This window comes from Williamsia sp. Y712 (assembly GCF_059445525.1).
Map to the genome: position 1 here is coordinate 230,687 of NZ_JCAIUN010000002.1, position 57,193 is coordinate 287,879.

The following is a 57,193-nucleotide window of genomic DNA, read 5'->3' on the forward strand; positions in this document are numbered from 1 at the left end:
GTCGCCATCGGCGGTCAGGCTGGCGAGTGTTCCGGCGTTGGTCGAGGCGGCAATCGTCTGGGCCTCTTCGGCCGCGGACGGACACGTCGAGTCCACAACCTCGGTCAGGGGTGCTGGAACAGAGGGGGCATCGCCGGGATCGCCATGATCGAGAGTCATGTGCGAATCCTACTTGGCGCAGGTGTGGCCGAATGGGGTGTCGAGCATGCGATGGTAGGAATGGTCGATGAGCTCAAAGCAGGCGCCGGACGCACCGCCATCGGTCATTGTCGTCTCGACCGAGAACGTCGATGCGAGCCGGCGGGCCTATGAGCGGCTGCTGGGGATCGATGAAGGCGCGCCGTTGACGGTCGACAACGCACTGATCGAATTATGTGGCGACAGTTCGGGGACGACACCGCATCGGGCATTGTTCGGCACCGCTGACTTCGCCGCGACCACCCGTTTGCTTCGCAGGCGCGGGCTGGCGCTCACCGAGACGTCTGCGGGTCGGGCGCAGGCCGACGCCGAATCATCCGTCGGCGTGATCGATGCCGCGCAGCTTGCACCGGCTACTGGTTCGGAGCTGACCGCCGTCGACCACCTCGTGTTCAATGCCGCGGGACGCGATAGCGCCGTGGCTCTGTTCGGCGCCACCCTCGGCATGGACTTTCGGCTGGAGCAGTCGATCCACGAAAAGATCCACCAGCTCTTCTTCCGCGCCCCCGCGATAGTCGTGGAGGTTGTTGTCGGACAAGGTGATCTGAGTTCGACGACGGCTGCCGCGACGACCCTGTGGGGTATCGCATGGCGCTCGACCGACATCGACCTGACCCATCGCCGACTTGCTGCCGCCGATGTGGACGTCAGCGAGATGCGGACCGGTCGCAAACCCGGCACCCGGGTCTTCTCGGTCCGCGACCGCGCGCTGGGCTTACCCACACTCGTCATCGACTGACCCGCAAACGCTCCACAAATACAAAGACGCTCCACAAATTTGTGGAGCGTCTTCGTACAGGTGGAGCGTTTGCGGCCTGATTACAGCGAGAGGACCGATGCGGCAGCGGTTCCCGGTGCGCCGTATACCTGGGCGTAGCCGACCTTCGGATTGCCGGGCACCTGACGGTCACCGGCCTGTCCGCGAAGCTGGAGCACCAGCTCGTGGACCTGGCGGATACCGGAAGCACCGATGGGCTCACCGTTGGCGATCAGGCCGCCGTCGGTGTTGATCGGCATCGAACCACCGATCTCCGTGGCACCCTCGGCGATCAACTTCTCCTGATCACCATCGGCGCAGAAGCCGTTCTCCGCCATATGGATGATCTCGGCACCGGCGTCGGTGTCCTGCAGCTGCATGACATCGACGTCTTCGGGTCCGATGCCTGCCATCTCGTAGGCGGCCTTGGACGCGTAGACGGTCGGCGAGACATCCTCATCGACTGCGGCCCAGGTGGCGTGCACCTCGTATGCACCGTAGGTGCGGGTACGGATGGCAGTCGATTTCAGGAACACCGGCTTCTGGGTGAAACGCGCAGCAAGATCGCCGCGGCACATGATGACAGCAGCGGCGCCCTCGTCGGGTGCGCAGAACATGTAGTGCGTCAACGGGTAGTTGAGCATCTGGGCGCCCAGGATGTCTTCTTCGCTGATCGGCGTGCGGCGGAAGGCCTTCGGATTGAGCCCACCATTGCGGTAGTTCTTGGCCGCCACCTTTGCGAGGGTCTGGACCGAGATGTCGTGATCACGGATGTACCGGCTGATCTTCATTCCGAAGAACTGCGTGGTGACGAACTGACCGTTCTCGGCGTACCAGGCCGGAAGGCCGAGCATGGCCGGGTCGGCGGTGAAAGCACCGCGGGGGTGCTTGTCTGTGCCGACGGCGATGCCGATGTCGTACTTGCCGGAACGGATTCCGTCCGCGGTCTGTTCAATCGCACTGGCCGAGGTGGCGCAGGCATTGAAGACGTTGGTGAAGGGGATGCCGGTCAGACCGACGAGCCGGGTGACGGCGTCGGTGTTGTCGACCTCGTAGCTACCGCCGATGCCGAACTGGATGTCTTTCCACTCTGCGCCGGCATCGGCCAGTGCGAGTTGGATTGCGTCGGCAGCCATTTCGATTGCTGACTTGGCGCCGAATCGGCCAAATGGGTGCAAACCCACGCCGATGATCGCAACGTCGTTCATATTCGCCTCTCCTCGCTCAGCTGTTCTCTGCCACCGGCGCGAACGCCCAGGTGATGATCTCGGTGCCGTCTTCTTCGGTGTAGAAGGGGATGAAGGTCAGTTCGACGTCCGTGATGGTCGCGAGCTTCTCCGGATCCGCTTCGGTCAGACGCGCTTCGACGCGAACCACGTCGTCGAGCTGGATCAGGCCGACACCGAAGGTCTCGAAGGTTGCCGCCGTCTCGCCGCCCGCGTACGGAAGCTTCGGGACGAATCCCTGGGTGGTGAAGGCGATCAGTTTGCCGCGCCGGGGCAAGAGTAGATCCGACATGTCCGGGCCGCTGCAGCGTGGGCAACGATCCTGGCGCGGCCAGGTCGTTGCGTTGCAGGCATCGCATTTGCTGCCGATGAGCTGCGGATTTTCCGCAGGCCAAGTTGAAACGTCGGGCGCGAGCGCCTTCGTCATGAGCCGTCCTCCATGGTCTGGGGCCCCACCTGAGTCCGGAGGGACCGGGGCTATCCATTCACACTATACGGAAATGGCATTCTCGTCTACGAAAGTGTGATGCTCCGAGTGTCGGGCTCGGTCGACGCTCAGCCCAACAGGACGCACTGCCCCAGTGTGGGCCACCAGGCGCTGCGCGTGAGAATAAAATTGTTGTTGTCTGCAATTCGAATTCTCGGACGTTGAACCCAGATATGTTCCGCTCGTACTTCTTCGACTACGTAAGGAACCTGAGTTGTCTCGAATTCTTGCCGGTGCCCATCGCCGGAATACTGGTCTCGCCATCACCCTCACAGTGGCTGGTTCGCTCTTGCTGTTCGGTTCACCGGCTGCGCTCGCAGCCCCGGTTGCTGATCCGGTCGGCGGGCTCGGCTTCGGCTCATCGGAATCGCCTTCGATCCCGGCCACCCCAGTCCTGACCTCTGTCGACAATTTCCGTGACATTGCAGGTTCGGCTGCCGGCTACCAGGGCATCGGGGGTCTCGAACTCAATCGGGGCACCATCTATCGTTCGAATGCGTTGCTTCCCAGCGACATCGATTTGGCGACGCTCAATACGCTCGGCATCACCAGGGTCTATGACCTGCGGACGGCACCGGAAATCGAGGGCAAAGCGGACCGCCTGCCAGACGGTGCGACCCGGACCTGGCTCCCGACCCTGGCCGGCGACATGCTGAGCCAGGTGAGCCAGCTGAAGACCCCTGCGGACTCGGTCGCTTTCATGGAGGACATGAATCGACAGTTCGTGACCGATGCCGAGGTGAGGAAGAGTTTCACCACGCTTTTCAACGATCTGGCAACTACGCCTGGCGCGCAGGTCATTCATTGCACCGCGGGCAAGGATCGCACCGGTTGGGCCACAGCCGTTCTCCAGAGCCTCGCGGGCGTCTCGCCGCAAACGATCATGTCGGACTACCTACTGACGAACGAGTATTCGGCAGTCTCGATCGAGCGTCAGCTCGCTGGGGTCGGGGCCGCGCGCGGGCCCGAGGCAGTCGCGCTCTATTCGCCGCTGCTCCACGTGGATGAGAGTTACCTGCAAGCGGGACTGACACAATTGCAGGCCGACTACGGCTCTGTGTACAACTACCTGCTCTCCGGATTGGGCTTGAGCCCCCAGACAATTGCCGCCCTGCTCGCCAAGCTCATCGGCTGACCCCGACCTGACCGAGGAGTGATGTGCCGGGGCGGCCGCGGTGGCCACCCCGGCACGGACCTGGATATAGGCCTACCAGTGAACGCCGCCGAGCACGCGCGCCAGGATGAGCTGCTCGGATTCGCGTCGACCCGACTCCTCGCCGCGAGCAGCTGCTGAATCAGGGAAGACCTGATAAGCCAGGTTGAGGATTCGGAATGCGAGCTTGGGCGTGAGGGTGTGCGCCAGCGCTCCGAGGTTCCCGACCTTGGTGTTGATCTCGTGTGGCTTGTCGACCAGGGCAGCGATGACCTTGTCCGCGGCCTGGCCCGGACTGATCGTGGGGAACCGGTCGTAGATCTTGGTCGGCGCGATCATGGGTGTGCGGACCAGTGGCATGTGAATGCTGGTGAAGGAGATCCCGTCGCCGAATAATTCGGACGAGACCACGTTGGACCAGGAATCGAGGGCGGCTTTGGAGGCGACGTAGGCGCTGAATCGCGGCGGGTTGGTCTGAACTCCGATGGATGAGACGTTGACGATGTGGCCGCACCCCTGTTGACGCATTGTCGGCAGCAACCCGATGACCAGCCTGATGGCACCGAAATAGTTGAGCTGCATGGTCCTTTCGAAGTCGTGGAAGCGGTCCTCGGACAGTTTCAGCGACCGGCGGATCGATCTGCCCGCGTTGTTGACGACGAAGTCGATTCGCTCGAAATCCAGACTCAACTGTTTGGTGAGGGCGTCGATCGCGTCCAGATCCGATAGATCGCAGCCGTACGCGTGCGCAGTTCCACCCTGACTTTCGATGAGATCTTTGGTGGCTTCGAGCTTGTCGATACCGCGTGCGATCAGAATCGGGATGGCGCCGGCCTTGGCGACTTTGACCGCGGTGACCAGGCCGATACCCGACGATGCCCCGGTGATCACCACGGTCCGTCCGGCAAGGGCGTCGACGGTGCGCCGGTCGGAGATGATCGAATCGTCGAGGAACTGCTCCCAGTACGCCCACAACCCCGATGCATAGGAGTCGAGGTCGGGCACTGTGATGCCAGAACCCTGCAGTGCGTTCACCGTCCGAGCGGAGGTGTACACCGCCGGAAAAGACACGTGGGCCAACACTTCTGGTGGGATTCCGAGTCTTCCTACGGTCCCTCGCAACGCGAACCGGACCGCACCGAAGCGCAGGGCGGTGCCGAGTAGCTCTGCCGGTTGCAGCGCCCGCGGCAGGAGTTGGGTCGGGATGCGGTCGGTGACCGACCGGTCGAGGGGCAGAGCGAACTGAGGTGCCTTCGCCGCGGCGGCAAAGCTGTTGACCATGCGCACGGTGTTCTGCGGCTGTGGATTCATCAGGTGGAAGGCCTGGCCGTCCAGGTCGGGTACATGCGCAAGGTGATCCATGGCGCGGGCAACGTAGTCGACCGGTACGAGATTGGTGTCTCCGAGGTCGATCGCGACGAGGGGGATGCCGGCAGACAACAGGTCACGGATCCGCTTGATCGCCGGGAAGAAATAGTAGGGTCCGTCGATCTTGTCCATCTCGCCGGTCTCGGAGTCGCCGACCACGATGGACGGGCGATAGACCCTCCATGGAACAGCCGACTCTTCGCGGACCATCCGCTCCGACTCGAACTTGGTGCGGTGATAAGGCGACGGCAGACCCTGACCCTCGTCGAACATCGTCTCGTCGAAGACGCCCCGGTGGTCACCGGAGGCTGCGACCGATGAAACATGGTGAAAGCACGAGGCTTCGAGTGTACCGGCCAACGACAGTGCCGCCCGGGTGCCGCCGACGTTGAGCATTTCGTTGGCCTCGTCCGAGGCGGTCATGTCGTAGATCGCGGCGAGGTGGAAGAAATGATCGATGGTGCCCCGGTGTTCATCGATCCACGTGTCGTCGACACCGAGTAGATCCTCTTGGAGGTCACCGACCACCGGAATCACCCGGTCCGTGCTCCAGATCCGGATCTGCCGGTCGAGTGAGGCCCGAGATCGGTTGCGTACCAGGACGAAGATCGTCCCGACACGGTTGTCGAGGAGCTGCCCGACAAGATGCCGACCGATGAACCCGGTTGCGCCGGTGACGAAGTAGGCCACGGGACCAGCGTAAGTCCACAAATGACACACGTCCCCGAGTTGCGCATACGCGAACCCGGGGACGTGTGTGGAAAAGCTTGGTCGTGACTACTGGATTACTGGACTACTGGGCGAGTTGCGGTGCCAGTTGCTCGACGACGTAGGGGATGGTGAGCACGGACGGGACCGACATCGCGCCGCCGAGGACCTGGTCCACCCAGACGACCCCACCGCGCTTGACGACGTCGAGGTTCATGAACGCGGCATTCTGCTTGAGCTTGTCGTTGGATCCCTGCCAGTCGACAACGACGACCTTGTCGAGTGAGTTCAGCAGGTTGAGGTTCTCGGTGGAGATCGAACCGTAGAAACCGCTGGTGATCGTCGGCACGAGTTCGGCCGGGAATGTCATACCCAGTTCCGCCACCGTTTGGCCACGTCCGTCGGTGTCGCTGTAGATCGCGACCCCACCGTCGGTTCCGTTGGTGATCACCGCGCCCTTCTTGCCCACGATGGTGGGGTATTCGGTCTGGGCATCGGTGAAGACCTGCTCGGTCTCGTCGATCAGCTTCTGGGTCGCCTCGGGCATCCCGACGGCCTTGCCGATCTGCGTCGCGGCGGCCTGCCACGGCACCTGCCAGTCCGGGTACTGGGCCTCACGCAGGATCGTCGGCGCGACCTTGCTCAGGGAGTCGTACTGCTCCTTGGTCACCGAGCTGTTCACCGCGACGATCAGATCGGGGTTCGTTGCCAGGATATTGGGGATCTCGGCGCCGAGGTTGGAACTCGCTTCGGCCAGCACGACCGGAGCGTTGTCGCCGATCAAATCCTCGTTCCAGGGCTCGGTGACACGTTTGGCCTCAGGATCGCTGAACGGGCTCATCGTGGTCGGGACGATACCCAGCGCTAGCAGGGTGTCGCCGTCGCCGACACCCACTGCGGCAACGCGAGTGGGTTCTTTGTCGATGGTCACCGAACCGAAGTTCTGCTCGATGGTGACGGGATACGCGCCGGGCTCTGCGGAAACCGTTGCCGACGTGTCGTTGTCCTCGTCGGGCGAGGAGCACGCCGAGGCTCCGACGAGAGCGGCCACCGTCGCGGACGCGATGACAATCTTTGATACGGCCGAACGGCGGTTCTTCCAGTGCACTGGGGCTTCCTCACATCAACGACTCGGGGGCGGGGATTAGGGCAGGCTCACCATACAGCGTTTGCCGGTTGATTGGGCAAAGATGGTGCTTCCGGGTCGAAATGTGCACGTGCGGTGGCAGTATCGGGGCGGTGACCAGGAGCGCTTCGTTTGTCCGGGTTGGCGTGGCCTATCTGATCGCGTTGGTGCTCGCGGGTGCCTGGCTCGGGTGGGGTCCGCGGACCGACGTCTTGTGGCTCGACACCTTGATCGCCGACGTGCTCGGAACCCTGGTGATCTTCGCCTTCAGCCGGTGGTACGGCAACTCGAGTTTCTATGACGCCTACTGGAGTGTGGTCCCGCCGCTGTTGCTGTTCTACTGGTGGTTCGCCGGCGGGCTGGGCGTCGATCAGATTCACTGCTGGCTTGTTTCGGTCGTGGTGGTCCTCTGGGCGATCCGGCTGACGGCGAACTGGGCTCAGTCGTTTCCCGGCCTGCATCATGAGGATTGGCGATATGGGATGCTGCGGGCACGGGCCGGCCGGTTCGGGTTTGTCACCGATCTGGTGGCGATCCACCTGATCCCGACCGCTCAGGTGTTCCTCGGCATGCTCCCGGTCTATGTCGCTGTGACCACCGGGGGCGACAACCTGTTGTGGCTCAGCGTGTTTGCGTGTGCGCTGGGGTTGGCCGCGATCCTCCTCGAATGGGTGGCCGACGGTCAGATGCGTCGGTACGTCGGCAGCTCTGGCCCCGGTCAGATCATGGATCAGGGTGTGTGGAGTTGGTCGCGGCATCCGAACTATTTCGGAGAGTTCATGTTCTGGTGTGCGTTGGCGTTGTTCGGTGTTGCCGCCGCGCCCGCGGATGTGTGGTGGCTGTTCGTCGGTGCTGCCGCGATGCTCGCGATGTTCCTCGGGGCCAGTATCCCGATGATGGAAGAGCGCAGTCTGCAGCGCCGCCCGGGATACCAGGATGTGATCGATCGAGTATCCCGGTTTGTCCCACGGCCGCAACGGAAGGTGACGGTGTGAGCCGTCGGCGCGTGGTGATCGCCGGATTGGGTGACAGTGGCGTCCTGGCCGCAATCCACCTCGCGGGGCGTTGCGACGTGGTGGGGATATCGGTCAAGCCAGGCCTGCTCAGTGGGCAGGAACTGGGTTTGCGGATCAGTCGTCCGGACTCCTGGTCCCGGGACTATCGGGTCGATTTCGACAGGTTTCGCGGCCTGGACGGCGTGCGAACCGTCCACGGAGCCCTGACCGGTGTCGACGTCGGAGCCCGGCACGTCACGATCTCCGGCCCGGACGGGTCGGCGTGGGTCGAAGATTATGACGCACTGGTGATTTCAACCGGTGTCACCAACGGGTTCTGGCGGCGTCCCACGGTCCAGTCCGGCACGGACATCGACGACGACCTTCAGCAGACACACGACACCATCGCGCGGGCGCGCTCGGTCGTCGTCGTCGGTGGTGGTGCGGCCGCGGTCAGTTGCGCCGCAAATATCGCCGCTCGCTGGCCACGTACCCGCGTCGATCTCTACTACCCGGGGCAGCGCGCGTTGCCGCACCATCACCCCCGTGCCTGGCGGCGCGTCAGGAGCCGACTGGATGACCTGGGAGTCCACCTGCATCCCGGGCACCGGGCGTTGGTGCCCGACGGGTTCGACTGCGACCGGATCATCGACGACCCGGTTCGATGGACCACGGGCCAACCACCTTCGGAGGCCGACGCCGTCGTGTGGGCGATAGGACGGACTCGTCCGAACACCGAATGGTTGCCCGACGAGTTCCTCGACGAGAGCGGATTCGTGCGGGTCGACAGCCATTTGAGGGTCCCCGGATATACCGGGGTGTTCGCCGTCGGCGATGTCGCCGCCACCGACGCGCTACGAACGTCGGCCCGCAACAGGGCCGATCGTCTCGTCGCGCACAACGTCCGGGCCCACTTCGAAGGCCGTCGACTCAAGTCTTACCGACCGAAGAGCCATCGGTGGGGCTCGGTACTCGGGGCGCAAGCCGATGGCCTGGAGGTCTTTGCACCGACCGGTCACGCTTTCCGATTCCCGGCGTGGTCCATCGACCGGGTGTTGCAACCCTGGATCGTCCGGCGCGGGATCTACCACGGCGTGCGGGGATCGCGCTGACCTTGAAACGAGCCGACCCCGCAACATCGGTGAGATGTTGCGGGGCCGGAAGACTACGGGTGGGGGCAGCGACGTTGGTGCCCGATCAGCTGTGGATCACGGCAATCCGGCAAGGAAGAACCGAAGGATTTCCATCGCCCACGGAGTCGAGTTGAGGAATGCGTCTATGGCGGCATCAATTGGTGAGTACAAAGAAATCCTTGCTCCTCCAGATATGTCCGCAGCCCTCGTGTGTGCACGAGGGCTGCGGAGCGAGTGTCAGTTGATAACAGTACTGGACCCTCTGTGGCGGTGATGATCAGATTCGGGTGATACCGGTTCCGAAGGGGGATGTCGTTCGGATCCGCGCTGGTCGTGCCCGGTGGTGTGAGCACCGATGACGCGCCATGAGAGGGTGGCGAAGACAAATCACTGAAATGTCGGGCAGTTCGCCGCGCCGGGCGTGTCCCGGTCAGGCCGGTCAGGGACGGGTAGGGAGTTTTGCATGGGTGAGACGACGACGGATGTCTGGGAAGCGATGTCGACCGCTCGCGCGATCCGGCGGTTCACCGACGAACCTGTCGACGACGCCACGCTGGCCCGTTGCCTGCAAGCCGCCTCCTGGGCGCCTTCGGGCGCCAATGCGCAGGCCTGGCGGTTTATCGTGCTGCGCTCACCGGAGCAGCGCGTTGTTGTCGGCAAGGCCGCCAAGCACGCACTCGACGTGATCGAGCCGGTGTATGGGATGTCGCGGCCCGCCGACGACGACAACAGTCGTCGTGCGCGGACGAACCGGGCGACGTACGAATTGCACGACCGGGCCGGTGAGTTCACATCGGTGCTCTTTGTTCAACAGAATTTCACCACCGCCTCCGAGTTGTTGCTCGGCGGCTCGATCTTCCCTGCGATGCAGAACTTTCTGCTGGCCGCCCGGTCCCAGGGGTTGGGGGCCTGCCTCACCGGTTGGGCGTCGTACGAAGGTGAACCGTTGTTCCGGGAGGCGGTCGGTGTCCCGGCGGACTGGATCATCGCAGGACATGTGGTGGTCGGATGGCCGCGGGGGCGGCACGGCCTCGTTCGTCGAAAGCCGCTGAGCGACATCGTGTCCCTGGACCGATGGGATGGCGAACCGGGTGCTCTGGCAGATGCTCCACCCCCGGTGAGCTGACGGGTCAGATCGCGTACCCGCCGGTGGTGTGCGGTGCCGCGTCGACCAGATCGTGGGTCACGCGGTAGTGCGTGCGCATCCGTGTCATCTCTTCATCACGCTTCCGGTACCCGCGGCGGGTGAGGTTGTCGCGTCCGCCGGCCAGAACCAGTCGGGCCCGGCCACCGAGCGCGAGCAGCGGGCTCATCGCGCCCAGAACGTATTTGAGTCTGCCGTCGGGGATGCCCAGGTCATCTGCTGCGACGTCACCGATGAACACGCGCGACAGTGACTCCATCAGGCGCCCGGCGACCTGTCGAGAAATGCGGTCCGGTCCCGGCATGAGGTTCGCCAGTTCGGGGACCAGGTAGTCATAGGTGAGTGCGGTGACAAAGTCGCGGTCGTCGTCGCCAGGACCCGGTGAGGTCAGTCGGTAGAGCTCCTCGATGCGGACGTGGCCGGCTTCGTCATGCGGGTTGATCCGTGGGTCGACGCCGATGACGTGGCCGACATATCGCCAGAGATGGTAGATGTCGTCGAGTTCGTGGTCCGTCAGCCGGACGCCGACCTTGTGCATGGCTTCGAGCGCGATGTGTCCGAACTCCGCGAGCGTGAATGCCATGTACGGCTGCGGAATCGGGACACCCCATGACGCGTGATCCCAGAGACCCTGGCTCAACAAACCGGTCCGGACGTGTGCGTGGATGACGCGGACCCGGACGGTGTACGCGAAACCGTTGCCTCCGCGGCGCATGCCGCCCGGGGTGAGCACCGCCCGCAACCACTCACCGACCTCGACCGAACGGATCGCGGGCATCGACGTGTATCTCCCGGTGAGGGCGAGAGGCTTGCCTGCGATGGTGTTGCCGGCCCCGCGGACCAGGGATGCCGCACCCAGGACGATGCCCAGTGCGGCGGTATGGCGGACCAGCACATCGGCTGCATGATCGAGGCGGGCGTGGTCGACCCACTCGGGCTCGTCGTCGAGGAATGCGAAGAGCTCCCGAAGCGACTCCGGTGCATCCGCGACGGCTTCGATGCGCTCGGTAAGTGCTGCCCGGACCGCGGTGGTGGCCGATGAACCGTTGAAGTCGTCACGCGCCACCGCATCGGCAAGCGGATCGGCAGACCACATCGCGTCGAGCCAGAACTGCCCGGCCGTGCCGTACCGCGATATCGCCCGCTGGGCGTTGACGAGGTCCGTGGGGAGCTGAGTGGCCATGGATTCAGTGAAACACGAGTGGCGGAGGTTGACGGCGTTCCACTTTGGCTGACCCCGGTCCGCGACGATGCCGTCGTTCAGGCTTCGCGATGTAGTTCGAGGATGGTGATCTCTGGGGGCGCTCCCACTCTCACCGGGGGTCCCCAGGCGCCGGCGCCGCGCGTCGTGTACAGAACCGTGTCACCGACCCGGTCCAACCCTGATACCGAAGGTTGTTGCAGGCCAACGAGATAATTGAATGGCCACATCTGGCCGCCGTGGGTGTGCCCGGACACCTGCAGGTCGATCCCGAGGTCTGACGCCTCGAACGCCTGGCGTGGTTCGTGTGCCACCAGCAACGTGAAGGTGGCGGGATCGTGACCGTCCAGCGCAGCCGGAAGATCCGGTTCGTAGGGTTGCGGCGAGCTGTAGTCGTGGATACCGACGATGTCGATGCTCGCGCCGTCTCGTTCGATCGATACCCGTTCGTTTCGTAAGGTCCGGATTCCCAACCGATCCCACACATCGAGCCAGCGTCCACCGTCGTCGGCATAGAACTCGTGATTGCCGCTGACTCCGTACACACCCAACGGTGCGGACAGGTCGGCGAGCGGCTCGAGGTCGGCGGCAACATTGGCGACGGTGCCGTCGATGAGGTCGCCGGCGATGAGTATCAAATCCGGCCGTTGTTCGTTGACGAGCTTCACAACTCGTTTGGTGAACCCGACGCCGCGAGCAGGCCCGACGTGCAGATCCGATACCAGCGCGACTTTGAGTCCGTCGAACTGCGTGGGCAGTCGGGGGAGTTCCACCGAGGCATTGACGATCTTCGGTTGTGCCGCAACAACTACGCCGTACGTCGTGGTGACCAGCGCTCCGACGACAACCGCGGCGGTGGTCACGCGCACCACCAATAGACGTGTGTCTCCGCTTGTCCGACCATCACTCGACTCGTCGGTGCCAGTGCTCGACCGACGTCTGCGCAGTGCTCCGATCAATCGGGACAACGCAGATCCGATAGCGATCAGGAGCAGGCCCAGGATCAGATAGAAGCCGACACCGAGCCACACCCACCCGGCAAATCCGAGTGGCCGGGCCCAAGAGGTGTCGAATTGATCGCCGCTGCCCATCCCGATGACCGCGAGCACCCACAGGAGGGCAAGTGCACTGTCGACGACAATCGACCACGGACGTGCGAGCTTGGTTGCCCGGACGAGCCTGCGGTGAAACCAGTAGGTCAGCAGCGTGGCCACAACCGCAAAGACCATCAGACGTGTCATCGACGCACTGGGAACGGGAGATGGGGCAAGCTCTGCTCAGTCATATCCCGACCAGGCTAGCGGCGAATGCGCAGGAGGCGGTCATCGCCGGCGTGGTCACCGCCGATCGGCCACATGCGTGTGGCCCACCGGATCAGATCCGATGGGCCACAGACACGAAGCGCTGCCTCTACGTGTTGGCGAGCTCGTAGCGTCGGCGGTACTCCTCTTTGGACGTCTCGTTGGTGTCGATATCTTTGGCTCGTGCGCGCAGTGCGCCGACGGTCGCCTGTTCGCGTGGGGTGTGCTTGAACGGATCCCAGTTGAAGAACTTGGCGACGTTTCCGAAGGTGATCTTGTCGATTTCCTCGTCGGTGAGTCCGGCGGCGTCCAGCTCCGGCTTCAGCGTCTCCGGCGACAACGGCCAGGTGGAGTCCGAATGCGGGTAGTCGCATTCCCACGCGATGGTGTCGATCCCGATGTGGTCGCGGTTGTTCAGTCCGCTCGGTTCCGTGATGTAGCAGGCCAGGAAGTTCTTCTTCCACACATCGGTGGGCGACATCCCCTTGGGGGTGAAGCTCTTACCTGTCCACGACTGGTTGACCACGTGGCGTTCGAGTCGATCGAGCCACGGTGCAACCCAGCCGACGCCACCCTCGCTCATCGCGAACTTGAGGTCGGGGAACTTCAGGAATACGCCGCTGAGCATGACATCGTTGGCCGCGATCGTGGAGATCAGCGGTGTCAACACCATCATGTCGTCGATGTTGAACCCTTCGGGCCGCTGGATCAGGCCGAAGCCACCACCGATATGCAGGCTCAGGACGATGCCGTGCTCCACGCATGCGGCAAAGATCGGGTCCCAGTAACCGGATTCGAAGCTGGGGAAACCCGACCCGTACGGGGTTTCCGGGATGCTGATCGACCGGCATCCCATGGCAGCAAGGCGGTGGACCTCTTTGACCGACTCGTCGATGTCGAAGAAGGGGAGAATACCCAGCGGGATGAAGCGACCGGGATGGGCGTCGGGGACCTCGCCGACCACCCAGTCGTTGAACGCCCGGCATGCAACCAGCGACAGGGCCTTGTCGGGCAGGCTTGCCAGGTGGGTTCCGGCAAAGCCGGGGAAGGTGGCAAAGAGCGTGGCCGCGAGGGTGCCGTTGGCATCCATGTCACGGACGCGCAGGTCCATGTCGTAGACGCCCGGCCGCATCTCGGCGTATCCGGTGGGGTCCATGCCCCACTCTTCCTTCGGCCACGAGACAACGGCGTTGAGGCCGGAGCTACCGACCACCTTGTCCTGGAACAGCCAGGCTTGGACCTTGGGATTGCGCGGATTGGCGGTCAGCTTCGGCGCCTGATCCATGAGGCTCTTCGGGAAGTGCTTTTCAAAGATGTCGGCGGGCTCGACCACGTGATCGTCGATGCTGACCATCACCATGTCGTCAATATTCATCAGAGTCCTCTCGTACTGGGCAGCAGTGCCCGGGGGCAGGCCTATGAGAATGATACTCTCATTCACAGAGAAGATGGATCTTTTCAGGTGATTGAAGTCCGTTTTCGGTGCTACTGCAGGCCGTTCGAGAGGATGATGGACTCGCCTGATTTGCACCGTCCGTGGTCGGACACCAGATACAGAACCGCGTTGGCGACGTCTTCGGGCTCGAGAAGTCCAGGCCGTGGATGTCCCTGGGAGAAAACGGATTCGACATCGGCGGAGGTGGGTTCGTCGAGATCTGGGCGAATCATTCGGTACGTCGACGGGTTGTGGATCATCGGCGTGTTGACGCCGGACGGAAGTACGGCGTTCACGGTGATCCCGTACTCGGCAACCTCGTATGCCACTGACTTGACCAGAGCGACAACCCCCGCTTTGGCGGCGGCGTAGTGGCCGGAATTGGCTGCCCCGGTGCCGGCGACAATCGATGCGGTGGCCACCAGTCGGCCCGCGCCAGTATCGATCATGTGGGGGAGAGTCGCCCGAAATGTGTTGAAGACGCCGGTGAGATTTACATCGAGCATGGTCTGCCAACGCCGTGGCGACATCGTCGCAATCGGGCCGGCACTGGCAATCCCCGCGTTGGCCACAACCACATCGATCGCGCCGAACATGGCGGTCGCGCGGTCGACGAGCTCCTGCAGTGCCATCAGGTCCCGCACGTCTGCCATATCCGACAAGCAGCGACGATCGAGAGATTCGACCATCCTGACCGTGTCCGCGAGGTCGTCGGGGGTGGCCCCCGGATAATCGACCTCTTCGACCGGTGCGGCAATGTCACACAGAACGATGTCGGCACCTTCGCGGGCAAGGGTGACGGCATGGGCTCGGCCCTGACCGCGCGCGGCTCCGGTGATGAATGCGACCTTGCCCTCGAGTGCAGCCATGCCGATACGCCTTTCGTCGCCGCCGTGTGGATACCGGTTTCGACCCGGGGTTTTCCGTTCGACCCGGGTTTTCCTATTCGACGATGTAGACCGCACGATGCGGCCGAAATCATCGGCGACGATCAGCTCGAAGTGGCGGGTGGGTCGAGCATGGGCACCAGGAACTGCCAGGCGATTGCGGCCAGTTCGTCGTCGTTGTCCAGGTCGACGACGTGGCTGGGAATGGCCAGGAAGGACGCCGAGATCCGTACCATCATCTCGGCCACGAGATCGGTGTCGAGGCGGGTCGAGACGTTACCCGCGCGCTGTTCCTGACGTAGCTGGGCGGCCAGGAACTGGCGGACGGTGGCCAGCATCAGCCCGTTGTCGCCGATCATCGAACCGGCGACGAGGTTTGGTTCGGCCGAGATGAGGCCGCCGATCATCGGATTGCCGCGAATCGCGCGAAGTGAGCTCACGAATCCCAGCACCACACGATCGGCGGCGGACTCGGCTTGTTGGATGTCGACGAGAAACCGGTCGAAGTATCGTCGGAACTCCCGGAGAATCACCTGCTCGACCAGTTCGTCTTTGGTGGCGAATCGGCGATAGACGGTGATCCTGGACAGCCCGGCCCGGCGCGCGACATCCTCCATGGACGACCGCTGAATGCCCATCCGACAGAACTGTTCGTATGCCGCGTCCAGCAGGCGGGTTCGGGTTCGATCGCCGTTGTCCGCTTGTTCGAGTGCCTGGTGAAACGCACGTTCGATCAGGGATCTGGGCTCGGGTGATCGGGGGCTGTCGGTCGGCGCAGATGCCACTAGCCCTCCTCTTTCGGTGTCGCGGTCTCATCACGATCATATTCCAGCCCGGGCTCACTTGTGATGTGCGGCACACTCTGATAGGTATGATACAAGGAAACGCTTTGTGTTTCACTGCAACAGAATTAGGGATGGGGACAACCGACAATGGACAATCTCAACAGGCGCAGTTTGCTGAAGGCAGGTGGCGTCGTCGGGGCCGCCGGAGCAGTTGCGCTGGCCGCTCCCGCCACGCCGTGGACATGGTCGCCGGCCGGATCGGTGCCCGGAACGGGTGCCGGTGCCGACCCGCGCGGTGTGTGGGATGTCGAGGCCGATCCCGTAGTTGCGGCACTGTTCGACCGTGGTGAGGTGCAGAAAGTCAATGAACTGCTGCGTCATTGGACGAAGAACGGACAGCCCCTCCCGCAGGGTTTGCCCGCGGATCTGCGTGACTTCATGGAATATGCACGGCAACTCCCGGCCTGGAGCGACCAGGAAAAGCTCGCGGACGCAGTCAGATTCAACCAAAAGCGGGGTACTTATCTCGGCGTGATCTATGGGTTTGCCAGCGGCATGATGAGCACCGTCATTCCGCGCGAAGCCCGAGCGGTGTACTACTCCAAAGGTGGTGCGGACATGAAAGACCGCATCACCAAGACTGCGAAACTCGGTTACGACATCGGATCCCTCAACGCATACCAGCCTGATGGCGAGATGGTGGTCACCTGCGTGAAGACCCGGTTGGCGCATGCCGCGGTACGGCACTTGCTGCCCCAGTCTCCGCATTGGGTGAACTCGGCATCGGAAGAGGTACCCATCAGTCAGGCCGACATCATGGTGACGTGGCACAGTCTGCCGACCACGGTGATGCGGAATTTCAAACGCTGGGGTGTGCCCATCGCGGCAGACGAATCCGAGGGCTTTTTGCACTCCTGGCAGTTGAGCGCCCATCTGCTCGGTGTGAAGGACGAGTACATTCCGAACTCGTGGGCCACGGCGGAAACGCAGGCCCAACAGGTGCTCGATCCGATTCTCGCGCCGACGCCCGAGGGCATCAAACTCGCAGACATGCTCCTGGATCTCGGCATGAACCTCGATCTGACGCTGTTGAGTCGGCCGATCCTCGGAGCGTTGACCCGATTCATGTTGGGCAACAAGATCGGCGACTGGCTTCGGCTTCCTACCGAACCGGTATGGACTCCGCTGCTCGAAACCGCCTGGGGCCCATATGTTGCCGTTCGTGAGGGGCTGCTCGACGTGGGGATGCCCAAAGAGGCCTACTGGTTGTTCGACGAGTTCCTCCGGCAGTTCGTGTTGTTCTACATGTCAGAACTGAGGATGCCGATCAACATCATCATGCCGGTAGGGAACAACCCGAACTACAAATAAGCTCACTTCACCCAGAATTGCGGACCGAATCTGTCCTTGTGGTGTGCAAGTGTGAAGTCTGAACGGACTCGCCGCCGGTTGGGTGACCGGTGGTGACACTGCACACCAACACAAAGGGGCGAAGGCGATGAGCCGCGAGTTTCAGGTGACTTTTGATTGTGGAGATCCGGCTGCGTTGGCGGGGTTTTGGGCGGACGTGCTCGGTTACGAGCTCCAGGCCCCGCCACCGGGCTTCGATTCCTGGGATGAAGCGCTCGAAGCGATGAACATTCCACTGGACCGGCGCAACGATGCCTCGGCCGTGGTCAGTTCGGATGGAACGGGTCCACGACTGTTCTTTCAGCGGGTTCCAGAGGGTAAGACCGCCAAGAACAGAGTCCACCTCGATGTTCGCGCGTTTCCAGGATTGACCGGTGACGAGCGAATGGCGGCGTTGGAGCAGGAATCCTCCCGCCTGGTGGCGCTCGGGGCGTCGCGGATTCAGCGTTGTGAGCCGGACCCGCCGCTCGGCACCGGTCACATCGTCATGACCGATCCGGAGGGAAACGAGTTCTGTCTGGATTGATGCCTCGGGCGCTGCGGGGGTGCGGTGATGCGGTGCATTGAGACGCTCTTGATGATCCGTCTCAGCTGTGCGACCCTGCATGGATGGGTGTATCTGCGACAGGACGTTTGACTGATACCGCTACGGATGTGGGACGCTCCCCGTGGGATTCCCAACATGTCGAGTTCGACTATCAGGTGAACGACATCGAGGGGCAGATTCCGGCCGATCTCAATGGCGTTCTCTACCGCATCGGGCCGGGGCGTCTCGATGTCGGCGGACATCCGGTCAACCACATCTTCGACGGCGACGGAATGGTCTCGAGAATCGAAATCGATTCTGGTGGAGTGCATTACAGCAATCGGTATGTTCGTACCCGGGCGTATGCACGCGCCAACCGGGCGGCGCGGCCACCCCGGGGCATCGGGACCCAGCGAGTCGGCGGAGTCGTGGCGAATGCGCTGCGCGGCCCGGCGAACATGTCCAACACCAATGTCCTGCTGCACAACAACAAGCTGTATTCGTTGTGGGAGGGCGGTCGGCCGCATCAACTGGACCCGCAGACCCTGGAAACCATCGGCCCCGACGACTTTGATGGAGCACTGAAGCGCCTCGGCGCGTTCTCCGCTCACCCCAAAACCGATCCGACAACCGGCGAAACTTTCAACTTCGGCGTCGACTTCTTTCCGCGGCCGATGATCCGCTGCTACCGACTCGCGCCGGGTGACAGCAGCATCACCGAGCTTCAGAGTGTCCCGATCTCTCGGCTCGGATTCATCCACGATTTCGCCCTCACCCAGCGGTACCTTGTATTCATCATCGATCCGATCGTTGTGAAGAACCCTGTTCCGGCAATTCTTGGTCTGCGGCCGATCGACGACGCTCTGACCTTCGAGCCGCGCCGAGGGACGAGGATTGTCCTGGTTCCCCGTACCGGTGGTGAGTCGATCAGTATCGATCACGACGCGCTGTTCCACTTCCACGTCAACAATGCCTATGACAGCGGCACCGAGACCGTTGTCGAACTTGTTGCGCACGATCAGGATTCGGGCTGGGAGGGTTGGAACGAGCATCTTCACAACTTCCGGGACAACCCCGGTCCGGCATTCGGTGGCACTCTGAAGCGGCTCACCATCAACCGCCGCACACGCAAAGTCACCGAAGAGCAACTCAACGACGTCGGATGCGAGTTTCCGCAACTCGATCACCGGCAGGCCACTGTGGCCCACCGGTTCTCGTACCTTGCCGAGGCATCGACTTCTGGTGGGAACCCTGACTCCATCACCACCATCGACCACCGCAGCGGAACCCATTTCAGATATGTCGCTGCCGCCGGCGACACCATCTGTGAGCCGCTCTTTGCGGCGGATGACACCTCGGGCGCGGAGGGTGACGGCTGGTTGCTGTCGCTCGAACACCAACCCGCACAACAGCGATCCCGAGTTCTTGTCCTGCCTGCGCGCAATCCTGATAGGGGACCAGTTGCGTCGATCAACCTGAGTCATCACGTCCCCATGACCTTTCATGGCGCATTCCGGCCCGGTCCGTGATTGCCGGGGCGCAATCCCGATTGCCTTGTCCACCTTCGTGTCTCCGCCGAGGAAATCGATGTAGTAGTGCGGCAATAAACCGCCACCCTGCGACCAGCCCACCAGGTCGACCTGTTTGGCGCCGGTCTTGCGCATGATGGCATCGATCTTGCCCGCCACCTCGCGCCCTGGCTTTTCGATGTCGTCGATGCCTTGGAGCGGGAAGTTTGCAGTTCGGGTCATTGGCGCCGTCCGGGGCCCAGTTCGGATCAAGGGTCTGATCGAGGACCTTTGGGATGGCCACTCGAAAATCCCACTGCACGGGGTACTTTGTCGGAGCCGCACCGGCAACGGCCTGACTCGAGAACAGCAACAGTTGCCACCGCAGCCGCGAGCCAACGAATCTTCATCGATTTCCCCACCCCTTGGACGATCCCTGATCTGAATACGAATGCGATCAGAATATATTCGGCGGCACAGGGGGATTGCCCGGATCGGCTAACCGCGCCGGAAACCTTGTCCCGTACGGTCGAGCGGATCCGGTTCGAGACCGAGGAAGTCGGCACGGACCCGGTCCCACAGTTCGAGGTGTTCCCAGACGGGTTGCCCGGTGAGCGACTGGGTATTGGTGAGGAACGGTGTGGGCAGCATGACGATCAGCGGTGAGAAGCTGACGGTCACGGTATTTCCTTTGCTGGGCCGGTAGTGGGTGGCGAGGGGAATGGGCAATCTCCGCAGACGCCTCCGGTGGGCGTGCGGTAGAAGAGACAGCAGCTTCGTCGGCGATGGGTGACCGGATCCACCGTGAGCTGAAGACGAGGATCGTTGAGCAGGGCGGCGACCCAACGGGACGTGGTCTCGCCGGTGATCCGGGCGGCGCCGAGCAACGCGGATGTGGTGTTGCCCCACAACAATCCGGGTGCGACGATGTCTCGCCAGGCCTCGATACAGGGGTCGAGTTGGCTGTCGAGTACCTCGGTCCGCGCCGATCGTCCCATCCGTGGTTCTTCGACGTGAAGCTGTAGTGATCCGTTGATGCTGCGCCACAACAGGTCATCGGGTCCCAGGTGTATGCACCGGCCGTCGTCCAGACGTGTTCCTGCCGCGATTGACCACAACCGTGCCGCATATCCGAAGAAGGCTGTGGAGGCGGCAACGCGTTCTTCGTCGACGTTCAGCGCGAGGGCGACCTCCGCGACGAGGCGGTCGCGGGTATCAGGTTCTCGGAGTGTGGCGGTGGGTTGCCAGTCCCTGTCGGACACCGGCCCGTAACCGAGTGTGAAGTACGGTCCCGACTCGGCCACCCGGGCGAGCATCGAGGCAACATCCGAGTTGTCCCGGCCGGGGGCGTTCGCATCATCCATGGTTTGGCTCCGCGTCGATGTCGAACACCATCGTATGTGGGTCACAGCGCATCCGGCCACGGTCGAAGGCGGGCGACATACGATCCGCGGGATGCCCCGCTGAGCACGCCGAGTACATCGAGTTCGGTGATGCATGCGGGGGATAACGCAACTCGGTGAGTTGCACTGCGTACACGCATGGCGATGACGCCTCTCTCGGGGAAATCCGCCCCGGGCAGAAAGGTGCGGCAACGCAGAGTCTCCTGGCTCTCGGATCATTGCTCGTTTCCGCCTTACAACCCCAATGGGTCGCGGCCGTGATGGAAAGTTGCATCCCCGATTACAGTGGCGGCACCGCGCCGGTCTTTCACCGGCTTCCTCTTTCGCTGTCGCTAGGACCGGCTGAATCTAACACAACGACGACACCCCGCCTGCCACAAGGCAAGCGGGGTGCTGTCGCTTCGGTCGAGAATCAGCTCAGGTCGAACCGGTCGTTGTTCATGACCTTCACCCACGCCGCGACGAAGTCGTTGACGAACTTTTCATCGGCATCGGCCTGTGCGTAGACCTCGGCCAGAGCGCGCAACTGTGAATGTGAACCGAACACCAGATCGGCCGGTGTCGCAGTCCACTTGGCGTCGCCGGTCAACCGATCTGTGCCCTGGTAGACATTCTCGTCGTTTTCCGATGGCTTCCACTCGGTTCTGCCGTCGAGAAGGTTGACGAAGAAGTCGTTCGTCAAGGTTCCCAGACGGTCGGTGAACACACCATGCTTGTTACCGGCGTGATTGCTGCCGAGGGATCGTAGGCCGCCCACGAGCACGGTTGCCTCCGGAGCGGTCAGATCGAGCATGTACGCACGATCGAGGAACAGCGTTTCCAGATTGATCTTCTCACCACTGCGTGAGTAGTTCCGGAATCCGTCGGCCCGGGGCTCGAGGACCGAGAACGAGTCCACGTCGGTGCTCTCCTGAGAAGCATCGGTCCGACCCGGCGTGAATGGCACCGTGACGGCGTGACCGGCTTCTTTAGCCGCCTTTTCGATACCGGCCGAACCCGCCAACACGATCAGGTCGGCCAAGGAGATCTTCTTGCCACCCGAAGCCGAACCGTTGAAGTCCTGCTGGATCTGTTCGAGGACAGGGAAGATCTTGGCCAACTCGGCGGGTTCGTTTATGTCCCAGCCTTTTTGCGGCTCGAGACGGATCCGGGCACCGTTGGCGCCGCCACGCTTGTCTGTGCTGCGGAAACTGCTCGCCGACGACCACGCCACGTTGACCAACTGAGAGACCGACAGTCCGGAATCGGTCAGTTTGCCCTTCAGTGCAGCGATGTCCTGGTCATCGACCAGCGGGTGGTCGACGGCCGGAACAGGGTCCTGCCACAACTGCGGCTCGGGTACCCAGGGACCCAGGTAGCGGGTGATCGGCCCCATGTCGCGGTGGAGCAACTTGTACCAGGCCTTGGCGAACGCCTCGGCCAGCTGCTCAGGATTCTTCAACCAGCGGCGGGTGATCTCGGCGTAGATCGGGTCTTCACGCAGCGCCACGTCCGTGACCAGCATTGTCGGGGCTCGCCCCGGTCCGCCGAATGGGTCGGGAATTGTGCCTGCGCCTGCGCCGTCCTTGGCTGTGAACTGCCACGCGTCGGCCGGGCTCTTCGTCAGCTCCCACTCGTAGCCGTAGAGAATCTCGAGAAAACCGTTACTCCACTGCGTGGGTGTCGATGTCCAGACGACCTCGAGTCCGCTGGTGACGGCGTCTTCGGCTTTACCCTTGCCATAGCCGTTTTTCCAACCCAATCCTTGTTGCTCGATCGGTGCGGCCTCGGGCTCGGGTCCGATCCGATCGGCTGGGTGGGCGCCGTGGGTCTTCCCGAAGCTGTGTCCACCGACGATCAAGGCTGCGGTTTCTTCGTCGTTCATCGCCATCCGGCTGAACGTTTCGCGGATGTCTTGGGCCGCGGCGATTGGATCCGGTTTGCCTTCTGGGCCTTCGGGATTTACGTAGATGAGCCCCATCGTGGTGGCGCCGAGGGGTTGCGCGAGTTCACGCTCGCCCTGGTACCGCTTATCGGTGCCGAGCCACTCTTCTTCTGGACCCCAGAACACTTCCTCGGGTTCCCAGATGTCTGGTCGTCCGAATCCGAATCCGAAGGTCTGGAATCCCATCGACTCCAGGGCGGTGTTCCCTGCGAACACCAAAAGGTCAGCCCAGGAGATCTTGCTGCCGTACTTCTGTTTGACGGGCCAGAGCAGTCGACGCGCCTTGTCGAGGTTGGCGTTGTCCGGCCAGCTGTTGAGGGGAGCAAACCGCTGGGCACCTTGGCCGCCACCCCCGCGACCGTCGAAGATGCGGTACGTGCCGGCGGCGTGCCAGCTCATCCGGATGAACAGGCCCCCGTAGTGGCCGTAGTCAGCGGGCCAGAAGTCCTGCGAGTCGGTCATCAATGCGATGACGTCGGCCTTGAGCGCGTCGACGTCGAGTTTGGCGAACTCTCTCGCATAGTCGAAGTCGGCGCCGAGCGGGTTCGATTTCGAGGTGTGCGAGTGCAATACCGACAGGTCGATCTGTTCCGGCCACCAGTCTTTGTTCGTCAGCGGGGCATGAGCCTTCGGCGTAGGCGATGGAATCGCCGGATTCTCGCTCTCGCTGGTGCTCTTGGTCCCGGAATCGGGATTGGGGGGACGGCTGTCAGAGGTCACAGGATTCCTTTCAGATGGTGATGAATTGGGCTGTGATCACGGATGTGACCGGTTCATGGTGGGTTCGGTGCAGTCCGGACATCGACCCCAGTAGACGACCTCTGCCTCGTCGAGGACGAAGCCGTGGTCGTCGGAGGCTGTGAGACAAGGGCGTTCGCCCGTGGCGCAGTCCGCATCGGCGATGACACCGCAGCTACGGCACACGACGTGGTGATGGTTGTCGCCAACCCGGCTTTCGTAACGTGCGATATGGCCGGCGGGCTGAATACGGCGAATCAGTCCCGTAGTTGTCAATGCACTGAGCACGTCATAGACGGCTTGCCGTGACACCGTTGGCAACACGGCGCGCACAACATCGAAGATAGTTTCGGTGTCGGCGTGGGGGTGACCGTCGACGGCATCCATCACCGCCATCCGCGGCCGGGTTACCCGAAGGTCTGCACCGCGTAGCCGATCCGCGTTGTCCGGTGTGGGGGCCACGACCCCACGATAGGCAAGTTCGTTGCCATCAGTGTTGCGTTTTCTGGAATCAGTAAAAATTGAGTCTGGCGAGATCGGTCACTTACGGATGGTCATTCGCGGCCACGGAGGCTGTTTCAGTACCGCGGCCGATCCGAGTGTCGCCGCGATGAGACCGGTGAGAACTCCGATCAATGCAACAGTTGCTCCGTCGATGGCAGGGGTCCATGTGGTCTTACCGTTGACGATCGTATACAGGCCCAACGGGGTGGTTCGGCCTCGTATTGTGGGTCGGGACACCGGAATCACGGTTGTCTGGTCATCGATTCTCACCGGCTCGCCGTATTGGAATCTTGGTTCCACGCGGATCTGTGGGGTTTTGTCACCATGCTGATTCGAGTTCATCACCGGCCTGCCCTGGTCGTCAGATGTGTACAGATACTGTCTGCCCATGTCGCGATCTCGTCCATGCTGCGAAGGTCACCGTCCGGCGCGTGTGCGGCATTGACCGCGAGGCGTTCGGTGAAGGACAGGACGGAACGGTCGACCTTGCCACCGAACATGTGGTGCTCGACCGCCCATGGCGTGGTGGCCCATGTCAGGTTCTCGGCATCATCACCGGGTGTGACCGGACCGCTGGAGAACAGCCACACCGGGCGATCTTGGAGGTAAGGCAGTTCGCGGTCGACGAGCTTGGTGGCGTGTTTGAGCCATCGCCCGAGATAGATTGCGCTGCCGAGGATCACGGCATCGAAGTCTTCGACGGTCTCGACATCTTCGACATCGACCACGGTAACCTCGGCTTCGACGTTCCGCTTCTTCAGCCCCGCCGAGACCTCCGCGCCCAGCCGTGCACCGATCTCGCGGGTTGCTCCGTGTTTGCTGGCGGTGGCCACGAGAACTCGCATGATGCTCCCTGTCGTCGACAACGCGATGCTACCTCGATGGACTGGGTCCTTCCATGCTCAGCGCAGGGGTATGGCCGGGTGCTTGCACAAGACCTCGCTTGTTATTGACATATGTCGAAAAGGTGGCACTCTGGGTGGTGCAGTAATTAGATGTATGTCGTACAGGTGGAGGTAGTGTCATGTCCCGTGTTCAGCTCGCCCTCAACGTCGATGATCTCGACGCGGCGGTCACGTTCTATGCCAAGTTGTTCGGCGTCGAACCGGCCAAGCGCAAGCCCGGCTATGCCAACTTTGCCGTCGTCGAACCACCTCTGAAGCTCGTCCTCATCGAAAATCCGGGCAAGGGCGGATCGCTCAATCACTTGGGCGTCGAGGTGGATTCGAGCGAAAAGGTCCACTCAGAGATCGCGCGTCTGAGTGACGAGGGTTTGTTCACCGCCGAAGAGATCGGCACCACGTGCTGTTTCGCGACCCAGGACAAGGTGTGGGTGACCGGACCGGCGAACGAGAAATGGGAGGTCTACACGGTTCTTGCCGATTCGGAAACATTCGGTACGGCCTCTGAGGTCTTGGCGGATGACGCCGCTGCGGGCGGGCCATGCTGCGCGAGTTGACCGACCGGTAGGTCTTCTTCAGATCTTTGGCGTGCGTGCGGCTCGCGCGAACGCCTCCATCGAGGGGTATTCCGCCACGTAGCTGAAATCTTCGGACGGTGCAGGCGTGGCGCCCCACCCGGGTCGGTTGTGCCGCCGGTTGATCCACACCGAGTCGAGTCCGTGGCGTTTGGCGGGGACGTGGTCGTGGAACAGGCTCTGCGCCACATGAAGTAGACCTTCGCGTGCTACGCCGAGTTCGTCGAGCGCGGCGCCGAGGGCGTCGAAGTGGTTGGCTGCAGGTTTGTACGCTCCGACATCTTCGGCCGTGATGATCTTGTCGAAGTCGACACCGAGTCGGGCGTTGCTGCCCGCGAAGCCTTCTCGGTGGACGTTGGAGAGGATGATCAATCGGTGGTTCTCGGCCAGCGACTGCAGCGCGGCGGGTGAATCCGGGAAGGCCGGCCAGGACGGCACCGAATTGCCGATGCGCGCAGCCCATTCCCGCGATACCCCGACTCCGAGGTCCTGGCCGGTGCGGCGAAAGGCCTCGGACAGGATTTCAGAATACCGGGCAGTGGGCGTTTCGCGTTCCGCGTCGGCCTCGTTGTCGGCGTAGGCGAGTAGTAACTGTTCGTCGGACAACTCGAGTCCCGCCTCGGCGGCCCACGGGGCCAGTACCGACGCAATGCCGGTCTCCCAATCGATGAGGGTGCCGTAGCAGTCGAAACTGAGCGCTTCGTAGTCGGCGAAGTTCACGGGCGCACTCCTGGTCGGTACCTCGTTGTGTGAGTCGAACGTGCTCACCATTTCTGTCTACACGTCTCTCCGCGCCAGTGGTGTATTGGTGATTCGGGTGTGTGACCTGCAATGGACCACGGGGCCGTGTATTGCGTGCACACTGGAGGCGACCACTACAAGGAGTGAGATCTATGAGCACCAACGGACCGTTCGGCTTCGATCCCGAAGACATCGACCGCATCGCTCGCGAAGCCGGTGACGGACTTCGCGATCTGTTCGGCCAGGTTGCCAAAGGGATGTCGCAATCAGGCGCTGATCAGCCACTCGTGGCTTTCTTCAGTGAGTCGATGTTCGGCAGCTCCGCGGCGAAGGCGAAGCCTTCTGCGCCCCCGCGGGAGACGACGGGTGACACCGGCGACGGTGTGTGGGCCATCTACACGGTCGATGACGACGGAACAGCGCGCATCGACCAGGTGTTCGCGTCGGAGCTCGACGCCCTGCGTTCACACAAAGACAATGTCGACGTTCGACGTAAGGTTCGATTCCTGCCGTACGGGGTGTCTGTCGGCGTCCTTGATGACAGCAGTACATAACCGATCGCGATGCCGGCCAACGTATCTCGGCGGATCAGCGGATACCTGTTGTTCGATGCCCGGCCCGATGTCGACGCACGGCGGCCCGGTTTGCGCACCGAACTGAGCAGTACTGTTGCCGTCCGTTTCTGGTGATGTCGACGACGACGCGGACACATGGGTCACCGGGTGCCATACCGGCAGCGCATCGCGACAGTCGATTCATCCCACGGGTGGTGAGGTGAAGCGCGGTACCGACGCTGATCACGGCCAGTAGTACCTCTGGCAGCGTTTGCCCGTCGTCGCGGTAGTGCAGATGCCAGCCCTCGCCGTCGTGGTCGGTCAGGCGAGGGTAGGCGGTCGCCTGTTTCATCAGTGCATTCAGTTTCACCGCCCGCGCGTCGGGAGTTTCGGCGTCGACGACATCGAGCCACTGATCGATCACGGCGCGCGTGCGGTGGTGGTCGGTCGGCTCGTCGGGGAAGTCCATGGTCATGCCGAATCTGCGGGTCCGTTCGACTATGCCGCTTCGTGACTCCGGCCAATCGTCGGCCAGGGATGCGGCAAGGAGTACGGCATACTCCCCGTAAGGGTTGAGATGCATAAGGCCATTACATCATTGTGGGTGCATGAGTTCATCCAGCGAACCGCAATCGGCGGCGCAATCCACGCTCACGTCGGCGTGCGAGCACGCCTGGTCCAGTGAATCGCGGCATTCGACCTCGCTCGGGGTGGTGATCTACCAGCGTTGTGTTCGCTGCGGGACCCGTCGGGTGGATTTGTGGACACCCGGGCGCGTCGTGCCGGACGGGATCAGTGCAGAACTCGGCTCCGAATGATGCGATCGCGCGATGGACAGTCCGGTCAGGGCTAGCATCGAACGGTATGAGATTTCACAGCGTCGTCGTGTTCATCGCGGTCGCTGGAATCATGTCCGCCTTGGCAACCGTTAGCCCTGCCGTAGCGGACGACATGCCCGCGTTCGTGGCTCCACAATGGTCTGGCATCGACGCGCGAGACACTCGGGCCCCTGTGGGATCTGTTCCTGGGGAGATCGTTGCGCAGACGGAACTCGACCCCGCATTGTCACTTCCCGACGCAGCGATTTCTCGCCGATTCCTCTACACCACAAGGCGTTCCGCTGATTCGGATGTCACGACGAGTACCGCCGCTGTGTTCATTCCCCACGGAGCGGTACCCGGCGGCGGCTGGCCCGTCATCGCCTGGGCCCATGGCACCACCGGACTCGGTGATGACTGCACACCTTCGGCCCTTCCTCGGTCCGCCCGCGACGCGGCCTACCTCGGACACTGGCTGCGACAGGGTTATGCCGTTGTTGCCACCGACTACGCCGGACTCGGGACTCCCGGGCTCATGCAGTATCTCGGTACCGAAGCGGCCGGGCACAACCTCGTGGACTCGGTGATCGCAGCGCAGTTCGTCGGCGTGCCGTTGGCGAAACGATGGGCCATCGTCGGCCAATCCCAGGGTGCAGGTGCTGCGCTCGGTGCTGCTCATCGGGCGACAGGTCTGTCCACCGGATCGGGGCTCGACTATCGAGGTGTTGTTGCCACCGGCACGCCCGCCTACATCGAGTATCCGGGCAGCTTGTTCGGGCCGGCGTTTCCACCGTTTGCCCTGCCACCCGGACTCACCACATACATGGTGTACATCCTCGCCGGGTTTCTCGATGCCCGCCCCGACGTCGCCACCCGCTCTGCGCTGACACCGCAGGCCGTACAAGTCATCGATCAAGCCAAGACACTCTGTCTTCCGGCGATGGCCGAACTCACGAAAGATCTGGACTCGAGAACGCTTTTCAGCAAGCCTCTGGCCGAAGTGCCGGGCTTGTCTGCCGCAGTGCAGGAATACCTGGCCACACCCGATCGTGGCTACGACAGGCCGATCTTCCTCGGCCAGGGATTGTTTGACGTCGACGTTCCGGCCCCATTCGCGTTGACTTTGGCTGCCGCGCTCACCGCCAACGGGCAACCGGTGACGTTGCGTGTGTATCCGACGGACCACAGCGGCACGGTCAACGCCTCACCCGCAGATTCGACGCCCTGGTTGGCTCGCTTGATGGAGCCATGAACTCCGCTGGTGTGGAGTAACCCGCGCCGGAGAACTTCCTGATCTGCGGTGAGTTCTTTGCACACTTCGCGTCTATATGAACAGTGCGTTCGACCACGACTCAAGGCTGACCGGGACGGAGTGCAACATGGTCATCGTTGCTGGACACATCACAATCGAAGCCGGGCAGCGAGAGGCCTACCTCGCCGGTTGCCTCAGCGTTGTCGAAGATGCCCGCCGTGCAGCAGGATGTCTCGACTTCGCGATCTCCGCTGACCCGATCGACTCCGCCCGTATCAACATCTTCGAACGGTGGGAGTCGCAGGGGGCTGTCGAAAAATTCCGAAGCGGCGGACCGAGTGACGACCAAGGTGCGGCCATTCGCTTCGCCGCGGTGGCGGAATACGAAGTCACCGGCGAGCGATCCCTATTCGATGGATGACGCTGCGGAAGTGTCACTGCCACCTGCCGATTCGATGCCGAGGATCACGTTCCGCGCGGTCGGCCTCCTCAGGCGGATCCCGCGGAGTTCGATACTGTCATGGGCCAGAGCACATTCAGGCGACAAGATCTCAGGTGAAGGTGACGTGATGCCAACTGACCGCACGGTCAAACAACCCACGATGGCGGACGTCGGTGACGGCGCGGACGTTTCGATCAGCACGACCGGTTCCGTGCTCCGGCAATCGGTGTGCCTGATCGGACGTCAAAAGTGATGGCTCGGGTGCTCGTTGTCGGAGCGGTCAACGTCGACCTCGTGGTGACGGCCGACCGGTTACCTGGTCCGGGTGAGACGGTTGTTGGTCCCGGGGTCGAGCGCCATGGGGGCGGAAAGGGTGCAAACGCGGCCGTCGCTGCTGCACGGGCAGGTGCGGAGGTCCGCTATTGCGGAGCGGTTGGGCCAGACGATACCGGCACTGGTGCTCTGGCCGAACTCCGCGCCGAAGGCATCGACGTCACAGATGTGGCTGTGCTCGATGGGGTTTCGACGGGTATGGCACTGATCGTGGTCGATGCCGGCGGGGAGAATCAGATTGCGGTCGGCGCCGGGGCGAACGCCGCTGTCGACCCCGCATCGGTGCGGGCAGCGGTGCAGCGAGCGGCGACGTGGGCCGACTGTGTCCTGGTCAGTACCGAGATCACTTCGGAAGCAGTGATCGCCGCGGTCGAATCTGCTTCCACTCACGGGATTCGGTGTGTGCTGAACCCGGCGCCGGTGACGCCAGGGCTGGTGGACCTCCTGCCACTTGCACCTTTGGTCACCCCCAATGCGTCTGAACTGGGTGACCTATACCGATTGCTCGGAGGTGAAGGTGACGCCTCGGTGGGGAATATGGCGGTGCAGGTCGCTGCCCGCACCAAGGCTGCGGTCGTCGTGACTCTTGGCGCAGATGGAGTCTTGGTCGTCGAGCCGGGGGGAGTGACGACGACGTTGCCTGCTCGATCAGATGTCACCGTGCGGGATACCACTGGTGCGGGAGACACGTTCAACGGAGTATTCGCGACTGCCCTGGCAACCGGAGTTCCCGTACAGGATGCGAGTTTGCGTGGCATGGCTGCTGCCACCCTCTCGGTGGAACACGTCGGTGCGCGGGCGGGGATGCCGCGAGCGGATGAGATTGATGCTGCGTTGGCGGCATCCCGGCGAGTATCCGAGTAGGAGAAGGCCAAATCTGCACGATCCGTCGACCTCGACGGAACCGGGTCCAGTCATGTCCCCTCACCGCGCGGAGCCCCCGTGGATCGGCGCGGTGAGGGAACGGATCAATCGATGAGTGCGTTCATCAGATCGCTGACGGTGCCAATCGTGCGCAATACGGGACCAGACACACCAGTCAGCGCTGAGCGCTTGCCGAAGTCTGGGCCGTACGGGCGCGGGCGAGTACGGCACGCGCCTGTTCGACAACGGCGTTGTCGACGAAGCGTCCGTGTTTGTCGATGAAGGCGGCGGTTCCCTCTGACTGTGCCTGCACAGCGGCATCGACGGTCTCTTGAGCCCGATCGATCTCGGCCGATGCCGGAGTGAATACATCGTGGACGATCGGAATCTGCCGGGGGTGGATCACCGAACGGCCGAAAAACCCGGTATCGCGGCCGGATTCGCTGTCTGCCCGCAGGCCGTCGAGGTCTGACACGTTGGTGTAGACACTCTGGATCGGCGATTCCAGTCCGGCGGCCCGGACCGCGGCGACCAACCAGCCTCGTGACCAGGCCAGTCCGGATGTCGGTACCCGCAGGTCGGCGGCGAGGTCGGCTTCACCGGCACTGATGCCGGTGACCAGGGGATGTGCCGCAGCGAGCGCAGCAACGCCGAGTAGGCCACGTGCAGACTCGACCAAGAGCTGCATCCGGATACCGGTCTCGTCTCCGATGGCTCGGATCAATTCGGGCGCTTCGGCCTTCGGTATCCGGAGACCACCCACCGAACTGCCGGCCAGGGGCGTGCCGGCCAGGGCCTCGATATCTGCGCTGTGCCACGGACTGGCCGTGTCGTTCACCCGCACCCAAATCTGTGGTGCATCCGGTGTATCAGCCCACTGCTCGATCGTCGCGACTGCCGCCGATCGGGCGTGCGCCTTGGCATCCGGAGGGACGGCGTCCTCGAGATCGATGACGACAGCATCGGCACCGCTGGTGATTGCCTTCTCGATACGAGAACCGGAGTGGCCAGGGACGTACAGCCAGGACCTAGGCGTCATGTGCACGGGTTGTATCCGTTCTGTTGTCGGTCGGCAGGCCACCACGCCATCCGAGTGTCCGGGACACCTGGTCGGCGGCCGCGGTCACAATCGGCGCATAGCCGAGAAGAACCTCGTTCGTCATCCGGTGGATCGGACCGCAGACCGAAAGCGCGCCGATGGCAAGACCATCGAGATCGAAAACCGGGGCAGCAATCGACGATGCGCCTTCTTGCCTTTCGCCACTGGAGACGCACCAACCCTGTTCTCGGATCTCCTGCAGACTTGCGCGGAGGGCTTCCGGGTCGGTGATGGTCGCAGGGGTGAGGCGATCGAGGGGGTCGGTGAGTACGGCGTCGTTCACCGCTTGCGTCTGGAAAGCCAGGATCGTGCGCCCCGAACTCCCGGTGTGCAGCGGAAAGCGACGTCCGAGTTCCACTGTCATCTTGATTTCGTTGCGGCTTTCGACCTGGTCGAGATAGATCCGTCCGCGGCCGGCCATCGCTGTCACCGTCGCCGTCTCACCGGTCTGCTGTTGCAGGTCGGTCAGCAGCGGTCGGGCGATTTCTCGCAGCGGGGACGATCGCAGAGCCGACGCGCCGAGCGCTGCGGCAGCAGGTCCGAGTGCGTACTCGCGGTCCGGTGACGTGATCACCAGCAGGCCGCGGTCGACAAACGTGGTCAGGACGCGATGGACGACAGCCTTCGACAGGTTGAGTTCCCGTGCGACACGCGATACGCCGAGCGGTCCGTTGGTGAAATGCAGGAGGATGTCTGCGGCCCGGCCGGCCGACGTGGTGGTGTTGTTCACCGCGCCACTCATCGCCGGACCCCGACGGGTGCGCCGAGGACCTTGCGGATGATCCGCTGGCGCTCCCGGCGAAGACGCGTGGACAGGGCTTCGCCGGGCTCGTGGAGGTCGACGGACTCCACCGTGACGACGTCGTTGTCTTCGAGTACCTGTTCCAGGGTCATCACGCGGTCCCGCAGGATCCACAGTTCCTGGGTCAGTGTCGTGACCATGCGCGCCAGTTCGTCATTGGTCGCGTTCTCCAAGTAGGACGGACTACTCATCTTCTTCTCGATTCGTGTTTTGCGACAGTCGGTTTCGGTGTCCGCGGACGTTGCGTTGGGTGACGGGCGATCAGGCCTGGGGTTTGACGCCGCGCGCAACCCACGGGTATTTACCGGGGCCGACGCCGTATTCCTCGATGTCGACGAAGCCGGCATCCCGCAGCAATGCGCTCCGGTCCAGCAGCAGCGCACCACGCCAGAACGGCTCGTTGCGGTTTTCGGTCTCCCAGTCGAGAACCACACACCGGAACAGCGAATCCTGCTCCGAGTACGGAGCCACATCGCCGATGATGATCTCGCCGCCGGGGCGACACAGCCGGAAGGCCTCGGCGACGATCGTTCTTGCCGCAGGCACCGGAATCTCGTGAAGCAAGATGAAGGCGGTTACCATGTCAAAGCTGTTGTCGCCGTACGGAGTCGACTCACAAGCCGCCTGACGCAGGTCCCATTCCCAGCCGTTGCGGGCTGCGATGAGTTTGGCGTGCTCCAATTCAGTTCGGCCGAGGTCGACACCCGAGATCTTCGCGTCGGGCCAGGCCTGCTGCAGAGCCGCGGCGTATCGGCCGGTGCCGACGCCCAACTCCAGTATCGACTCGTAGGAGGGGAGGCGGCCTTCCTTCGCGACGAGGAGACGCTGATCCGCAAACGACTCACCGGGCTTGACCGCGCCGATGCCGCCGGTGGCGAAGAGAAGATCGTAGACGTAGTCATGGATCATGAAGCCCATCCGCTCATGGCCTTCCCATCCGCCAGGAGCGAGGTGGAACTCGGTGTCCGACCAGTATTTGGGTGCCTCGACCGTCGGATCGAGAACGAGGTTTCCACCCTTGTTCGCGTTCGCGTCGTACTCGGCTTCGACCGCGAGGCTGCCGTCGTCGTAGGCGTCCCGAGCTGCCACGAACTGCTGCTCTCCTGAGAATCGGGTGTAGAACCTGTCCCAGGTGTAGTTCTGGGACTGCTCCAGCAGACCCGCGGCAAACCTGATCTGGGACTGCAGACCCTCAGGCAGCTGCACACCCTCGGTCAGTGCGTCGAGGTCCGCAGACGCCGCCGACTGCAGTTCTTTACCGCACCACGCGGCCAGATCGGCGAGGAAGTTGAAATTGGCGCGACCACGCTGCCGGAGTCCTGTTTTCATCGTTGTTCCTTGTCTTTCGAGACCGGTGGTCTGCGTGAGATCAATCGTTGGAGGACTGGCGCCGACGGAGAGTTCGGTGGGGAACCTGTTCTCCGGTCCGGCCGGCTTCACCATTGACGGCACGGTCGACCGATGAGCGGCGAATCCGCATGTGACATCCGTTCGTTAATGAGCCTTGGTCTCGTCTGCCGCCTTCGGTCTGTTCCGCTCAGCGGACCCACTGGCGACTTAAGGGCACCGGTATGAGGGATATTAAACATCATCTCGTGACAAAAAGGTGTCTTCGTGCAACATTGCTGTTTCGTGACCACGTGTTTCTTGGTAGGCAGTGGACGAATACGCTTACTGCAACTAACGTTCCGTGTAACGAAACGATAGCTAGCAAATAGCCTCGAATCTGAGCAGTGATCGAACGCGTTCCGACGCCGCGCCGCCACCGGCGGCGATGGATCGTGAACTATCCTTCGCTCGCGGCCAGTCCGCACGACAGGGAAGAGAGTCCAGTGGCGCAGGTCTACCGACGCGATGAATGACTGACGGTCACCGATCAACCGATTCCGACGAAAGACCAAGAACTGTGACGATTCATGAGTGAAAACGGACCCGACCTTGTCGTGGCCGGTGCCGGTGGCGGCCTGATTGCGGCTCTGCGCGCCGCGCAAGGCGGTCTCGATGTACTGGTGGTAGAGGCGAGCGAACACTTCCGGCGTGGCAACAACACGTCGATGTCGACGGCGATGGTGCCCGGCGCGGGTTCGCGTTGGCAGGTGGCTGCGGGCATCGACGACTCGGCCGAACGCTTTGTCGACGACATGGTCCACAAGACCAAGGGTGCGGTCGACATGGCGCTGGCCCGTGCGCTCGCCGAAGTCAGTGCACCACTGGTGGAGTGGATGGCAGATGACCTCGAGCTGCCGCTCGACCTGGTCACCGACTTTCCGTACCCCGGTCACTCGGCACTGCGTTGCCACACCATCGAGGGCCGGCACGGAAGCGCCTTGATCGATCACCTCATCCGGCTGGTGTCCGCGCATCCGCGGATCGACCTGATGGTCCCGGCCAAGCTCACCGACGTCGCACTGGACGACTCCGGTGCGGTGTGTTCGGTGACTGTCACATCGCCCGATGGGGCAACCGAGGAGATCGAGACCACCGCTGTCTTGCTGGCCACCAACGGTTTCGGTGCCAACAGTGCGATGGTCTCGGAGCTGTTGCCCGAGATCGCAAATGCCGTCTATCACGGTAGTGAGTACTCGACCGGTGACGCGCTGGACATCGGAAGGCGGCTCGGCGCGGACACCGCCTTCCTGGACGGGTATCAGGGTCATGCGGCATTGTCCAAGAAGGCAACCACTCTCGTGGGCTGGGCGACGGTCATGCACGGGGGAGTGGTCCTCAACGTCGAGGGCAAGCGATTCGGCGATGAGACCACCGGCTATTCCGAATACGCCGCGATCCTTGCCGCACAGCCTGATTCGTCGGGCTGGATCGTCATCGACAAAGAGATCCATCAGCGGTGTCTGCTGTTCACCGACTTCCAGCAGACGGTGGACTCTGGTGCCCTGGTGTGGGCCGATTCGGCCGAGCAACTCGCCGAGGCGACCGGCCTGCCGCAGGCACAGGTCATCGACGAACTCGCCCGCGTTGCGGAGTACTCGAACGGCTCCGCCGCCGACCCCTTCGGGCGGTCGAACTTCGGACGTACGCTCGAAGCGCCCTATGCCGCAGTGGAAATTGTCCCCGCCCTGTTCCATACCCAGGGCGGCCTCAGGGTCGACCGTCGGGCACGGGTTCTCCACACCGAAGGCGAACCCATACCCGGCCTCTATGCCTCGGGCGGTGCGGCCATGGGAATCTCCGGCCACGGTGCATCCGGATACCTCGCCGGGAACGGTCTCCTACCCGCTTTGGGTTTGTCATACCTCGCTGCGAACTCGGTACTCGCCGCACTTTGAGAAACAGCCGAGAACATCTCTCGGCCGCATCACCATCCACCCAGTTGAAAGGAACCACCATGGCGAGTACATCGCTGCTGATCAAGAATGCACGGGTCGTTCAGACCGGACCGGAACATCCGGAAGAGGGCGAGTTCCTCGACATCCTGATCACCGACGGCAAGTTCTCGCGCATCGAGGCATCGATCCCCGTCGACCCGACGTATGAGGTCATCGACGCTGCCGGACGCATCGCTTTCCCCGGTGTCGTTGACGCGCATCAGCACTGGGGTATCTACAACCCGCTCGGCGACGACGCCGAGATCGAGTCACGGGCATCTGTGCAGGGTGGTGTCACCACTGCGCTGTCGTATATGCGTACCGGCCAGTACTACCTGAACAAGGGTGGCGCCTACGGTGACGTGTTCCCCGAGGTGCTCGAGCAGACCGAGGGCAAGCCCTTCGTCGACTACGCCTACCACCTGGCACCGATGTCGAAAGAGCACATCGCCGAGATCCCTTCGCTGATCGAAGATCACGGTGTCACCTCGTTCAAGATCTTCATGTTCTACGGTAGTCACGGACTGCATGGTCGCTCCACCGACCAGAGCGAATTCCTGATGATCCCGAAGGACGAGCGGTACGACATCGCACACTTCGAGTTCGTCATGCGTGGTATCCAGAAGGCGCGGGAGCAGTTGGCCGACAAGGCCGATCACATCTCGTTGTCTCTGCACTGCGAGACCGCCGAGATCATGAGCGCGTACACCAAGCTGGTCGAAGAAGAGGGCACGCTGACCGGTCTCGCCGCGTACAGCGCCTCGCGTCCGCAGCACTCCGAGGGTCTGGCCGTCACCATCGCCTCGTTCCTCGCCGACGAGACGCAGATGCCCAACATCAACCTGCTGCACCTGAGTTCGGCCAAGGCATTCGTCGCCGCGATGCGGATGGCAAAAGCATTCCCGCACGTCAACTTCCGGCGTGAGGTCACCATCGGACATCTTCTCGCCGATATCGACACCGCGTACGGCCTCGGCGGAAAGGTCAACCCGCCGCTGCGTCCCCGTGACGACGTCGAGGCACTGTGGGAGCACGTCATCGCCGGCAACGTCGACTGGGTTGTCAGCGATCACGCCTGCTGCAAGGACGAGAAGAAGTTCGCCGAAGACCGTGGCGACATCTTCTCCGCGAAGTCCGGATTCGGTGGCGCCGAGTACCTTCTGCCCGGACTGGTCAGCGAAGGCCGCAAGCGTGGACTGAGCTGGCAGCGGATCGCCCGGCTCACCGCGACCAATCCGGCGGAGCGTTACGGACTCCCGGGCAAGGGTGCCATCGAAGTCGGCATGGACGCCGACCTCGCGCTCGTCGACCCCGATCACAACTGGACGGTTCGTCCGGAGGATTCGGAGTCCGCTCAGGAATACACCCCGTTCGAAGGCTTCGAGCTGGCGGCCAAGGTCACCGACACCTTCGTCCGCGGACAGCGCGTGCTGACCGACGGTGCGGTCTCCGGGACACCGGCCGGTCGCTACCTGCACCGCCCGTACAAATGAGTGATCCGGTGACCACCGATTCCTCGGAGGTCTCCAGCGGGCCGGTTGCGACCGGCCCGCTGGCCGGCATTCGAGTCCTCGATGTGTCGACCATCCTGGCCGGACCGTTGGCTGCCCAGATTCTGGGTGACTTCGGGGCGGATGTGATCAAGATCGAACATCCGACCCGTCCGGACGGCATGCGCGGTCATGGGCTGGAAAAGGACGGTCAACCGCTCTGGTGGAAGATGGTCTCGCGCAACAAGCGCACGTTGTCGCTGTATCTGGGCAGTGACGAAGGTGCAGCCATCTTCCGGCGTCTGGTTGCCGAGGCCGACGTGGTGATCGAGAACTTCCGGCCGGGTACGTTCGAGAAGTGGGGCCTGGGCTACGACGTCCTGTCCGAGATCAATCCGGGGCTGATCATGCTGCGCGTGACCGGCTTTGGTCAGACGGGGCCATACTCCGCCCGGCCTGCGTTCGGCACGTTGGTCGAATCGATGAGCGGCTTCGCGCACCTCACCGGTGCTGCCGATGGTCCGCCGACCCTGCCGGCTTTCGGACTGGCGGACTCGATCGCCGGTATCGCCGGTACCTCGGCGGTGTCGATGGCGCTGTTCAACCGGGAACGCACAGGCAAGGGACAGGTCATCGACCTCGACCTGCTCAGTCCGATCATGACGGCCGTCGGTCCGGGCATCATCTATGCCGATCAACTCGGCATCGATCAGAAGCGTAGCGGGAACCGATCGAGCAACAATGCTCCACGGAACCTGTACCGCACCAATGACGATCACTGGCTCGCCATCTCCACCAGTGCGAACTCGATCGCCGAACGTGTGCTGCGCCTGGTCGGGCATCCGGAGGTCATCGACGAACCGTGGTTCGCCACGGGCCGTCAGCGTGCCGCCCATGCAGATCTCCTCGACGGCTACGTCGGTTCGTGGATCGCTGAGCGAACCCGCGACGAGGTGATCGATGCGTTCGAGTCCGCAGGCGCCGCAGTGGCACCGGTGTACAAGCCGAGCGACCTGCTCAAGGATCCGCAGGTCCAGCACATCGGCATGACAACAACGGTGGATGATGCCGATCTGGGTCCCATGCGGATGCAGAACGTGATGTGGCGGATGAGCGAAACTCCGGGCAACATCCGGCACACTGGTCGCCCACACGGTTCGGACACCACCGAGATCCTGTCCGAAATCGGTTGTGATGCAGATGAAATAGCGACGTTGCGCGAACACCGGACGGTGTGATTTCCGGCGATCGTAGGTTCAGTGCATCGGTGGCCGACTCACATCCGGTCACCGATGCGCTGGTCGGCGCCATCCCGTGCGTCATGGCATTTTGTGTTCGAAGTGTAGACGGCGTGTAGGTTTCGCGTACTCTCACGATCGTGAGCCAGGCCACCGCGATGTCGCTGTCGACGCGAGTCAGAATTCAGCGCACTGTCATGCAGATTGCCGGGCGTATCCCGCCGGCAGTGCTCGAGATGGCCGGTCGACGAAGTCTGGTGAACGCAGAGGGTGACCGGCTGGCCGTCGAGATGGCTGTGACAGGTTTCGTGGCTGCGCACCTGAAGTCCTTTGACATCGCAGGAAAATCGGTCAGCGAGGCTCGTGCGGATCTACGGTCCAACGCGGTTGCAATGGCCGAGAATCTTCCACCGATGGCCGTGGAGGAGGACCATTTGATCGACGGGCCGGGCGGCACGCTCCCGATCACTCGCTATCGGGCTCAAGCGGGATCGACGGGCGTCGTGGTCTTCTTCCACGGTGGTGGATGGGTGATCGGGGATCGTGTCAGTCACGACAACCTGGTGCGCAGGCTGGCCATCGCGTCCGGTGCCGACGTTCTGTCGGTGGACTACCGGCTTGCGCCCGAACATCGGTTTCCGGCCGCAGTCGACGATGCGGTCACTGCGTGGCGGTACGCGGTGAATTCCGCTCCGCGCTGGGGTGTTTCGCCGTCACGGATTGCCCTCGCCGGGGACAGTGCCGGAGGAAATCTGAGTGCTGTTGTGGCACAGCAGGTTCGAGATGACGACGTGACACCGTGTCTTCAATTGCTTATCTACCCCGGCACCGACGCGACCACTCGACGCGCGTCGCGACAGGAGTTCGCGAACGGGATGTACCTGACCGACGAGCACATCGACTGGTTCCTCGACCAATACGTGCCCGATATCGCAATGCGCAGTGACCCTCGCGTGTCGCCGCTGCTGGCCCAAGACCTTTCGGGACTGGCGCCGGCATATGTCGTCATTGCCGGATTCGATCCACTTCGGGACGAGGGGATTGCGTACGCGCAGCGGCTCGCGGCGGCAGGCGTGCCCGTCACGTTGGATCGCGCAGGCAGCCTGATTCACGGATTCGCAAACATGACTCTGATCAGTGCGGATGCCCGTGCTGCGGTCGATCGGATGGGTGCAGCGTTGGCCGACGCGTTTCGTTGAGCACGGGTGCAACCGTCGGGGTCGGGTGGTACGTATTCATCGAAATCGTGTTGTGGTATTGCGATACAAGCGATACCGGGCTGGATTGGCCCAAAGAGCGCTCGAATGTCTGTGACGCAAATGTGATTGAACTGTTATGGGCTCGATGAATTGTGGTCGATATATCCGATATGGCCACCAAGGGTGCGCTATATCGATTGTGTGTTCGTCGCGTAAGCGAACAATGCAAACCTCCAGATGGCCACCGATAACCGGAAAGATTCCATTTTCAAGTTGATATTCCAACTGCTGCAGCGAATTTGATCAAACGGAAACCGGCGGAGACACTTTGCCACTAGCGTGGGTTACGTAACACAGCATGACCACCCGATCCACGGGGGACCTTATGGAACTGACGTCCGCCGCTTCACAGCAACTGCGAGGTGATTTGTCCCTCCTCCGCGTACGTGACCTCTTCGGCGAAGTCCACGACCAGATTGCGCATCTGCAAGGACCGAGTGTACAAACCGATGAGCTCATCGAGGCACTGGCATCGGCTGCGGCCGTGGTGGTCGACAGTGCATGGCTCTACGACGAGTCCCGGTCGAGATTGGGGTGGATCGAGGCCATCAGTGATGTTCGAGCAGAGTTGCTCTCGGGTGCGGACTTCGACGTGGTTGTGGAAATGATCGCCCGAAAGGCAAGGGAACTCACGAGCGGAGATGTCGCATTCATCGCCAGACCGCGGGATCCGGAACAACCCCGTGAACTCGTCCGCGACCTCGTCGTGACCGTGGCCGAAGGTGAGTGCGTTTCGCAATCTGTCGGTCGCACCATCCATATCGCAGGATCACCAGCCGGCACGGTGTTCTCCGAGCTGACGCCGCACTTGTGCGACGTATCGGATGTCGAGATCTCGGGCCTCACCATGAGCACCGAAGGTCCGGCGTTGGTTGTCCCGTTGAGTGGCGGGGACACAATCCACGGCGTATTGGTCGTTGCCCGCCGGGGCGGGCAGAGTCCGTTCAGCCAAGACATGCTGACACTGGCTACGGATTTCGCAGATCAAACGGCGTCGGCACTGTCGGTGGCGGCGACGAACCGGCGTACCCACGAACTCGAGGTGTTCGCAGACCGCGACCGAATTGCACGCGACCTGCACGACCACGTCATCCAGCGCGTTTTCGCCGCGGGAATGAACTTGCAGGGGACCGTACAGCGAACTCGATCTCCGGATGTCCGACGGCGGCTCACCGGGACCATCGATGATCTGCAGGACGTGGTGCAGGAGATACGCGCGACCATCTTCGACCTGCAGGATGTGGGGCCGCAGACCCCGCAGCTGCGCCAGCGAATACACGAGGTCATCGACAAGCAGGCAGGGGATACCAGCGTCAAGACCTACCTGCGGCTATGCGGGCCCCTGTCCGTGGTCAGGCCAGAGTTGAGTGACCACGTGGTCGCGGTCGTCAGGGAAGCGGTGAGCAACGGAGTCCGTCACGCTGCAGCCGAAACGATCACCGTGACCATTTCGGTCGGCAACGATCTCACTGTCGAGGTCATCGATGACGGGATCGGCATGCCGACCGAGGTGGTTCCCAGCGGTCTGGGCAATCTGCGCTCCCGTGCGCGAGAACTCGGTGGGGACCTGACGTTGGCCTCGCCGGACACTGGGACCGGTCTGGTGTTGTCGTGGTTTGTGCCGATGTGACGGGGGACCTCTCGTCAACCGCCTCGTCGGTTCACTTGGTCTCGACGGTGATCTGCTTACCCTGTGACTTGGCTTCTGACAGCGGTACGGTCACGGTGAGAATGCCCTTGTCGTAGTCAGCTGTGACCTTGTCCTCGACAAAACCGTTCGGCAGCGGCATCGATCGGATGAACGAGCCGTAGGCGAACTCGGATCGGGTATCGGACTTCTCCTCAACGGTCCGCTCTGCTTTGAGCGTCAACATGCCGTCCCGGACTGTGACCTCGACGTCCTTCTTCGGATCGATGCCCGGCAGTTCGGCACGCACGACATATTTGTCGTCGGTCAACTCGTCTTCGATCCGGATCAGATTCGAACTCGGTCGCATCGACCCCAGTGCAGGAAACGCGGCAAAGAAATCTGCCACATCGGGGATTAGCGACTGGATCGGATGGCGCGTCGCAAGCTTGTTCGTCGCGGCCTTGTTTGTCGCAGGCTTGTTCATCGGGGGACCTCTCAGTCGGTTACGGTCTACCTCTATTTCACCGGAGTTCGACATGTCCGCGGGAGGGCAGAAAGACCTTGCTGTGGCGGCCGAACGAAAGGGCCGACAACCCTTATCGACCGGAGTTCTTGGGCTGCCTGTCCAGCTTGGCGGCATAAACTGCCGCCTGTGTGCGGCGTTCCATTCCGAGTTTCGCCAACAGCCGGGAGACGTAGTTCTTCACGGTCTTTTCCGACAGGTGCATCCGGGCGGCGATCTGGCGATTCGTCAAACTCTCGCCGAGCAACGCGAGAAGCGTCTGCTCCTGCTCGGTGAGTGCGTCAAGGGGACCGGTCGCCCCTTGCGTGCGGAGTTGATCCATGAGCGCCGCGGCCGCGGTGTTGTCCAGAAGCGACTTGCCTGCCCCGACATCTTTGATCGCTTTGGCCAGGTCCATCCCGGCGATGTTCTTGACGACATACCCGCTGGCTCCGGCGAGAATGGCATCGAGCATGGCCTGGTCTTCGGTGAACGACGTCAGCATCAGACAGCGGAGATCGTCGAGTTTCGTGCGCAACTCCCGGCACAGTTCGATGCCGCTGCCATCTGGCAGTCGAACGTCGAGAACGGCCACATCGGGTTTCAATGCCGGAATCCGGGCGAGCGCCTGAGCGTAGGTGCCGGCTTCCCCGATCACCGCCAGATCGGGGTCTGAGCCGATGATCTCGATCAACCCTCGGCGCACCACCTCGTGGTCGTCGACCAAGAACACCGAGGTCACAGCTGCACTCCCCATATGGCGTGCTCCTCAAATGGTGATGACGGACCCAGTTAGGCTCCCTCAATTGTAGGCGCCGGAAATGGTCCGTCGACCGCCTTGAGCAGTCGGGTCAGGGACGCGCGATGAGCACGGGGCAAGACGCGGTGTTCAACAGGACACGGCTGGTCGACCCGAGAACGCGGGCGATGAAGTTGCCGCGTCCTCGCGAGCCCACGACCAGCAGGGAGGCGTCGGTTGACGCATCCCGCAGTGCAGCGACCGGCTCGCTGTCGAGAACCAACTGGGAGACCTCGAGGTCTGGGTACTGTTCACGGTATCCGGCAAGCGATTCGGCAAGTACAGCCTCTTCGGCCGTACGGGCGTCGTCCCACGACAGTCCCGCGTGATCGGCCCTGAACGCCGGGTGCAGTCTCGTGAAGTTCCACGCATGGATGGCCACGAGTCGACCGTTTCGTAACGCTGCCTCTTCGTACGCCAGACGCACAGCCAGTTCGCTGGATCTCGATCCGTCCACCCCGACGACAACGGTGTCCGGCATCGTGTCCCGCGCCGGACCCGGATGTTCGCGCATCACCACGACGGGGCACGCCGCGTGGGAAGTCAACGCCTCGGCGACTCTCCCGAGCAGGCCGGGGACTCGGCGGGTCTGTCCTTCAGCGCCGATGACAAGGAGGTCCGCGCTCCCCGACATGCGCTGCAGGCCCAATCGGGGTTCGCACAAGAGACGTTTTGTTTCGATGACGATGTCCGCACCGGCGTCGGTGACCTCAGATGCTGCCAACGACCTCGCCTCGGCCAGGTCCTTGTCGGCGCGGTCGTTGAGGAGATCGAAGTACGCGTCAGGTATCGGATAGTCGCTGAGGGTGATCAGGTCGTCGTCGACACAGCAGAGGAGTAGCAGTCGGGTCGATCTGATCGCAGCTTCGCGAGCGGCCCACCGCACTGCGCCGTAAGACGCTGCCGAGCCGTCTACGCCGACGACAATCGGTTTGCTCTCCATGTTCGCTCCTGACATCGAGCACAGGCGATACCGTAACCACGGTCCCATCTTTCGGTCCGGTTCGGTAGTGCCACAGTGCATGGCAACCAATGCCGAATGGCACTTGGACCGATCGGCGATGAGAATGATGGTCGACCAACCCGCAACCGGGTCACTTGGGTCGGGTGAGGGTCCGTGAGTGGGTCCGCACACCCGCTGGAGCGGATCTCAGCAGGATGCGGCCGGACGCGCGTGCGCTCCATCAAGGGATCGCATTATCCCGGATATATGTGCACCCCAAGAGATTTCAGTTCCTGCTTTGGCGGGCCGTGCGGTCGGTGGATGTCCATGACGCTTCGAGGTCCAGGCCGGTTTGATGCATGGAACCCGGTCTGCGTTGTTGACGAAGGTCAACGTGCACGACCCTCTCCCAGTGACCCTTGGCATTTGTTCGATGACTTTGTGCCCGCGCGGTCAAGAGGCCACGCGTGATGCACTGGGATTCGTGGCATCATCGGCGGTTGCCGCCCTCTGTTAGAGACCACGAACTTCGGACAGAAGGGGTCAGCGCAGCAATGGACATGATGAAGGCCGCGGTCGTGCAGAGTTTCACCGATCCACTTGTCGTCGAGGAAGCTCCGATCCCGTCGCCCGGCCCGTTCGAAGCCCTGGTCGAGGTCTACTACTCCGGTGTGTGCCACACGGATCTGCATGCGGCGCGGGGGGATTGGCCGATCAAGCCGCAAGTCCCATTTGTTCCGGGCCACGAAGGTGTTGGAAAGGTCATCGCGACAGGTGACAGCGTGACACGACTTGCCATCGGAGACACGGTTGGCAACGCCTGGTTGTGGAGTGCCTGCGGCGAATGCGAATACTGCGAGACAGGCTGGGAAACACTGTGTCCCAACCAGATCAATGGCGGATACAGCGTGGACGGATCGTTCGCAACCCATATGCTCGTCGACTCCCGGTACGCCCCGATCATTCCGGACAACGTCGACCTGAAAGCCGTGGGACCCATCCTGTGTGCCGGCGTCACCGTCTACAAGGGTCTCAAGGTCACCGATACCAAGCCCGGAGACTGGGTGTTGATCTCGGGCATCGGCGGACTCGGGCATATCGCTGTTCAGTACGCGTGCGCCATGGGGCGGCGAGTGATCGCGGTCGATGTCGATGACTCCAAACTCGACCTGGCCAAAAAACATGGTGCTGAGATCGGCGTCAATGCGGCGAAGGTCTCCGATCCGGCGGCGGTCATCATCGAGGCCACCGATGGCGGCGTGCACGGCGCATTGGTCACCGCGGTCAACGCCCATGCCTTTCCTCAGGCTGTGGCGGGTCTTCGTCGCGGCGGCACCGTGTCCCTAGTCGGTTTGCCGCCGGAAGCGTTTCCGCTCGACATCTTCACCACAGTGCTCTTCGGTCTCACCGTGCGAGGGTCGATCGTCGGTACTCGAAAGGATATGGCGGAAGCGCTCGACTTCTTCGCACGGGGACTGATCGAACCCACATACACGGTGCGCGAGTTACCTGAAATAAACGACATCTTCACTGCCATGACCGACGGCGATATCGATGGACGAATTGTTCTCGATCTCACCTGAACCGCGTTGGCGCGGCACTGTCGTCGAATGGTGAGGCTGCCGGCGAACCGGAGAGAGAAAGGTACGGCTGATGACCAACCCCTGGATGGACCAAAGTCCCTTCGACGATATGTTCAACCGGTTCTTCGGTACTGAACGACCCCGTCCGCAGGTTCAGCGCGTCGACTTGGGACGGCTGCTCAACGACGAGGCCAAACTGCTGGTGGCAACGGCTCGCGAAGCCGCAAAGCAGTGGAACAGTGGTGAGCTCACACCGGAACACCTGCTCTACGCCGCAGCGCAGGTCGAGACCTCACAGAACATCCTGCGAGAGTTGGGGGTTGATCCCGACGAGCTGGCCACGCAGATGTATGAGCGCATCACCGCGGCTCCCTCCGAGCCGCACAGCGGCGACCTCCCACTCAGTCCCGCCACAAAGCTCGCGCTCCGGACCGCTCAACAGCAGGCCTACCAGGCCGGTGCCAGCTACGTCGGGCCAGAGCACATTCTGCTGGGGATCGCGTCGAGTGCCGAGACACCTGCCGCACAGGCGTTGGCAGGCAATCTGAAAGCTGATGGAGTGCAGCCAAGTTCGAGTGCCGGTGGCAACAGTGAAACGCCCACGCTGGAGGAATACGGTCGCGACCTGACCGCCGAGGCGCGTGCGGGGAACATCGATCCGGTGGTGGGTCGTGCGGACGAGATCGAACAAACGGTGGAGATCCTTTCCCGGCGACGCAAGAACAACCCGGTCCTCATCGGCGATCCGGGTGTCGGCAAAACTGCGATTGTCGAAGGATTGGCGCAGCGAATCGTCAACGGCGACGTGCCATCCACTCTCGCGGACCGTCGGGTGATCGCCCTCGATATCGGCCAGGTCGTGGCGGGAAGCAAGTATCGGGGCGAGTTCGAAGAACGGCTGACCAAGATCCTCGATGAGATCCGGGCTCATTCGGATGAACTCGTCATCTTCATCGACGAGCTACACACCATCGTCGGTGCGGGCTCGAGCGGCGAAGGTTCAATGGACGCGGGCAATCTCCTCAAGCCGGCCTTGGCCCGTGGCGAACTCCACACCATCGGTGCCACCACCATTGACGAGTACCGCAAGTACATCGAAAAGGACGCCGCCCTCGAGCGTCGCTTTCAACCGATCCTGGTGTCGGAGCCGTCGGTCGATGACACCATCGAGATTCTTCGAGGCCTTGCCGACACCTACGAAGCTCACCACCAGGTCCACTACACCGACGAAGCGCTCATTGCTGCGGCCGAACTCTCCGACCGCTACATCACCGATCGGTTCATGCCAGACAAGGCAATCGATTTGATCGACCAGGCCGGGGCGCGTGTGCGGTTGCGTACCAAGACACCTGACACCGACGCCCGCGCGGTAGAAGAAGAATTGGCCCGTCTCGAACGCGAGAAGGACTCCGCCGTTGCGGCGGAAAACTACGACCGCGCTGCGGAATTGAAGGCCGAGATCGCGGCGCAGAAGGGCGCCGTCGATGAGTCCTCCGACGGACGCACCCAAGATGTCACCGTTGTGGACATCGCCGAAGTCGTCTCCCGGCAAACGGGCGTGCCCGTCGCCGAACTGACAACCGAGGAGCGCACAAAGCTCCTCGCGCTCGAGGGCGTGCTGCATTCCCGCGTCATCGGCCAGGACAAGGCGGTCACTGTTGTCGCCGAGGCGGTACGACGGGCCCGGGCGGGGCTCGCCGATCCCAGTCGCCCGATCGGTTCGTTCCTCTTCCTGGGGCCCACCGGCGTCGGCAAGACAGAACTCGCGAAAGCTCTGGCAGAGGCCGTGTTTGGTGATGAGGACCGGCTGATTCGGTTCGACATGAGCGAGTTCCAGGAAAAGCACACGGTCTCGCGTCTGGTCGGCGCACCTCCCGGCTACGTCGGATACGAAGAAGCCGGCCAGCTGACCGACAAGGTGCGAAGGCAGCCGTATTCGGTGATTCTCTTTGACGAGGTCGAGAAGGCGCACGCGGACGTCTTCAATGTGCTGCTGCAGCTACTCGATGATGGTCGCGTCACCGACGCACAGGGGCGCACAGTCGATTTCAAGAACACGATCGTGATCCTCACCAGCAATATGGGATCGGATCTGATCCTCAACACACCCGACGCCGACACGATCGCCGTGCAGTTGATGGAACGTCTGCATTCGCACTTCCGTCCGGAGTTCCTCAATCGCATCGATGAGATCGTGACCTTCACGCGCCTCGACGAGGAGCAGCTGCGCGCCATCGTAGAGCTGACACTCGACAGCACCCGCCGCCGACTTCGTGCACAGGACATCGAGCTTTCGGTCAGTACCGCAGCCCAGGACTGGTTGGCCCGCACCGGTTATCAGCCGGAGTTCGGTGCCCGACCACTGCGCCGGACGGTGCAGCGAGAACTCGACAACAAACTGTCGCGATACCTGCTCGACGGTGCGCTCGTTCCGGGCGACACCGTCAACGTCGATGTTGCCGACGACACCCTGAAGATCACCTTCGATGCGGGCGATGCCGCACAGGGTGACGAGAGCGCCGAGGTCAGTACCGAGAAAGAGTCGTCGAAACACTCGGTGTGACGACGCGGCCGCGCGGGGATCGGCTGACCGGAGCAGTTGCCAAGTGTCCAATTCTCTAGACACCTGGCAGATGAACGTGCCACACTCGTGCGGTGACTTCCCCGCACAACTACCGCATCGACGTCGCCGTGGCAGCGGTGGACGCCGCTCGCACGCGGACTTCAGTCGCTGATTTGGCGCAACGTCAGGTGGTTGCGGCGGCAATTGCGTTGATGCGGGCCGAAGGGCTCAGCGACCGGAAGATCGCGACCGCAATGGGTATCTCGAAATCGTCGATTCGGGCCATGTCTATCGAGCCGACACCCGATCCTGATCAGCAGCGCGACGTCACACGGCTGGCACACCAGGTTTGGGTCGATGTCGCCGATCTCGCCGGGGAGCGGTTCGTCGTCGACGGCGATGACATCCCGAGTTTTGAACGTATGGGCGCGCACGGTATCGAGCTTGCGTTCCCGGCTTCGCTGGGACGCGCGGACACGACCTCGCGCGAATATGTTCAGATGACCACGGGGCAGCGGATACTCGTTTTCTCCCAGTCGCGATGGAACGGCTTTCCCGACCAATCGGCCGCGTTGGGCTGGGACCACCGGGGAACCTACATCATCCATCGTTGCCCCGGCCTCCATGTCGATGGATGCGCCGAATCGCACACGGTCATGCCGCCGAGTGAACTCGGCCTCGAGGACGGTGTCGAGGTTTACGGATCGGGTTGGGACGACCGCAAACCGACAGCGCACCAGGTCTGGAAGCTCCTCACCGCAGCCATCGAAGAACACTTCGAGGTATTCGATCCTTCCTATCCAGAACTCGAACTGCGAAGGCGCCCGGGCACGACACCGCGGTACCCGACCCGCGCCGGGAACAGCGGTGTCGCCGCAGACGTGAGCCGACCTTCAACCCGTTGAATATCCGACAGCTGCAACCCAACTCCGAGAAGAGGACATCCGCTCATGGCTACTGAACAAGAATTGATCGCCGGCATAGCCGAGATCATCGAAGAGGTCACCGGTATTGAGCCAGAGGAGATCACCATCGAGAAATCGTTCGTCGACGACCTCGACATCGACTCGTTGTCGATGGTGGAAATCGCCGTGCAAACCGAAGACAAGTATGGCGTCAAGATCCCCGACGAAGACCTCTCCGCTTTGCGCACTGTCGGCGATGCGGTCGCCTATATCCAGAAACTCGAATCAGAGAACGCCGACACTGCGGCGGCTATCCGGGCACGAATCCAGGAACAAGACTGATTGTTTCCAACGGTTTCGCCCGATCAATTCGGGCATACGAATAGCTCGATCTGCATCTCGCCAAGTGTTGAGCCAATTCGAAACATTGGCTGATTTGATCCTGTGCGCGGTTATCGCGCAGGGAATTCTGCCGGCGATTCCGACGTAGTTGATGCATTGTCGATTGTGCTGCCTTCCGTGCAGGGCGCGGACAGTCAGACGGGGCCGTTGAAGTGTTGCTCGATCCGGAATACGGGATAAGACCCTGCGACACTGCGAAATTCGGATAGCGATGCGGTGCGGGTGACCGGGATGTGGGGCCGGGCTCCGGGCGCCACCTGCAAATAGCGCTGCAGAATCGGCGCTCGTTCATCGACGGGGATTTCGATGAGGCGCACCGGCTCCGTACCGAGCGTCGCCTCGCCATCAGCCGCGCGCACATTGCGCACCCAGTTCGCGTCATCTCCCAACATCGACACCAGATAGCGCGAATCCCCAGAATCGGTGACCACCACCGGCACCGATACGGGTTTGCCGCTGCGTCGGCCGCGAACCACCAGCGTGGCCGCACGCCCCATCGTCAACCAGCCTCGGGCGTACATCCACGCCGACAGCGAGTTCATCGCTCGGGCCAGCGCATGTGGGCGACCACCCCGATACATCCACCTCTTCGGGGCATACCACCACGGTCCACTGCTACGTGCCTGCCTCCGGCTGTCCTCGGTCATCAGCGCCTCCCCAAAAGCTGGTCGTCACAACATGAACTCACTTTCACCCTCGCCCGTCAACCCGTATGTGAGCGGCGTTCGGCTGAGATAATCTCGAAATTGCCGCACGGTCGATCGACTTCCCGGTTCGACCCACGTCGGTGATGGGCCCGAGTGCGAACCGCTTGGGGCGAGTGGCCGGAGCAGTGTGGTCTCGTCTGGATCGGTCTGTTCCGACTTTTGCGCGGATCAGCTTGTGCGCCAAAGGTCTCTTGGGCAACCTCTGATGAGCCCGGTGAGGAGCGCTGAATGTCCGAGCAGGTACAGAGCGTTACGCATACTGCGAGCGTGGCGAAAATTGTCGAGGATCTCGACGTCGATATCGAGCAGGGTCTGTCGAGTGAGGACCAGCGTCGGCGCCTTGCGGACCATGGCGAGAACAGCCTGGATGAAGCCGCCCGCATCCCGACCTGGCGCAGAATTGCCCGGTTGCTCGCCGACAAGATGACGGTGGTGCTGATCATCGCCGCGGCGGTCAGCGCTGCCGTCACTCACGAATGGGAGACGCCCGTTGTCATCCTTGCGGTGATCAGTCTCAACACGGTGCTCAATTACGTTCAGGAGACCAGGGCAGAAGGCAACCTGCAGGCCCTCCGGGATTTGTCCGTGGCGGTCTCGCGAGTTCGACGCGACGGGCGTGTGCAGAACGTGCCCCGCACCGAGATCGTGCCGGGCGATGTGGTGCTGCTGGAGGCCGGCGACGTCATACCCGCCGACGGTCGGGTGGTCGAGGCCGCCCGATTGCAGGTCGCCGAGTCGGCGTTGACCGGGGAATCGCACCCGGTGGACAAGAGCACTGCGGTGCTTGACGATCCCGATCTGCCCATCGGGGACCGGACCAACATGCTGTTCATGAACACCGAGGTCACCCGCGGACGAGCCACCATGGTTGTGGCCGGCACCGGGATGAACACACAGTTCGGAACCATTGCAGCGCTGCTGCATTCCGCCGGTGCCGACAAGACCCCCTTGCAGCGCCGTATCGATCAGCTGGCCACGCTGCTTACTGTCGTTGCAATTGTTGTGGTCCTGATCGTGTTCGTACTCGGGCTCATTCGAGGTGAATCGTGGTCAGACATGTTGCTGACGGCCGTATCTCTCGCGGTGGCAACGATTCCGGAGGGTCTGACCGCGGTCGTCGCCTTCACACTGGCGATGGGGGCCTCCCGGCTCGCCAAGCGTGGTGCCATCATCAAACAGTTGGCTGCCGTCGAGACACTGGGCAGTACAACGCAGATCGCCACGGACAAGACCGGCACGCTGACTCTCAACGAGATGACGGTGCGTCGCTTCGAGGCCGCCGGTCAAACCTTTCGGGTGACGGGCTCGGGCTACACCACCGAGGGCAAGATCCTGACCGACGGCGAGCGAGCTCTTCCCGATTTCCGCCGTGCGTTCCTGGCGATGTCATTGTGCAACGACGCCAGTGTTTCCGAGGGTGTGCTGGTCGGCGATCCCACCGAAGGCGCACTTGTGGTGCTTGCCGAGAAGGGCGGCGTGGATGTTGTCGGTGCCCGCCGGAGCTATCCGCGCGTGGCCGAGGTCCCGTTCGATTCCGACTACAAGTTCATGGCGACGTTCCATGTGCACCAGGATCGTCCCGACGACACCCCTGGGGTTCGCTGTTACGCAAAAGGCGCGCCGGGACCGTTGCTGGCACGCGCGAGCCAGGTGCGCGACATCGATGGTGATCGGGTGCTCACCGATGAAGACCGGACGGCATTGGCGGCGATTGTCGATGAGCTGGCACGAGATGGTCTGCGTACCCTCATGATTGCCGGCAAGACGCTCGAGCGCCTTCCCGAGGATGCAGAAGGATTGTTCGACGCGGTCGACGGTTTGACCGTGTACGCCGTGGTCGGCATCCTCGACCCGCCGCGTCCCGAAGCCCGGGAAGCCATCGAGACGGCGCGGGGGGCCGGCATCGCCGTGCACATGATCACCGGTGATCACCTCACGACGGCATCGACGATTGCCGGTAATCTCGGGATCGTCGGTGAGGCCGTGTCGGGAACTGATCTCGACACGATCGACGACGCCGAACTACGCGAGCGCGCAGCGAGATACGGCGTTCTTGCTCGTGTGGCACCCGAGCACAAGATTCGCTACGTCCGGGCTTTGCAAGAGGCCGGCGAAGTGGTGGCCATGACCGGTGACGGCGTCAACGACGCACCCGCCCTCAAACAAGCCGATATCGGTATCGCCATGGGTATCACCGGCACCGACGTTTCCAAGGGCGCGGCGAAGATGATTCTGACCGACGACAACTTCGCAACAATCATTGCGGCGGTGCAGGAAGGGCGTGGGATCTACGCGAACATCATCAAGTTCGTGAAGTTCCAGCTCACCACTGCGTGGGGCTTTGTGTTGATCTTCCTCACCGCGGGAGTGGCCGGTATCGCCGGTGGGACACCGTTCACGGCGATCCAGATCCTCTGGGTCAACATCATCATGGACGGTCCGCCTGCGCTTGCGCTCGGCGTCGACCCGACCGAACCCGACACGATGCGACAGAAGCCGCGTTCCCCGAGCGAACGACTCCTCAACCGCAACAGACTACTTCGGATTCTTGCCCTGGGAATTGTCATGGCGACGGGCACGATTCTCGTCATCGCCGGGGCCGATGAGATCTTCCCGGAAACTGCCGATGATCCTCTGGTTGATACGACACTGGGGTTCACGACGTTCGTCTTCTATCAGGTCTTCAACCTTCTGAATGTGCGCTCGGATCGGGTCTCCGTGTTCTCGCTGCAGACATTCACCAACCACACGATCTGGTTGTCCCTCGTGGCGATCATCGTCTTGCATATCGCGGTCATCAACGTCGGCGCCCTTCAAGATCTCTTCGACACCACTTTCCTGACCGGCTCCCAGTGGTTCTTCGCAATTGCGGTCGCCTCATCCGTGCTGTGGATCGAAGAGGTCCGAAAAGCCGTGGTGCGGAGGGTCTGGCCGATAGATCGGCGGCCGGCAGCTTGATGGTCGAACGATCTCCGCTCAACTACGGATCAGCGCGCCCAGGCACGCCTGCGCGGTTTCGCGTCAGCCACTTTTTCGGAGGTCAGCCGGGGCAACGCAGATGTCCGCAAGGTCATCGAGCGGCAGGTCGAGGGCGCGGGCCAAGGCCGCAATGGTTGTGAATGCCGGCGTCGGCATCCGGCCGGTCTCGATCTTGCGGAGCGTCTCTGGTGAGATCGCCGCGGCCTGCGCCACTTCGGCGAGGGTGCGATCACCGCGGGCTTGACGCAGATATGCACCCAGGCGCTGACCAGTCGCGAGTTGAGCAGGAGTGAGCGGGAGACGGACCATTCCGCCAGCCTACTCCAGGCCGGTATGAAAATACCGGCGAAACAGCTAGGCTGGTATTTAAATACCGGACATCTGGCCGGTTGGAGAGGAAGCCAATGCTCGAACTGAAGACCCCTCGAGAGATCGAAGCGATGCGCGTCACCGGCGCATTCATCGCCGATTTGCTCGACGACCTCACCGCCCGCGCGAAACCGGGGGTGAACCTGCTCGACCTCGAACACCGCGCCCGCGACCTGATCTCGCAGCGCGGTGCGCAGTCGTGCTATTGGGACTACGCGCCGTCATTCGGGCGAGGCCCGTTCCGCAACGTCATCTGTCTGTCGGTCAATGATGCAGTGCTGCACGGTCTTCCGCATGACTACATACTGCGTGACGCCGACCTGTTGAGCATGGACATCGCGGTGTCGATCGATGGTTGGGTCGCCGACAGCGCGCGCAGTGTGATCGTCGGAGTCCCGCGACCTGAGGACGAGCATCTCATCGAAGCCACGGAACGTGCCCTGGCCGCGGGGATTGCGGCGGCGTTGCCCGGCAACCGCCTGGGCGACATCTCGGCTGCAATCGGTGCCGTGGCCGCCGACTACGGCTACCCGGTCAACACCGAGTTCGGTGGCCACGGTCTGGGGCGCACCATGCACGAAGACCCGCACGTGCCCAACATCGGGCGCGCGGGACGAGGTCTCAAACTGCGCCCAGGGTTGACCCTTGCGCTCGAACCCTGGCTCGCCCGCAGCACCGACAAAATCATCTACGACGAGGACGGGTGGACGATCCGATCCGCTGACGGATCTCGTACCGCCCACAGCGAACACACGATCGCAATCACCGACGGCGCCCCGCTTGTACTGACGTCCCCGGACCGTTCGTGAGCGCGATGAGTCCCGGATAAATTGCGGGGGAGTGGTTTTCAGCAATGCATCCCGCGGTTGCCAACAGGTGGGCACCTCGGGGACGGGCTCCTCGGACGGTGACCGGTAGACGCCGGGCAGCATGATCGATCCGTTGTCGCATTTGTCGTCGGCCGGTCGGAGGTCGCCGGCGCCGCTTTTGTCCAGATATCGCGTCCGACTCCTGAACGGGGTACTGATAGACCCTCCCGCAGCCGAGGCAGCCGACCTACATTCGAATCATCGGCCTCTGTCGAGGTCAACGTGTGGTCACGGTGAGGAGTGTTGGAGATGCCTGCGAACGCGCGAGCGCAGAAGAATCACGATGAGCTCTTTCCAGGGCATGTGTCGACACTGGCGCAGACCGATCCGGAGTTGATCGAGTACTTCGACAACTTCGCTTTCGACGAGGTACTCCAAGACAGTCGCCTCGACATCCGGACCCGACTGATGGTTCAGCTGGCCTCGATGATCGCGGGCCAGGCGCTGCGCGAATACCGAGTGATGCTCGGAGCGGCGCTGACCGTGGGAGTGACACCGGTCGAGGTCAAGGAAATCGTGTATCAAGCAGTGCCGTATGTGGGTATGGCCAAGGTGTTCGACTTCCTTCACGCCACCAACGAGGTGCTGACCGAACGCGGTGTGGAGTTGCCGCTGCCGGGCCAGTCCACAACCTCGCCGGACAATCGCATGGCGAAGGGCTTGGCAGTGCAAAAGGAGATCGTCGGGGCCGACGCCGTCGAGCGCATGTACGCGAACGCACCCAAGGATCAGGCGCATATCCAGAGACTGCTGTCCGCCAACTGCTTCGGCGATCACTACACACGCACCGGAGTCGATGTGCCCACCCGAGAATTACTCACGTTCACGATGCTTGTCGCGCTCGGTGGTTGTGACCCGCAGGTCCAAGGTCATGTTGCCGCGAATCTCAATGTCGGCAACGATCGCCAAACTCTGATCGATGTCCTGACCCAACTCCTACCCTTCATCGGCTATCCCCGAACACTCAACGGTCTTCGCATCGTCGATGAGGTCACGCAGGACAACTAGTCGCCGCACATGGGCGAGGATGAAAGGACCGGCCATGGCTCAGCGCACCTGGCTCATCACCGGAGTCAACAGCGGCTTCGGCCGCGAACTGACCGAACAGCTCCTCGCTGCCGGTGATCGGGTCATCGGGACCGTCCGCGACACCAGCAAGGTCGACGACCTCGTTGCGCAATACCCTCAGACGTTCGTCGCCGAAGTGCTCGATGTCACCGACATTCCGGCCGTTCACGAGGTCGTCGATCGCAGCTTCTCGACGGCCGGTCGGGTCGACGTCATCATCAGCAACGCTGGGTATGGTCTCTTCGGTGCCGCCGAGGAACTCAGTGACGGAGAGATCGACCGTCTGATCGCGACAAATCTCACCGGATCGATCGCGTTCATCCGCTCGGCACTGCCGCACTTTCGTGCGCAGGGAAGTGGGCGCATCATCCAGATGTCCTCGTACGGAGGACAGGTCGCATTCCCCGGCAACTCCATGTACCACGCCACGAAATTTGGGATCGAGGGCTTCGTCGAATCAGTGGCGCAGGAGATCGCCCCTTTCGGCATCGGGACCACAATCGTCGAACCAGGCGGTGCCCGGACCGAGTTCCGCTACGGCAGTGCCAAAGTCGCCACCCTCATGTCGGTCTATGACGACAACCCGGCGCACGGCTTCCTGAAGATGCTCGACCCCGCCAATGGCCTCGCACCGGGCGACCCTGCTCGTATGGCCGCTCGCATCATCGACAGCGTCGACATCGAGCCGGCACCGTTGCGGCTTTTGCTCGGATCGCAAGCACTTGCGATCACGGTGGACACCCTTCGCAAACGTATCGCCGACTACGAGGCACAAGCCGATGTTGCCGCGTCGACCGACTTTCCGTCTGGTGAATGAGCCCGCCTGACAGCGGTTGTCATACCGAACCCAACGAAGGAACACCGATGAAAACATGGAATATCGAGGACGCCGCCGTCGTCGGCGCACCGGACGAGGTACAGGTCGTTACCTACCGGCCGGATGGTCGCCCGCGCCGACCGACGACCATCTGGATAGTGCGCGACGGTACCGACGTGTTCATTCGTTCAACCAACGGGCGCACCGCGGCCTGGTTCCGCGCCGCGATCACCGCACATAACGGGCAGATAATGGCGCGGCAGAACACCTTTGACGTGATCTTCACCGAAGCCGCCGACAAGGACCTCGCGCGGGTCGACGCCGCATACCGCGCCAAATACGGTCAATACGCTTCGATCGTGGATCACCTCGAAGAAGAAGGGCCGCGGTCAGCGACGCTCCAGGTTCACCCGGCCTGAATCGCAGACCGGCCCAGGCAGCACGGCTTTGTCGCGTAGGTAGCGCTGCTCGACCTGATTGCCCGTCAGGTCGGCTGCCCGGTGGAAAAGTGCGGCGGCTGCGGTGGTCTGGCCGGTTTGTTGGAGGAGATGCGCGCGGACAGCGGGTTCACGTTGGCGGGTGAGTGGATTCTGGTCCAGGTGATGATGTCGGTTGAGATCGTCCAGTAGTGCCAGGCCGCGCTCCGGACCGTATGCGTGGGCGACGGCGACCACGCGGCTGAGTTGGACCGGTGGTGTCGGGGTGAGCCTCTCGAGCCACAGATACAGCATCGCGATCTGGGGCCAGTCGGTCTGGTCCGGGGTCGCGCTTGCGGCGTGTGTCGCGGCGATCGCGGCCTGGAGTTGGTAGGGCCCGGTATGGCCGCGGTCCCAGACACTGTCGAGAAGTGCGGTGCCCTCGTCGATCAGCATGCGGTTCCATCGGGTGCGGTCCTGCCCGTCGAGGGGAATCAGTTCGCCGGCGACCGTGCGCGTGGTGCGGCGGGATTCGGTGAGCAGCATCAGCGCCAGCAGGCCGGCCACTTCGGCGTCCTCGGAAACAGTGGTGTGCAGGGTTCGGGTCAGGCGGATGGCCTCGTGGGTCAGGTCGACGCGGGCGAGTTCGGTGCCTGCCGTGGCGGTGTAGCCCTCGTTGAAGATCAGGTAGAGCACCTGCATGACTGCGGTCATCCGGCGCTCGAGGTCGGCGTCGGTGGGTGGGATGAAGCGGGCTCCCGCTCGGGACAGTTGCTGTTTGGCGCGACTGATCCGCGTGCCCATGGTGGCCTCGGTGACCCCGTAGGCGTGCGCGATCTCGGCGGTGCTCAATCCACCGACCGCCCGTAAGGTGAGCGCGACCTGCGAAGTGTGACCGAGTGCGGGATGGCAGCAGAGCAGCAGCAGGGTGAGACTGTCGTCGGCCGGCGTGGTCTGCGCCGCCCGAGTGTGGTGCTGCATGGCCAATTCCGCGGCACCGACCTCCAGCTCGCGGCGACGGCGAGCCCCCTC

General features: G+C 62.7%; 57 protein-coding genes and 1 riboswitch (2 of these 58 cut by a window edge). Of the genes, 29 read left to right on the plus strand and 28 right to left on the minus strand.

Annotation, left to right across the window (positions count from 1 at the left end; all coding sequences use genetic code 11):
- On the minus strand, positions 1–159 hold the beginning of the coding sequence (locus tag AC1D75_RS15870; protein WP_495516293.1) for a HugZ family pyridoxamine 5'-phosphate oxidase. The gene continues 672 nt to the left of window position 1, outside the view; only the first 159 of its 831 coding nucleotides appear in the window; the start codon lies at positions 157–159; its stop codon lies beyond the left edge, outside the window.
- A gap of 67 nt (positions 160–226) precedes the next feature.
- Between AC1D75_RS15870 and AC1D75_RS15875 the strand changes: the two genes are divergently transcribed.
- Positions 227–937, plus strand: coding sequence for a VOC family protein (locus AC1D75_RS15875; RefSeq protein WP_495516294.1), 711 nt, complete (start codon positions 227–229; stop codon positions 935–937).
- An 80-nt stretch (positions 938–1,017) separates the two neighbouring features.
- On the opposite strand, the gene AC1D75_RS15880 is transcribed toward AC1D75_RS15875, so the two are convergent.
- Together AC1D75_RS15880 and AC1D75_RS15885 are read right to left on the minus strand one after the other, a co-directional pair.
- A complete protein-coding gene (locus tag AC1D75_RS15880; protein ID WP_495516295.1) occupies positions 1,018–2,163 on the minus strand; it encodes a thiolase family protein in 1,146 nt (381 codons plus the stop codon).
- A 16-nt stretch (positions 2,164–2,179) separates the two neighbouring features.
- Positions 2,180–2,608 carry a Zn-ribbon domain-containing OB-fold protein gene (locus AC1D75_RS15885; RefSeq protein WP_495516296.1) on the minus strand — a complete coding sequence of 143 codons (429 nt, stop codon included), beginning with the start codon at positions 2,606–2,608 and terminating at the stop codon, positions 2,180–2,182.
- Between the two features lie 334 nt (positions 2,609–2,942).
- On the opposite strand from AC1D75_RS15885, the gene AC1D75_RS15890 reads away from it, so the two are divergent.
- Complete coding sequence (locus tag AC1D75_RS15890) at positions 2,943–3,803, plus strand: tyrosine-protein phosphatase (RefSeq protein ID WP_495516297.1); 861 nt, start codon at positions 2,943–2,945, stop codon at positions 3,801–3,803.
- Between the two features lie 72 nt (positions 3,804–3,875).
- Here the strand turns inward: AC1D75_RS15890 and AC1D75_RS15895 are convergent, their stop codons facing one another.
- On the minus strand, positions 3,876–5,879 hold the full coding sequence (locus AC1D75_RS15895) for an SDR family oxidoreductase (protein ID WP_495516298.1): 2,004 nt from the start codon (positions 5,877–5,879) through the stop codon (positions 3,876–3,878).
- Positions 5,880–5,982: 103 nt separating this feature from the next.
- Complete coding sequence (locus AC1D75_RS15900) at positions 5,983–7,005, minus strand: ABC transporter substrate-binding protein (protein ID WP_495516299.1); 1,023 nt, start codon at positions 7,003–7,005, stop codon at positions 5,983–5,985.
- 131 nt (positions 7,006–7,136) lie between these two features.
- On the opposite strand from AC1D75_RS15900, the gene AC1D75_RS15905 reads away from it, so the two are divergent.
- The 3 genes from AC1D75_RS15905 (at position 7,137) to AC1D75_RS15915 (ending at position 10,277) form a co-directional block, all read left to right on the plus strand.
- Positions 7,137–8,018, plus strand: coding sequence for a DUF1295 domain-containing protein (locus AC1D75_RS15905; RefSeq protein ID WP_495516300.1), 882 nt, complete (start codon positions 7,137–7,139; stop codon positions 8,016–8,018).
- Positions 8,015–9,130 carry an FAD-dependent oxidoreductase gene (locus AC1D75_RS15910; protein ID WP_495516301.1) on the plus strand — a complete coding sequence of 372 codons (1,116 nt, stop codon included), beginning with the start codon at positions 8,015–8,017 and terminating at the stop codon, positions 9,128–9,130. Before AC1D75_RS15905 ends, AC1D75_RS15910 begins: the two co-directional genes overlap by 4 nt.
- A 484-nt stretch (positions 9,131–9,614) precedes the next feature.
- A complete protein-coding gene (locus AC1D75_RS15915; protein WP_495516302.1) occupies positions 9,615–10,277 on the plus strand; it encodes a nitroreductase family protein in 663 nt (220 codons plus the stop codon).
- Positions 10,278–10,281: 4 nt separating this feature from the next.
- Here the strand turns inward: AC1D75_RS15915 and AC1D75_RS15920 are convergent, their stop codons facing one another.
- The 5 genes from AC1D75_RS15920 to AC1D75_RS15940 form a co-directional block, all read right to left on the minus strand.
- Positions 10,282–11,478 (minus strand): oxygenase MpaB family protein, encoded by a 1,197-nt coding sequence (locus AC1D75_RS15920; RefSeq protein WP_495516303.1) that lies wholly within the window; start codon positions 11,476–11,478, stop codon positions 10,282–10,284.
- A 77-nt stretch (positions 11,479–11,555) separates the two neighbouring features.
- Positions 11,556–12,737, minus strand: a complete 1,182-nt coding sequence (locus AC1D75_RS15925; RefSeq protein ID WP_495516304.1) for a metallophosphoesterase — start codon at positions 12,735–12,737, stop codon at positions 11,556–11,558.
- Between the two features lie 169 nt (positions 12,738–12,906).
- Positions 12,907–14,172, minus strand: a complete 1,266-nt coding sequence (locus AC1D75_RS15930) for an amidohydrolase family protein (RefSeq protein WP_495516305.1) — start codon at positions 14,170–14,172, stop codon at positions 12,907–12,909.
- 110 nt (positions 14,173–14,282) lie between these two features.
- The gene (locus AC1D75_RS15935; protein ID WP_495516306.1) at positions 14,283–15,101 is read right to left on the minus strand and encodes a mycofactocin-coupled SDR family oxidoreductase; all 819 of its coding nucleotides are present in this window, start codon (positions 15,099–15,101) and stop codon (positions 14,283–14,285) included.
- Positions 15,102–15,223: 122 nt separating this feature from the next.
- Entirely contained in the window at positions 15,224–15,904 is a 681-nt protein-coding gene (locus AC1D75_RS15940; RefSeq protein WP_495516307.1) for a TetR/AcrR family transcriptional regulator, read from the minus strand.
- 147 nt (positions 15,905–16,051) lie between these two features.
- Here AC1D75_RS15940 and AC1D75_RS15945 point away from each other — a divergent pair, with 147 nt between their 5' ends.
- From AC1D75_RS15945 to AC1D75_RS15955, 3 genes are all read left to right on the plus strand, one after another.
- Positions 16,052–17,275, plus strand: coding sequence for an oxygenase MpaB family protein (locus AC1D75_RS15945; protein ID WP_495516308.1), 1,224 nt, complete (start codon positions 16,052–16,054; stop codon positions 17,273–17,275).
- Positions 17,276–17,402: 127 nt separating this feature from the next.
- Positions 17,403–17,840: a VOC family protein gene (locus AC1D75_RS15950; RefSeq protein WP_495516309.1), complete on the plus strand. Its 438-nt coding sequence runs from the start codon at positions 17,403–17,405 to the stop codon at positions 17,838–17,840.
- Positions 17,841–17,968: 128 nt separating this feature from the next.
- Positions 17,969–19,369, plus strand: coding sequence for a carotenoid oxygenase family protein (locus tag AC1D75_RS15955; RefSeq protein ID WP_495516310.1), 1,401 nt, complete (start codon positions 17,969–17,971; stop codon positions 19,367–19,369).
- Positions 19,370–19,846: 477 nt separating this feature from the next.
- Here the strand turns inward: AC1D75_RS15955 and AC1D75_RS15960 are convergent, their stop codons facing one another.
- From AC1D75_RS15960 to AC1D75_RS15985, 6 genes are all read right to left on the minus strand, one after another.
- Positions 19,847–20,029 carry a DUF7676 family protein gene (locus AC1D75_RS15960; protein ID WP_495516311.1) on the minus strand — a complete coding sequence of 61 codons (183 nt, stop codon included), beginning with the start codon at positions 20,027–20,029 and terminating at the stop codon, positions 19,847–19,849.
- Positions 20,026–20,712: a (2Fe-2S)-binding protein gene (locus tag AC1D75_RS15965; protein ID WP_495516312.1), complete on the minus strand. Its 687-nt coding sequence runs from the start codon at positions 20,710–20,712 to the stop codon at positions 20,026–20,028. The genes AC1D75_RS15960 and AC1D75_RS15965 overlap by 4 nt, the downstream gene beginning before the upstream one ends.
- Before the next feature lie 214 nt (positions 20,713–20,926).
- Positions 20,927–21,128, minus strand: a riboswitch (cobalamin riboswitch).
- A 35-nt stretch (positions 21,129–21,163) separates the two neighbouring features.
- Positions 21,164–23,395, minus strand: coding sequence for a catalase/peroxidase HPI (gene katG, locus AC1D75_RS15970; protein WP_495516313.1), 2,232 nt, complete (start codon positions 23,393–23,395; stop codon positions 21,164–21,166).
- A gap of 36 nt (positions 23,396–23,431) precedes the next feature.
- Entirely contained in the window at positions 23,432–23,875 is a 444-nt protein-coding gene (locus AC1D75_RS15975; protein WP_495516314.1) for a Fur family transcriptional regulator, read from the minus strand.
- A 78-nt stretch (positions 23,876–23,953) separates the two neighbouring features.
- Positions 23,954–24,259 (minus strand): hypothetical protein, encoded by a 306-nt coding sequence (locus AC1D75_RS15980; RefSeq protein WP_495516315.1) that lies wholly within the window; start codon positions 24,257–24,259, stop codon positions 23,954–23,956.
- The gene (locus tag AC1D75_RS15985; protein ID WP_495516316.1) at positions 24,259–24,762 is read right to left on the minus strand and encodes a flavodoxin domain-containing protein; all 504 of its coding nucleotides are present in this window, start codon (positions 24,760–24,762) and stop codon (positions 24,259–24,261) included. Before AC1D75_RS15985 ends, AC1D75_RS15980 begins: the two co-directional genes overlap by 1 nt.
- 179 nt (positions 24,763–24,941) lie before the next feature.
- Between AC1D75_RS15985 and AC1D75_RS15990 the strand changes: the two genes are divergently transcribed.
- Positions 24,942–25,376, plus strand: coding sequence for an ArsI/CadI family heavy metal resistance metalloenzyme (locus AC1D75_RS15990; protein WP_495516317.1), 435 nt, complete (start codon positions 24,942–24,944; stop codon positions 25,374–25,376).
- Between the two features lie 18 nt (positions 25,377–25,394).
- Here the strand turns inward: AC1D75_RS15990 and AC1D75_RS15995 are convergent, their stop codons facing one another.
- Positions 25,395–26,162 carry a haloacid dehalogenase type II gene (locus AC1D75_RS15995; RefSeq protein ID WP_495516318.1) on the minus strand — a complete coding sequence of 256 codons (768 nt, stop codon included), beginning with the start codon at positions 26,160–26,162 and terminating at the stop codon, positions 25,395–25,397.
- Positions 26,163–26,287: 125 nt separating this feature from the next.
- On the opposite strand from AC1D75_RS15995, the gene AC1D75_RS16000 reads away from it, so the two are divergent.
- Positions 26,288–26,689, plus strand: a complete 402-nt coding sequence (locus AC1D75_RS16000) for an Rv0313 family protein (RefSeq protein WP_495516319.1) — start codon at positions 26,288–26,290, stop codon at positions 26,687–26,689.
- Between the two features lie 34 nt (positions 26,690–26,723).
- Here AC1D75_RS16000 and AC1D75_RS16005 read toward each other — a convergent pair whose 3' ends face one another.
- Positions 26,724–27,272 (minus strand): CGNR zinc finger domain-containing protein, encoded by a 549-nt coding sequence (locus AC1D75_RS16005; RefSeq protein ID WP_495516320.1) that lies wholly within the window; start codon positions 27,270–27,272, stop codon positions 26,724–26,726.
- A gap of 25 nt (positions 27,273–27,297) precedes the next feature.
- On the opposite strand from AC1D75_RS16005, the gene AC1D75_RS16010 reads away from it, so the two are divergent.
- The 5 genes from AC1D75_RS16010 to AC1D75_RS16030 all read left to right on the plus strand — a co-directional run bounded on the left by AC1D75_RS16010 (position 27,298) and on the right by AC1D75_RS16030 (position 30,398).
- Positions 27,298–27,507, plus strand: a complete 210-nt coding sequence (locus AC1D75_RS16010) for a hypothetical protein (RefSeq protein ID WP_495516321.1) — start codon at positions 27,298–27,300, stop codon at positions 27,505–27,507.
- A gap of 46 nt (positions 27,508–27,553) precedes the next feature.
- Positions 27,554–28,759: an alpha/beta hydrolase gene (locus tag AC1D75_RS16015; RefSeq protein ID WP_495516322.1), complete on the plus strand. Its 1,206-nt coding sequence runs from the start codon at positions 27,554–27,556 to the stop codon at positions 28,757–28,759.
- Between the two features lie 127 nt (positions 28,760–28,886).
- A complete protein-coding gene (locus AC1D75_RS16020) occupies positions 28,887–29,180 on the plus strand; it encodes a putative quinol monooxygenase (RefSeq protein ID WP_495516323.1) in 294 nt (97 codons plus the stop codon).
- Positions 29,181–29,328: 148 nt separating this feature from the next.
- On the plus strand, positions 29,329–29,454 hold the full coding sequence (locus tag AC1D75_RS16025; protein ID WP_495516324.1) for a hypothetical protein: 126 nt from the start codon (positions 29,329–29,331) through the stop codon (positions 29,452–29,454).
- Positions 29,454–30,398 (plus strand): PfkB family carbohydrate kinase, encoded by a 945-nt coding sequence (locus AC1D75_RS16030; protein WP_495516325.1) that lies wholly within the window; start codon positions 29,454–29,456, stop codon positions 30,396–30,398. The genes AC1D75_RS16025 and AC1D75_RS16030 overlap by 1 nt, the downstream gene beginning before the upstream one ends.
- Positions 30,399–30,573: 175 nt before the next feature.
- Here the strand turns inward: AC1D75_RS16030 and AC1D75_RS16035 are convergent, their stop codons facing one another.
- From AC1D75_RS16035 to AC1D75_RS16050, 4 genes are all read right to left on the minus strand, one after another.
- Positions 30,574–31,437 carry an HpcH/HpaI aldolase/citrate lyase family protein gene (locus tag AC1D75_RS16035; protein WP_495516326.1) on the minus strand — a complete coding sequence of 288 codons (864 nt, stop codon included), beginning with the start codon at positions 31,435–31,437 and terminating at the stop codon, positions 30,574–30,576.
- Positions 31,427–32,239 carry an IclR family transcriptional regulator gene (locus tag AC1D75_RS16040; RefSeq protein ID WP_495516327.1) on the minus strand — a complete coding sequence of 271 codons (813 nt, stop codon included), beginning with the start codon at positions 32,237–32,239 and terminating at the stop codon, positions 31,427–31,429. Before AC1D75_RS16040 ends, AC1D75_RS16035 begins: the two co-directional genes overlap by 11 nt.
- The gene (locus tag AC1D75_RS16045) at positions 32,236–32,490 is read right to left on the minus strand and encodes a hypothetical protein (protein WP_482139565.1); all 255 of its coding nucleotides are present in this window, start codon (positions 32,488–32,490) and stop codon (positions 32,236–32,238) included. The genes AC1D75_RS16040 and AC1D75_RS16045 overlap by 4 nt, the downstream gene beginning before the upstream one ends.
- 70 nt (positions 32,491–32,560) lie before the next feature.
- The gene (locus AC1D75_RS16050) at positions 32,561–33,628 is read right to left on the minus strand and encodes a class I SAM-dependent methyltransferase (protein ID WP_495516328.1); all 1,068 of its coding nucleotides are present in this window, start codon (positions 33,626–33,628) and stop codon (positions 32,561–32,563) included.
- 587 nt (positions 33,629–34,215) lie between these two features.
- Here AC1D75_RS16050 and AC1D75_RS16055 point away from each other — a divergent pair.
- From AC1D75_RS16055 to AC1D75_RS16075, 5 genes are all read left to right on the plus strand, one after another.
- Positions 34,216–35,583: an FAD-dependent oxidoreductase gene (locus AC1D75_RS16055; RefSeq protein WP_495516329.1), complete on the plus strand. Its 1,368-nt coding sequence runs from the start codon at positions 34,216–34,218 to the stop codon at positions 35,581–35,583.
- 59 nt (positions 35,584–35,642) lie between these two features.
- Positions 35,643–37,115, plus strand: a complete 1,473-nt coding sequence (locus tag AC1D75_RS16060; protein WP_495516330.1) for a dihydroorotase — start codon at positions 35,643–35,645, stop codon at positions 37,113–37,115.
- Positions 37,112–38,350, plus strand: coding sequence for a CaiB/BaiF CoA transferase family protein (locus tag AC1D75_RS16065; RefSeq protein WP_495516331.1), 1,239 nt, complete (start codon positions 37,112–37,114; stop codon positions 38,348–38,350). Before AC1D75_RS16060 ends, AC1D75_RS16065 begins: the two co-directional genes overlap by 4 nt.
- A 140-nt stretch (positions 38,351–38,490) precedes the next feature.
- Entirely contained in the window at positions 38,491–39,549 is a 1,059-nt protein-coding gene (locus AC1D75_RS16070; protein WP_495516332.1) for an alpha/beta hydrolase, read from the plus strand.
- Positions 39,550–39,907: 358 nt separating this feature from the next.
- Positions 39,908–41,239, plus strand: coding sequence for a GAF domain-containing sensor histidine kinase (locus AC1D75_RS16075; RefSeq protein WP_495516333.1), 1,332 nt, complete (start codon positions 39,908–39,910; stop codon positions 41,237–41,239).
- 31 nt (positions 41,240–41,270) lie between these two features.
- Here the strand turns inward: AC1D75_RS16075 and AC1D75_RS16080 are convergent, their stop codons facing one another.
- From AC1D75_RS16080 to AC1D75_RS16090, 3 genes are all read right to left on the minus strand, one after another.
- On the minus strand, positions 41,271–41,723 hold the full coding sequence (locus AC1D75_RS16080) for an Hsp20/alpha crystallin family protein (protein ID WP_495516334.1): 453 nt from the start codon (positions 41,721–41,723) through the stop codon (positions 41,271–41,273).
- Between the two features lie 112 nt (positions 41,724–41,835).
- Positions 41,836–42,483, minus strand: a complete 648-nt coding sequence (locus tag AC1D75_RS16085; protein ID WP_495516896.1) for a response regulator — start codon at positions 42,481–42,483, stop codon at positions 41,836–41,838.
- 109 nt (positions 42,484–42,592) lie between these two features.
- A complete protein-coding gene (locus AC1D75_RS16090; protein ID WP_495516335.1) occupies positions 42,593–43,483 on the minus strand; it encodes a universal stress protein in 891 nt (296 codons plus the stop codon).
- A gap of 554 nt (positions 43,484–44,037) precedes the next feature.
- Here AC1D75_RS16090 and adhP point away from each other — a divergent pair.
- From adhP to acpM, 4 genes are all read left to right on the plus strand, one after another.
- Positions 44,038–45,066, plus strand: a complete 1,029-nt coding sequence (gene adhP, locus AC1D75_RS16095) for an alcohol dehydrogenase AdhP (RefSeq protein WP_495516336.1) — start codon at positions 44,038–44,040, stop codon at positions 45,064–45,066.
- A 70-nt stretch (positions 45,067–45,136) separates the two neighbouring features.
- Entirely contained in the window at positions 45,137–47,629 is a 2,493-nt protein-coding gene (locus AC1D75_RS16100; RefSeq protein WP_495516337.1) for an ATP-dependent Clp protease ATP-binding subunit, read from the plus strand.
- Positions 47,630–47,721: 92 nt separating this feature from the next.
- Entirely contained in the window at positions 47,722–48,534 is an 813-nt protein-coding gene (locus AC1D75_RS16105) for a hypothetical protein (RefSeq protein ID WP_495516338.1), read from the plus strand.
- Positions 48,535–48,579: 45 nt separating this feature from the next.
- Positions 48,580–48,876, plus strand: a complete 297-nt coding sequence (gene acpM, locus AC1D75_RS16110; protein ID WP_495516339.1) for a meromycolate extension acyl carrier protein AcpM — start codon at positions 48,580–48,582, stop codon at positions 48,874–48,876.
- A gap of 194 nt (positions 48,877–49,070) precedes the next feature.
- Here the strand turns inward: acpM and AC1D75_RS16115 are convergent, their stop codons facing one another.
- Positions 49,071–49,583: a nitroreductase/quinone reductase family protein gene (locus AC1D75_RS16115; RefSeq protein WP_495516340.1), complete on the minus strand. Its 513-nt coding sequence runs from the start codon at positions 49,581–49,583 to the stop codon at positions 49,071–49,073.
- Between the two features lie 288 nt (positions 49,584–49,871).
- Here AC1D75_RS16115 and AC1D75_RS16120 point away from each other — a divergent pair, with 288 nt between their 5' ends.
- Entirely contained in the window at positions 49,872–52,601 is a 2,730-nt protein-coding gene (locus AC1D75_RS16120) for a cation-translocating P-type ATPase (protein WP_495516341.1), read from the plus strand.
- 63 nt (positions 52,602–52,664) lie between these two features.
- On the opposite strand, the gene AC1D75_RS16125 is transcribed toward AC1D75_RS16120, so the two are convergent.
- Positions 52,665–52,931, minus strand: a complete 267-nt coding sequence (locus AC1D75_RS16125) for a helix-turn-helix domain-containing protein (protein ID WP_495516342.1) — start codon at positions 52,929–52,931, stop codon at positions 52,665–52,667.
- A gap of 95 nt (positions 52,932–53,026) precedes the next feature.
- Here AC1D75_RS16125 and map point away from each other — a divergent pair, with 95 nt between their 5' ends.
- The 4 genes from map to AC1D75_RS16145 all read left to right on the plus strand — a co-directional run bounded on the left by map (position 53,027) and on the right by AC1D75_RS16145 (position 56,164).
- A complete protein-coding gene (gene map, locus AC1D75_RS16130) occupies positions 53,027–53,800 on the plus strand; it encodes a type I methionyl aminopeptidase (protein ID WP_495516343.1) in 774 nt (257 codons plus the stop codon).
- A gap of 309 nt (positions 53,801–54,109) precedes the next feature.
- Entirely contained in the window at positions 54,110–54,868 is a 759-nt protein-coding gene (locus AC1D75_RS16135) for a carboxymuconolactone decarboxylase family protein (protein WP_495516344.1), read from the plus strand.
- Positions 54,869–54,902: 34 nt separating this feature from the next.
- Positions 54,903–55,745, plus strand: a complete 843-nt coding sequence (locus AC1D75_RS16140) for an SDR family oxidoreductase (RefSeq protein ID WP_495516345.1) — start codon at positions 54,903–54,905, stop codon at positions 55,743–55,745.
- Between the two features lie 47 nt (positions 55,746–55,792).
- Positions 55,793–56,164, plus strand: a complete 372-nt coding sequence (locus AC1D75_RS16145) for a DUF2255 family protein (RefSeq protein ID WP_495516346.1) — start codon at positions 55,793–55,795, stop codon at positions 56,162–56,164.
- Here AC1D75_RS16145 and AC1D75_RS16150 read toward each other — a convergent pair.
- Positions 56,135–57,193: the 3' portion of an RNA polymerase sigma factor gene (locus AC1D75_RS16150; RefSeq protein WP_495516347.1), read on the minus strand. 216 nt of this gene lie beyond the right edge of the window; 1,059 of the gene's 1,275 nt are visible here — the last part of the coding sequence; its start codon lies beyond the right edge, outside the window; the stop codon is at positions 56,135–56,137. The genes AC1D75_RS16145 and AC1D75_RS16150 overlap by 30 nt on opposite strands.

Coding starts and splice junctions, on each gene's coding strand:
- AC1D75_RS16010 (WP_495516321.1), top strand. CDS start 27,298: ATGAGTTCATCCAGCGAACCGCAATCGGCGGCGCAATCCACGCTCACG.
- AC1D75_RS16030 (WP_495516325.1), top strand. CDS start 29,454: ATGGCTCGGGTGCTCGTTGTCGGAGCGGTCAACGTCGACCTCGTGGTG.
- AC1D75_RS16015 (WP_495516322.1), top strand. CDS start 27,554: ATGAGATTTCACAGCGTCGTCGTGTTCATCGCGGTCGCTGGAATCATG.
- AC1D75_RS16090 (WP_495516335.1), bottom strand. CDS start 43,483: ATGGAGAGCAAACCGATTGTCGTCGGCGTAGACGGCTCGGCAGCGTCT.
- AC1D75_RS16050 (WP_495516328.1), bottom strand. CDS start 33,628: ATGAAAACAGGACTCCGGCAGCGTGGTCGCGCCAATTTCAACTTCCTC.
- AC1D75_RS16125 (WP_495516342.1), bottom strand. CDS start 52,931: ATGGTCCGTCTCCCGCTCACTCCTGCTCAACTCGCGACTGGTCAGCGC.
- AC1D75_RS15965 (WP_495516312.1), bottom strand. CDS start 20,712: ATGGATGATGCGAACGCCCCCGGCCGGGACAACTCGGATGTTGCCTCG.
- AC1D75_RS15935 (WP_495516306.1), bottom strand. CDS start 15,101: ATGGCTGCACTCGAGGGCAAGGTCGCATTCATCACCGGAGCCGCGCGC.
- adhP (WP_495516336.1), top strand. CDS start 44,038: ATGGACATGATGAAGGCCGCGGTCGTGCAGAGTTTCACCGATCCACTT.
- AC1D75_RS16025 (WP_495516324.1), top strand. CDS start 29,329: ATGCCAACTGACCGCACGGTCAAACAACCCACGATGGCGGACGTCGGT.
- AC1D75_RS16040 (WP_495516327.1), bottom strand. CDS start 32,239: ATGAGTGGCGCGGTGAACAACACCACCACGTCGGCCGGCCGGGCCGCA.
- AC1D75_RS15915 (WP_495516302.1), top strand. CDS start 9,615: ATGGGTGAGACGACGACGGATGTCTGGGAAGCGATGTCGACCGCTCGC.
- AC1D75_RS16140 (WP_495516345.1), top strand. CDS start 54,903: ATGGCTCAGCGCACCTGGCTCATCACCGGAGTCAACAGCGGCTTCGGC.
- map (WP_495516343.1), top strand. CDS start 53,027: ATGCTCGAACTGAAGACCCCTCGAGAGATCGAAGCGATGCGCGTCACC.
- AC1D75_RS16115 (WP_495516340.1), bottom strand. CDS start 49,583: ATGACCGAGGACAGCCGGAGGCAGGCACGTAGCAGTGGACCGTGGTGG.
- AC1D75_RS15985 (WP_495516316.1), bottom strand. CDS start 24,762: ATGCGAGTTCTCGTGGCCACCGCCAGCAAACACGGAGCAACCCGCGAG.
- AC1D75_RS16145 (WP_495516346.1), top strand. CDS start 55,793: ATGAAAACATGGAATATCGAGGACGCCGCCGTCGTCGGCGCACCGGAC.
- AC1D75_RS15875 (WP_495516294.1), top strand. CDS start 227: ATGAGCTCAAAGCAGGCGCCGGACGCACCGCCATCGGTCATTGTCGTC.
- AC1D75_RS16080 (WP_495516334.1), bottom strand. CDS start 41,723: ATGAACAAGCCTGCGACAAACAAGGCCGCGACGAACAAGCTTGCGACG.
- AC1D75_RS16075 (WP_495516333.1), top strand. CDS start 39,908: ATGACCACCCGATCCACGGGGGACCTTATGGAACTGACGTCCGCCGCT.
- AC1D75_RS16065 (WP_495516331.1), top strand. CDS start 37,112: ATGAGTGATCCGGTGACCACCGATTCCTCGGAGGTCTCCAGCGGGCCG.
- AC1D75_RS16060 (WP_495516330.1), top strand. CDS start 35,643: ATGGCGAGTACATCGCTGCTGATCAAGAATGCACGGGTCGTTCAGACC.
- AC1D75_RS16135 (WP_495516344.1), top strand. CDS start 54,110: ATGCCTGCGAACGCGCGAGCGCAGAAGAATCACGATGAGCTCTTTCCA.
- AC1D75_RS15880 (WP_495516295.1), bottom strand. CDS start 2,163: ATGAACGACGTTGCGATCATCGGCGTGGGTTTGCACCCATTTGGCCGA.
- AC1D75_RS15925 (WP_495516304.1), bottom strand. CDS start 12,737: ATGACACGTCTGATGGTCTTTGCGGTTGTGGCCACGCTGCTGACCTAC.
- AC1D75_RS16045 (WP_482139565.1), bottom strand. CDS start 32,490: ATGAGTAGTCCGTCCTACTTGGAGAACGCGACCAATGACGAACTGGCG.
- AC1D75_RS15950 (WP_495516309.1), top strand. CDS start 17,403: ATGAGCCGCGAGTTTCAGGTGACTTTTGATTGTGGAGATCCGGCTGCG.
- AC1D75_RS15990 (WP_495516317.1), top strand. CDS start 24,942: ATGTCCCGTGTTCAGCTCGCCCTCAACGTCGATGATCTCGACGCGGCG.
- acpM (WP_495516339.1), top strand. CDS start 48,580: ATGGCTACTGAACAAGAATTGATCGCCGGCATAGCCGAGATCATCGAA.
- AC1D75_RS15980 (WP_495516315.1), bottom strand. CDS start 24,259: ATGAACTCGAATCAGCATGGTGACAAAACCCCACAGATCCGCGTGGAA.
- AC1D75_RS16120 (WP_495516341.1), top strand. CDS start 49,872: ATGTCCGAGCAGGTACAGAGCGTTACGCATACTGCGAGCGTGGCGAAA.
- AC1D75_RS16100 (WP_495516337.1), top strand. CDS start 45,137: ATGACCAACCCCTGGATGGACCAAAGTCCCTTCGACGATATGTTCAAC.
- AC1D75_RS16000 (WP_495516319.1), top strand. CDS start 26,288: ATGAGCACCAACGGACCGTTCGGCTTCGATCCCGAAGACATCGACCGC.
- AC1D75_RS16005 (WP_495516320.1), bottom strand. CDS start 27,272: ATGCATCTCAACCCTTACGGGGAGTATGCCGTACTCCTTGCCGCATCC.
- AC1D75_RS16055 (WP_495516329.1), top strand. CDS start 34,216: ATGAGTGAAAACGGACCCGACCTTGTCGTGGCCGGTGCCGGTGGCGGC.
- AC1D75_RS15945 (WP_495516308.1), top strand. CDS start 16,052: ATGGACAATCTCAACAGGCGCAGTTTGCTGAAGGCAGGTGGCGTCGTC.
- AC1D75_RS15930 (WP_495516305.1), bottom strand. CDS start 14,172: ATGAATATTGACGACATGGTGATGGTCAGCATCGACGATCACGTGGTC.
- AC1D75_RS15920 (WP_495516303.1), bottom strand. CDS start 11,478: ATGGCCACTCAGCTCCCCACGGACCTCGTCAACGCCCAGCGGGCGATA.
- AC1D75_RS15885 (WP_495516296.1), bottom strand. CDS start 2,608: ATGACGAAGGCGCTCGCGCCCGACGTTTCAACTTGGCCTGCGGAAAAT.
- AC1D75_RS16035 (WP_495516326.1), bottom strand. CDS start 31,437: ATGACGCCTAGGTCCTGGCTGTACGTCCCTGGCCACTCCGGTTCTCGT.
- AC1D75_RS16020 (WP_495516323.1), top strand. CDS start 28,887: ATGGTCATCGTTGCTGGACACATCACAATCGAAGCCGGGCAGCGAGAG.